Source organism: Paenibacillus sp. Y951 (assembly GCF_056786395.1).
This window is the reverse complement of record NZ_JBXCIY010000020.1, coordinates 1-57,671: the sequence shown is the minus strand read 5'-3', so window position 1 is coordinate 57,671 and position 57,671 is coordinate 1. Positions and strand designations below refer to the sequence as shown.

Annotated in this window: 51 protein-coding genes, 3 pseudogenes and 1 other annotated feature; of the genes and pseudogenes, 19 read left to right on the top strand and 35 right to left on the bottom strand. The window is 40.4% G+C overall.

Features of this window, described 5'->3' with window-relative positions; all coding sequences use genetic code 11:
- Positions 1-350: 350 nt before the first annotated feature.
- Positions 351-1,055 (top strand): class I SAM-dependent methyltransferase, encoded by a 705-nt coding sequence (locus tag AC1TPB_RS21095; RefSeq protein ID WP_482078312.1) that lies wholly within the window; start codon positions 351-353, stop codon positions 1,053-1,055.
- A gap of 355 nt (positions 1,056-1,410) precedes the next feature.
- Here the strand turns inward: AC1TPB_RS21095 and AC1TPB_RS21090 are convergent, their stop codons facing one another.
- The 7 genes from AC1TPB_RS21090 to AC1TPB_RS21060 form a co-directional block, all read right to left on the bottom strand.
- Complete coding sequence (locus AC1TPB_RS21090) at positions 1,411-2,892, bottom strand: UDP-N-acetylmuramoyl-L-alanyl-D-glutamate--2,6-diaminopimelate ligase (RefSeq protein ID WP_482078311.1); 1,482 nt, start codon at positions 2,890-2,892, stop codon at positions 1,411-1,413.
- 230 nt (positions 2,893-3,122) lie between these two features.
- The gene (gene folE / locus AC1TPB_RS21085; protein WP_482078310.1) at positions 3,123-3,716 is read right to left on the bottom strand and encodes a GTP cyclohydrolase I FolE; all 594 of its coding nucleotides are present in this window, start codon (positions 3,714-3,716) and stop codon (positions 3,123-3,125) included.
- 30 nt (positions 3,717-3,746) lie between these two features.
- Positions 3,747-3,965, bottom strand: coding sequence for a YneF family protein (locus AC1TPB_RS21080; RefSeq protein WP_482062072.1), 219 nt, complete (start codon positions 3,963-3,965; stop codon positions 3,747-3,749).
- 81 nt (positions 3,966-4,046) lie between these two features.
- Positions 4,047-5,198 (bottom strand): tRNA epoxyqueuosine(34) reductase QueG, encoded by a 1,152-nt coding sequence (queG, locus tag AC1TPB_RS21075; protein ID WP_482078309.1) that lies wholly within the window; start codon positions 5,196-5,198, stop codon positions 4,047-4,049.
- A gap of 15 nt (positions 5,199-5,213) precedes the next feature.
- Positions 5,214-5,738 carry a signal peptidase I gene (gene lepB, locus AC1TPB_RS21070; protein WP_482078308.1) on the bottom strand — a complete coding sequence of 175 codons (525 nt, stop codon included), beginning with the start codon at positions 5,736-5,738 and terminating at the stop codon, positions 5,214-5,216.
- A 264-nt stretch (positions 5,739-6,002) separates the two neighbouring features.
- The gene (locus AC1TPB_RS21065) at positions 6,003-6,425 is read right to left on the bottom strand and encodes a GNAT family N-acetyltransferase (protein WP_482078307.1); all 423 of its coding nucleotides are present in this window, start codon (positions 6,423-6,425) and stop codon (positions 6,003-6,005) included.
- Positions 6,426-6,738: 313 nt separating this feature from the next.
- Positions 6,739-7,521 carry a class I SAM-dependent methyltransferase gene (locus tag AC1TPB_RS21060; protein WP_482078306.1) on the bottom strand — a complete coding sequence of 261 codons (783 nt, stop codon included), beginning with the start codon at positions 7,519-7,521 and terminating at the stop codon, positions 6,739-6,741.
- Between the two features lie 54 nt (positions 7,522-7,575).
- Positions 7,576-7,843, bottom strand: a binding site (T-box leader).
- 740 nt (positions 7,844-8,583) lie between these two features.
- Here AC1TPB_RS21060 and AC1TPB_RS21055 point away from each other — a divergent pair.
- The 3 genes from AC1TPB_RS21055 to AC1TPB_RS21045 all read left to right on the top strand — a co-directional run bounded on the left by AC1TPB_RS21055 (position 8,584) and on the right by AC1TPB_RS21045 (position 11,855).
- Complete coding sequence (locus tag AC1TPB_RS21055) at positions 8,584-9,792, top strand: IS110 family RNA-guided transposase (RefSeq protein WP_482078305.1); 1,209 nt, start codon at positions 8,584-8,586, stop codon at positions 9,790-9,792.
- A 345-nt stretch (positions 9,793-10,137) separates the two neighbouring features.
- Positions 10,138-10,749 (top strand): superoxide dismutase, encoded by a 612-nt coding sequence (locus tag AC1TPB_RS21050; RefSeq protein WP_482078304.1) that lies wholly within the window; start codon positions 10,138-10,140, stop codon positions 10,747-10,749.
- A 155-nt stretch (positions 10,750-10,904) separates the two neighbouring features.
- Positions 10,905-11,855: a hypothetical protein gene (locus AC1TPB_RS21045; protein ID WP_482078303.1), complete on the top strand. Its 951-nt coding sequence runs from the start codon at positions 10,905-10,907 to the stop codon at positions 11,853-11,855.
- Between the two features lie 78 nt (positions 11,856-11,933).
- On the opposite strand, the gene AC1TPB_RS21040 is transcribed toward AC1TPB_RS21045, so the two are convergent.
- From AC1TPB_RS21040 to AC1TPB_RS21020, 5 genes are all read right to left on the bottom strand, one after another.
- Positions 11,934-13,043 (bottom strand): S1C family serine protease, encoded by a 1,110-nt coding sequence (locus tag AC1TPB_RS21040; protein WP_482078302.1) that lies wholly within the window; start codon positions 13,041-13,043, stop codon positions 11,934-11,936.
- A 205-nt stretch (positions 13,044-13,248) separates the two neighbouring features.
- Positions 13,249-14,463 (bottom strand): FxLYD domain-containing protein, encoded by a 1,215-nt coding sequence (locus tag AC1TPB_RS21035; protein WP_482078301.1) that lies wholly within the window; start codon positions 14,461-14,463, stop codon positions 13,249-13,251.
- 377 nt (positions 14,464-14,840) lie between these two features.
- The gene (locus AC1TPB_RS21030; RefSeq protein WP_482078300.1) at positions 14,841-16,508 is read right to left on the bottom strand and encodes a ribulokinase; all 1,668 of its coding nucleotides are present in this window, start codon (positions 16,506-16,508) and stop codon (positions 14,841-14,843) included.
- Positions 16,509-16,520: 12 nt separating this feature from the next.
- A complete protein-coding gene (araD, locus tag AC1TPB_RS21025) occupies positions 16,521-17,216 on the bottom strand; it encodes an L-ribulose-5-phosphate 4-epimerase (RefSeq protein WP_482078324.1) in 696 nt (231 codons plus the stop codon).
- A gap of 486 nt (positions 17,217-17,702) precedes the next feature.
- Entirely contained in the window at positions 17,703-18,809 is a 1,107-nt protein-coding gene (locus AC1TPB_RS21020; RefSeq protein ID WP_482078299.1) for a substrate-binding domain-containing protein, read from the bottom strand.
- A 992-nt stretch (positions 18,810-19,801) separates the two neighbouring features.
- Between AC1TPB_RS21020 and trxB the strand changes: the two genes are divergently transcribed.
- Positions 19,802-20,722, top strand: coding sequence for a thioredoxin-disulfide reductase (gene trxB / locus AC1TPB_RS21015; protein WP_482078298.1), 921 nt, complete (start codon positions 19,802-19,804; stop codon positions 20,720-20,722).
- Between the two features lie 221 nt (positions 20,723-20,943).
- Here trxB and AC1TPB_RS21010 read toward each other — a convergent pair whose 3' ends face one another.
- Positions 20,944-21,744, bottom strand: coding sequence for a polysaccharide deacetylase family protein (locus AC1TPB_RS21010; RefSeq protein WP_482078297.1), 801 nt, complete (start codon positions 21,742-21,744; stop codon positions 20,944-20,946).
- A 201-nt stretch (positions 21,745-21,945) separates the two neighbouring features.
- On the opposite strand from AC1TPB_RS21010, the pseudogene AC1TPB_RS21005 reads away from it, so the two are divergent.
- Positions 21,946-22,317, top strand: a pseudogene (locus AC1TPB_RS21005) (cupin domain-containing protein); the annotation flags it as partial.
- A 95-nt stretch (positions 22,318-22,412) separates the two neighbouring features.
- Here the strand turns inward: AC1TPB_RS21005 and AC1TPB_RS21000 are convergent.
- Positions 22,413-22,661, bottom strand: a complete 249-nt coding sequence (locus AC1TPB_RS21000; protein WP_482078296.1) for a hypothetical protein — start codon at positions 22,659-22,661, stop codon at positions 22,413-22,415.
- Between the two features lie 2 nt (positions 22,662-22,663).
- Between AC1TPB_RS21000 and AC1TPB_RS20995 the strand changes: the two genes are divergently transcribed.
- The 4 genes from AC1TPB_RS20995 to AC1TPB_RS20980 all read left to right on the top strand — a co-directional run bounded on the left by AC1TPB_RS20995 (position 22,664) and on the right by AC1TPB_RS20980 (position 25,061).
- On the top strand, positions 22,664-22,807 hold the full coding sequence (locus AC1TPB_RS20995) for a helix-turn-helix domain-containing protein (RefSeq protein WP_482078295.1): 144 nt from the start codon (positions 22,664-22,666) through the stop codon (positions 22,805-22,807).
- Positions 22,808-22,887: 80 nt separating this feature from the next.
- On the top strand, positions 22,888-23,457 hold the full coding sequence (locus AC1TPB_RS20990) for a CGNR zinc finger domain-containing protein (RefSeq protein WP_482078294.1): 570 nt from the start codon (positions 22,888-22,890) through the stop codon (positions 23,455-23,457).
- A 136-nt stretch (positions 23,458-23,593) separates the two neighbouring features.
- Complete coding sequence (locus AC1TPB_RS20985) at positions 23,594-24,142, top strand: HPP family protein (RefSeq protein WP_482078293.1); 549 nt, start codon at positions 23,594-23,596, stop codon at positions 24,140-24,142.
- Positions 24,143-24,626: 484 nt separating this feature from the next.
- The gene (locus tag AC1TPB_RS20980) at positions 24,627-25,061 is read left to right on the top strand and encodes a Dps family protein (RefSeq protein ID WP_482062054.1); all 435 of its coding nucleotides are present in this window, start codon (positions 24,627-24,629) and stop codon (positions 25,059-25,061) included.
- Positions 25,062-25,240: 179 nt separating this feature from the next.
- Here the strand turns inward: AC1TPB_RS20980 and AC1TPB_RS20975 are convergent, their stop codons facing one another.
- The 7 genes and pseudogenes from AC1TPB_RS20975 to AC1TPB_RS20945 all read right to left on the bottom strand — a co-directional run bounded on the left by AC1TPB_RS20975 (position 25,241) and on the right by AC1TPB_RS20945 (position 32,918).
- The gene (locus AC1TPB_RS20975) at positions 25,241-27,172 is read right to left on the bottom strand and encodes an ABC-F family ATP-binding cassette domain-containing protein (RefSeq protein ID WP_482062053.1); all 1,932 of its coding nucleotides are present in this window, start codon (positions 27,170-27,172) and stop codon (positions 25,241-25,243) included.
- 177 nt (positions 27,173-27,349) lie between these two features.
- Entirely contained in the window at positions 27,350-28,735 is a 1,386-nt protein-coding gene (gene fumC, locus AC1TPB_RS20970; protein ID WP_482078323.1) for a class II fumarate hydratase, read from the bottom strand.
- Positions 28,736-28,954: 219 nt separating this feature from the next.
- Entirely contained in the window at positions 28,955-29,626 is a 672-nt protein-coding gene (locus AC1TPB_RS20965; protein ID WP_482078292.1) for a bifunctional 2-keto-4-hydroxyglutarate aldolase/2-keto-3-deoxy-6-phosphogluconate aldolase, read from the bottom strand.
- 190 nt (positions 29,627-29,816) lie between these two features.
- A complete protein-coding gene (locus AC1TPB_RS20960; protein ID WP_482078322.1) occupies positions 29,817-30,680 on the bottom strand; it encodes an MFS transporter in 864 nt (287 codons plus the stop codon).
- 12 nt (positions 30,681-30,692) lie between these two features.
- Positions 30,693-31,901: pseudogene (locus AC1TPB_RS20955) on the bottom strand (RNA-guided endonuclease InsQ/TnpB family protein); the annotation flags it as partial.
- 20 nt (positions 31,902-31,921) lie between these two features.
- Positions 31,922-32,080, bottom strand: a complete 159-nt coding sequence (locus tag AC1TPB_RS20950; protein WP_482078291.1) for a hypothetical protein — start codon at positions 32,078-32,080, stop codon at positions 31,922-31,924.
- Positions 32,081-32,102: 22 nt separating this feature from the next.
- The gene (locus tag AC1TPB_RS20945; protein WP_482078290.1) at positions 32,103-32,918 is read right to left on the bottom strand and encodes an undecaprenyl-diphosphate phosphatase; all 816 of its coding nucleotides are present in this window, start codon (positions 32,916-32,918) and stop codon (positions 32,103-32,105) included.
- A 324-nt stretch (positions 32,919-33,242) separates the two neighbouring features.
- Between AC1TPB_RS20945 and AC1TPB_RS20940 the strand changes: the two genes are divergently transcribed.
- Positions 33,243-34,106 (top strand): 3'-5' exonuclease, encoded by an 864-nt coding sequence (locus AC1TPB_RS20940; protein ID WP_482078289.1) that lies wholly within the window; start codon positions 33,243-33,245, stop codon positions 34,104-34,106.
- A 117-nt stretch (positions 34,107-34,223) separates the two neighbouring features.
- Here the strand turns inward: AC1TPB_RS20940 and AC1TPB_RS20935 are convergent, their stop codons facing one another.
- From AC1TPB_RS20935 to desA, 6 genes are all read right to left on the bottom strand, one after another.
- The gene (locus AC1TPB_RS20935) at positions 34,224-34,919 is read right to left on the bottom strand and encodes a hypothetical protein (protein WP_482078288.1); all 696 of its coding nucleotides are present in this window, start codon (positions 34,917-34,919) and stop codon (positions 34,224-34,226) included.
- The gene (locus AC1TPB_RS20930; RefSeq protein ID WP_482078287.1) at positions 34,916-35,782 is read right to left on the bottom strand and encodes an ABC transporter ATP-binding protein; all 867 of its coding nucleotides are present in this window, start codon (positions 35,780-35,782) and stop codon (positions 34,916-34,918) included. The genes AC1TPB_RS20935 and AC1TPB_RS20930 overlap by 4 nt, the downstream gene beginning before the upstream one ends.
- Positions 35,782-36,144, bottom strand: a complete 363-nt coding sequence (locus AC1TPB_RS20925) for a GntR family transcriptional regulator (protein ID WP_482062045.1) — start codon at positions 36,142-36,144, stop codon at positions 35,782-35,784. Before AC1TPB_RS20925 ends, AC1TPB_RS20930 begins: the two co-directional genes overlap by 1 nt.
- Before the next feature lie 230 nt (positions 36,145-36,374).
- Positions 36,375-36,977, bottom strand: a complete 603-nt coding sequence (locus AC1TPB_RS20920) for a response regulator (RefSeq protein WP_482078286.1) — start codon at positions 36,975-36,977, stop codon at positions 36,375-36,377.
- On the bottom strand, positions 36,974-38,116 hold the full coding sequence (locus tag AC1TPB_RS20915; protein ID WP_482078285.1) for a sensor histidine kinase: 1,143 nt from the start codon (positions 38,114-38,116) through the stop codon (positions 36,974-36,976). Before AC1TPB_RS20915 ends, AC1TPB_RS20920 begins: the two co-directional genes overlap by 4 nt.
- Positions 38,117-38,216: 100 nt before the next feature.
- Complete coding sequence (desA, locus tag AC1TPB_RS20910) at positions 38,217-39,245, bottom strand: Delta(5) desaturase DesA (protein ID WP_482078284.1); 1,029 nt, start codon at positions 39,243-39,245, stop codon at positions 38,217-38,219.
- Positions 39,246-39,570: 325 nt separating this feature from the next.
- Here desA and AC1TPB_RS20905 point away from each other — a divergent pair, with 325 nt between their 5' ends.
- Positions 39,571-39,711 carry a hypothetical protein gene (locus AC1TPB_RS20905; RefSeq protein ID WP_482078283.1) on the top strand — a complete coding sequence of 47 codons (141 nt, stop codon included), beginning with the start codon at positions 39,571-39,573 and terminating at the stop codon, positions 39,709-39,711.
- Here the strand turns inward: AC1TPB_RS20905 and AC1TPB_RS20900 are convergent.
- Positions 39,708-40,946 carry an aminopeptidase gene (locus tag AC1TPB_RS20900; protein ID WP_482078282.1) on the bottom strand — a complete coding sequence of 413 codons (1,239 nt, stop codon included), beginning with the start codon at positions 40,944-40,946 and terminating at the stop codon, positions 39,708-39,710. The two genes, AC1TPB_RS20905 and AC1TPB_RS20900, sit on opposite strands and share 4 nt — an antisense overlap.
- 197 nt (positions 40,947-41,143) lie before the next feature.
- Between AC1TPB_RS20900 and AC1TPB_RS20895 the strand changes: the two genes are divergently transcribed.
- Entirely contained in the window at positions 41,144-41,281 is a 138-nt protein-coding gene (locus AC1TPB_RS20895; RefSeq protein ID WP_482078281.1) for a hypothetical protein, read from the top strand.
- Positions 41,250-41,390 carry a hypothetical protein gene (locus tag AC1TPB_RS20890; RefSeq protein WP_482078280.1) on the top strand — a complete coding sequence of 47 codons (141 nt, stop codon included), beginning with the start codon at positions 41,250-41,252 and terminating at the stop codon, positions 41,388-41,390. The genes AC1TPB_RS20895 and AC1TPB_RS20890 overlap by 32 nt, the downstream gene beginning before the upstream one ends.
- Positions 41,391-41,392: 2 nt before the next feature.
- On the opposite strand, the gene lplA is transcribed toward AC1TPB_RS20890, so the two are convergent.
- A complete protein-coding gene (gene lplA / locus AC1TPB_RS20885) occupies positions 41,393-42,382 on the bottom strand; it encodes a lipoate--protein ligase (RefSeq protein ID WP_482078279.1) in 990 nt (329 codons plus the stop codon).
- Positions 42,383-42,754: 372 nt separating this feature from the next.
- On the opposite strand from lplA, the pseudogene AC1TPB_RS20880 reads away from it, so the two are divergent.
- Positions 42,755-43,726: pseudogene (locus AC1TPB_RS20880) on the top strand (aldo/keto reductase).
- A gap of 30 nt (positions 43,727-43,756) precedes the next feature.
- On the opposite strand, the gene AC1TPB_RS20875 reads toward AC1TPB_RS20880, so the two are convergent.
- On the bottom strand, positions 43,757-44,743 hold the full coding sequence (locus AC1TPB_RS20875) for a Gfo/Idh/MocA family protein (protein ID WP_482078278.1): 987 nt from the start codon (positions 44,741-44,743) through the stop codon (positions 43,757-43,759).
- A 28-nt stretch (positions 44,744-44,771) separates the two neighbouring features.
- Positions 44,772-45,266, bottom strand: coding sequence for a CYTH domain-containing protein (locus AC1TPB_RS20870; RefSeq protein WP_482078277.1), 495 nt, complete (start codon positions 45,264-45,266; stop codon positions 44,772-44,774).
- A gap of 131 nt (positions 45,267-45,397) precedes the next feature.
- Between AC1TPB_RS20870 and AC1TPB_RS20865 the strand changes: the two genes are divergently transcribed.
- Positions 45,398-46,552 (top strand): ParB/RepB/Spo0J family partition protein, encoded by a 1,155-nt coding sequence (locus tag AC1TPB_RS20865; RefSeq protein WP_482078276.1) that lies wholly within the window; start codon positions 45,398-45,400, stop codon positions 46,550-46,552.
- Positions 46,553-46,890: 338 nt separating this feature from the next.
- Here the strand turns inward: AC1TPB_RS20865 and AC1TPB_RS20860 are convergent, their stop codons facing one another.
- Together AC1TPB_RS20860 and hisJ are read right to left on the bottom strand one after the other, a co-directional pair.
- Complete coding sequence (locus tag AC1TPB_RS20860) at positions 46,891-48,504, bottom strand: Na/Pi cotransporter family protein (protein WP_482078275.1); 1,614 nt, start codon at positions 48,502-48,504, stop codon at positions 46,891-46,893.
- A gap of 440 nt (positions 48,505-48,944) precedes the next feature.
- Complete coding sequence (gene hisJ / locus AC1TPB_RS20855; RefSeq protein WP_482078274.1) at positions 48,945-49,787, bottom strand: histidinol-phosphatase HisJ; 843 nt, start codon at positions 49,785-49,787, stop codon at positions 48,945-48,947.
- A gap of 196 nt (positions 49,788-49,983) precedes the next feature.
- On the opposite strand from hisJ, the gene AC1TPB_RS20850 reads away from it, so the two are divergent.
- Positions 49,984-50,850 (top strand): DUF4358 domain-containing protein, encoded by an 867-nt coding sequence (locus AC1TPB_RS20850; protein ID WP_482078273.1) that lies wholly within the window; start codon positions 49,984-49,986, stop codon positions 50,848-50,850.
- A gap of 186 nt (positions 50,851-51,036) precedes the next feature.
- Here AC1TPB_RS20850 and ade read toward each other — a convergent pair whose 3' ends face one another.
- Positions 51,037-52,881: an adenine deaminase gene (gene ade / locus AC1TPB_RS20845; RefSeq protein WP_482078272.1), complete on the bottom strand. Its 1,845-nt coding sequence runs from the start codon at positions 52,879-52,881 to the stop codon at positions 51,037-51,039.
- Between the two features lie 91 nt (positions 52,882-52,972).
- Positions 52,973-53,827, bottom strand: coding sequence for a VOC family protein (locus AC1TPB_RS20840; protein WP_482078271.1), 855 nt, complete (start codon positions 53,825-53,827; stop codon positions 52,973-52,975).
- A 367-nt stretch (positions 53,828-54,194) separates the two neighbouring features.
- Here AC1TPB_RS20840 and AC1TPB_RS20835 point away from each other — a divergent pair, with 367 nt between their 5' ends.
- Positions 54,195-55,808, top strand: a complete 1,614-nt coding sequence (locus AC1TPB_RS20835; protein ID WP_482078270.1) for an exosporium glycoprotein BclB-related protein — start codon at positions 54,195-54,197, stop codon at positions 55,806-55,808.
- 193 nt (positions 55,809-56,001) lie between these two features.
- The coding region (locus tag AC1TPB_RS20830; RefSeq protein WP_482078269.1) for a collagen-like triple helix repeat-containing protein at positions 56,002-57,671 on the top strand (1,670 nt) is incomplete at its 3' end.

Below are 57,671 nucleotides of genomic sequence, written 5' to 3'. Positions count from 1 at the left end.
TCGATATTTACCGGACACAGATGCACTTATTTCACATTTTTTGATGCATTTGGACTCCATTTGGGCAAATAACGGATTCTGTGTCCTTTAGAATGCCATTCAACCCTAAAACTCACAAATAACGGCTTCTGTGTCCGTGAGAAGCTTTTATCTCGTCGAGATCTGATTACTACGTTGATTATTGTTTGCTCCTTGGCAGTAGCGAAAGAGAACTGCAAAAATGGTAACGCACTTGTTTCATTACCTTTAATGGTTATAATAATTTTAAGCAGTATGCAACAGCAAGATTGAAGTTAGATGAGATTAGAGATGTTTAGACAAGACTAGAGTAGCCGAGGAGAGATGAGTTCATGAAAAACAAAGAGTTATATGCTCAACAAGGAGTTGCGATGACATGTCGCTCCTTCGAGGAATACGAATCAATGTTTATGTTGGATGAAACGATGCTAACAACGGGGAAAATACTCGATATTGCAGCTGGTGCTTCATCATTTACAGCGGAATGTATTTCTAGAGGATATAACGCAACAGCTTGCGATCCACTTTACAAATTGTCCACAGAGCAAATATATGAGTTCGGAAAGCAACAGCTTTCTATCGCTTCTGAGAAGCTTAGCTCCAAGAAGGATGCTTTTGTTTGGAACTATTATAAAGATATAGAGGCGCATGATGACATTCGAGAGCAATCACTAGATAAATTTATTGATAGCTACAGAAGTGATCTCGATAAAGAAACCTATGTGAACGCTATGCTGCCTAATCTCCCTTTCCATGATGATACTTTTTCTTGTATCGTTTGTAATCATTTCTTATTCCTATATCAAGAACAGTTCGATTATTCCTTCCACTTGGCGGCAATTAAAGAGATGATTAGAATTACGAAAAAGGGTGGCATCATTCTTCTATATCCACTTGTCGGATTTAAGGATGAGCTTTATCCACAGCTAACTGATTTACAACAAGAGCTTGGCCATGTCGGTGTCGATGTTAGCATTCGGAGTACTGAATTTCGCTTTCTGCCATCTGCAGATAGCATGTTAGCTATTCGCAAGTAATTTTAACTAATAAAACATTGAGACAATAACATATCAAGTGACGAAAAAGACCCCTGAATTTTACATTCAAGGGTCTTTCCTATTCGTCTATCTGCATTGTTCGCTTCATATTCGATGTCGAATAACCTTCGAAGCATACTCATCGTTATCAAAGCCCGCTTTTTGAACTACTCCTTCAAATAGAGGTTCAAAACATTCGCTTGTCAGCACCAAAAAGATGCCCCACAGCGAAAACGAGTAGCACAGTGTACGTTTTTGGTACACGAGCACACACAGGCTTTCGATGGGGAGGCATATTTGCCGTCGAATACGCTACGTTAGCATACGCATCGTGATCACGAGTGGATGTTTTGAACTACCCCTCATAGCCTAGTGATATTAGTTGATCTCTTGCTACTTCCCTATCATCAAAATGCGACTTCACCGTACCGATAATTTGATAATTTTCATGACCTTTACCAGCAATCACAATAATATCTCCCGCTTGCGCCTCTGCGATAGCGGCCTCAATAGCTAGCTTGCGGTCAACATTCGTCGTGAAATGTCCCTGCTCTTCTGTTAACTGACCAGTCATATCAGCTAATATGGCGTCGGGATCTTCTGTACGTGGATTATCCGAGGTAAAGTAGACATGGTCTGCCATTTCAATCGCGATATTCGCCATTAAAGGTCGCTTCGTACGATCACGATCCCCACCACAGCCGACGACACAAATTAACTTCCTCGGCTCAAGCTGCTGAGCTGTACGCAATACATTTTCTAGACTATCAGGTGTATGGGCATAATCCACAACTACGGCAAATGGTTGCCCTTGCTGTACTGCCTCAAAGCGTCCTGGAACTCCCTCGACACTTTCAATCGCTGCTTTTATTTGCACAAGCGTTAAACCTTCTGGAATCACTGCGCTAATGGCTGCCAACAAATTGTACACATTAAATTTACCAATTAATTTCGTCGATATTTCCACTTCACCTAATGGCGTTGTTAATGTGAAACTGGTACCTGCTGCTGTAATATTAATATTCGTTGCTCTCACTAGAGCAGCTTCACCAAGACCGTATGTAATCAATTGCGCTGAAGTTTTTCTAGCATAGCGCTCACTCCAAGGGTCATCGCTATTCAACACAGCATAGCTCGCTTGTTCATAGTCATTACCTAATTGTGCAAACAACAATCCTTTCGCTTCACCATATGCTTCCATCGTAATATGATAGTCGAGATGATCTTGCGTTAAATTAGTGAACACAGCTGTTTTGAAGTGGCAGCCATGTGCTCGGCCAAGATCAAGTGCATGAGAAGAAACTTCCATCACCGCATACTCTACATCAGCTTGCGACATATTGTAGAAATAACGTTGTAAATCATAGCATAATGGCGTCGTTAGCTTAGCTTCCTCTTGAAAGCCGGGATAACGAATTTCAATCGTACCGATTACACCTGTCTTATGATGATGATACGTCAATATATGCTCGATTAAATTCGCCGTTGTCGTCTTTCCATTCGTACCGGTTATCCCAATTAATTGGAGCTGACGAGTCGGTGAATGATAGAAGGCATCAACCATAATGGATGCTGCTTTGCTCGTATCTGGGACGAGAATATATGTAATTCCTTCTGCATAATGCGCTTGTTCATCTTGAATAACGATGCTTTTCGCACCATTTGCAATAGCTTGTGGAATATAGGCATGACCATCTTCCTTCGCGCCCTTCGTACATACAAACATATGATTGGATCTGATCGCTCTGCTATCATTGTGAATACCTGCTACTTCAACATCAGCATCACCAATGATTCGAGAAAATAATAACTTATCTATAAGCTTTTGTAGCTTCATTACAGAACACTCCCTTATATAAAATGCTTATATATTATATGATCACAATAGCTCAGCTAATTCTTAACGTTACATCTTATCTTTTCATTTTATTGATGCTATAAGAATAACGCAAATGAATAAATAAAAAAAGAAGCTTCTCAACCGTTCTGTGTACGAACGATTGAAAAGCTTCTTTCTATTTAAAATAAAAATTCAAAAAGTCCACTTTATGAATTACCTGCATAAAATTATTGCTTAAGTAACATCATAAACTCTGAGCGTATTGCTGAATCTTGCTTGTACTGCCCACGTAATGCCGTAGTAATCGTTTTACTACCTGGCTTTTTAACACCTCTTGCACACATGCATAGATGTTCACCTTCCACTACGACAATAACGCCATGTGGGGCTAGTTCTTCTACTAATGTGTTTGCAATTTGAGTAGTAATACGTTCCTGTACTTGCAATCTACGTGTAACCGCCTCAACTAGACGAGCTAATTTGCTTAAACCCACGATTTTTCCACTTGGTAAATATCCAATATGAACTTTACCGAAAAATGGAGCCATATGATGTTCACATTGGCTGTAGTATATAATATCTTTCACTACAACAAGTTCTTCATGATTCTCATCAAACATTACTCCAAGCACTTCACGAGGTTCAACCTCATAACCTGCAAAAATTTCCTCATACATACGCGTAACACGCGCTGGTGTTTCAAGTAAACCTTCTCGCTCGACATCTTCACCAATTAATTTCAGAATTTCCGTAATATGTGCTTCAATCTTATCTCGGTTGCTAGAAACCTGGGAATTGACGTAATTTTTTTTCCCCGCCATTCTTTAGTTCGCTCCCTCCTGCCCTCACAATTATCGAGGGAATTTCTGATTTTTCATCATACCCTGAGCTTTTTGCATCTGTTTATTGTTCAGATTATAGCCCATTTGTTTTGCCATCTTCTGTAGCATTTCAGGATTATTCTGCATATTTTCAAGCTGCTTACGTAAATAGTAAACTCCGACAAGGAAGCCAACTACTGCACCAATAAGTAGCGTTACAATCGGAATTACATAATTATACCATTCCATAATTTCACCCTGACCTCTCAACGTTTTGTTAGCATTACATCATTGTATAATATCATGATATATTCCTTTAGGCAATAATCATTACTTACTATTGCAACTATTAATGTTATTTACTGACAATGTAATTTGTTTGATTACTTCTTCATCTTTTTCGCAACTAATTGCCGATTCCAATTCAACTAATGCGTCATCTCCACCAATTCTACCTAAGGACCATGCAGCAGTTGCACGCAGTACCTCTCTTGGATCATCTTTTAGCACTTTTGCTAACGCGGGAATTGCTGTCGAATCTTTGAAGTTACCTAGAGCAATAACCGCATTACGTTGAATTGGTTTTTTGCCACGCCATGCTGCGGATGTATAACCGTACTTTTCTTTGAATTCTTTATTTCCTATCGTTAAGAGCGGGATAAGGAGTGGCTTAGCAACCTCAACATCTGGTAGTAAATCTTCATGATGCGTCCAGTTCTTCCCACGATTAATTGGACATACGATTTGACATGTATCACATCCATACAATCGATTACCAATTTTTCGCATATGCTCATCGGAGATCATGCCTTTCGTTTGGGTCAGGAATGATACACATTTCTGCGCATCTAATTGCCCTCCGCTAACTAATGCTCCAGTTGGACAAGCATCAATACATTTCGTACATGTTCCACATTGCTCCGTTACTTCATCATCTGGCGGCAACGGCAAATTAGTTATAATCTCACCTAGATAAATCCAAGAGCCTAGCTCCGGTGAAATAATCGAACAATTTTTCGCACTAAAACCAATTCCAGCTCGCTCAGCAACCGCACGATCAGATAATTCGCCTGTATCAACCATGCTTTCACTACGCAATTGCGGCTCACGCTCCCGCAACCATGCTTCAAGCTTGTCCATACGCTCCCGCAGGACATGGTGATAATCATTACCCCAAGCAGATCTAGCCATAATACCGCGTCTAGCACCCACTTCTGATTTGGGTGCATTATCTAATTTTGAAGAATAGGCAACCGCAATAGCAATGATACTTTTCGGTCGATCAAATATTAAGGATGGATCCGTTCTGCGATTCAAATCTTTTGCCTCAAAGCCAGACTCTCTTCCTAACTCACGATGACGTATTAATCGTTCCTTTAACTGGGCAAAAGGATCGGGTGATGCGATGCCGATTGCATCGATGCCCAATTCTTGAGCCGCTTGCTTTAATTCTTCCTTCAGTTTCTGCCATTTGTCTACCAACCTACATTCACCAACCTAGAACCATTCGAATTTATTGAATGGAAATATTATTCCGTCTATTCTGCCAACAATACGATCCGCTTGTATTGGTCCAAAAGCTCGACTGTCATTACTCATCATAAACTTACGATTATCGCCCATAACGTAATACATACCTTCAGGTACAACAATATCTATATCTTGTAGTCCTTCAATTACTGAATCTGTGTAAGGCTCGTCAACGACTTTATCATTGCGAACAAGCTGACCATTTATTATTACAATATGATCTCCAGCTTTACCAACTATACGTTTCACAAAATATTTATCACCAGGATTATCAGCAATTTTAGGGTTTTCCAACACTACAATATCGTTTACTTCTGGGGATGAAATATGATATATAATTTTATTAGAAAATAACCATTCTTTATTGTGTAATGTTGGCTCCATTGAGCTTCCGCTTACGATAGCAAGTGAAAATAAAAACATTTGCACAAGAAAGACGATAACAAATGCAATAACAATTGTCTTAATCCAATCCCATAATTCGGCTACCATAATCTTATGACTCCTCCTACAACTTTTCATAAGCGTTTTGACATCATTCACTGCATACAAAAAGTCACTTCAAAAGCATATTCTAAAACGCTCTGCCCATTGCGAATACTAATACTTCATATCTTACTCTACTATCTTCTAGCAAGGCTACAACATTATAACACATGTAAAGCATAGTCAATGAAATGAATGACCCTTTATATAATAAAAAAAGCATATTTATGCACATTAAATATGTACATAAAATATGCTCTGTTAATGTTATTAGCCTGTCAAAATACTTATTTTTTGGAAAGATCGGATAAAATCTGATGCTACGAAGCCAATCGACTCAAATAGCGGCAATAGCGGCTCATTATGTTCATCAGCTGTAACGTAAATCTTCATTACTTTTTTCTCTTCGAAACGTTGCTTCAAGGCTTTGACAAGTTGTTTGCCTACTCCTTGTCTTTGATATAAGGTAGAGACAGCAATTCTATAATAATAACCTTTGTTATTATCAATTGTGCCAATTATTACGCCAACAATTTTTTCATCAGCCTCAGCGACTAGTACAAGATCACTATCCCAGCTTAATTGACGACCGAAGACCTCAATAGTTTGCTCATAACAATCTTCTGATAAAACCTCTTCAAATAGCTCAGTAATTTTACGAGTATCAGATAACTTAATTGAACGCAAATTCATGATTTACACCTACTTATCAAAGTTCAGTACTTGTACATAATACGACAATTATACACAAAAACCTTCACGTATTGTCATTTTTAAAAATGAAATTTTAAATTTTCACTTGTTTTTTATATGAAAACGCTTTATTTATTGGCTATGTTAAATCTTAATGTTGATTTTTAAACTAAAGAAAACCGCCCCCACGTAGGGGCGGTTTATTAAACTAACGTTTCCCGTTAGCCATACATGCAGCGCAAGCGTCGCACCACAGATGATGGAAGTAATTCCGTTCTCCCATGGGAGTTTAACGAATGAATTTGTTGGGTATTCACTTTAGATTTTTCTTTGCATGGAACAATACAACCGCTTGAGGTTTAATAAGAATTCCACCATGTTCTTCAATCGCTTCTTTGATTTCCCCAAACAATTCAAATCGCACATTGTCGGGAATTAGTCTATGTCTGGAATTAGTGTTTAATAAAGAGATATATTCATTAGCTGTATAGGTGTGATTACAAATGTATTGCTTTACTTCTAATTCCTTAAACAACCCATCCTTTAGAGTTAAAACTGACCTTTCATCAATAATTTGTTCAATGGTTGCGTTTTTGTAATCATCTAGTTGAGGTGCATATCTCTTGTAACTTTCTCGAATTCGATTAGAGATATCATCAAAAGACGGAACATGGACGGTCCAAAAGAATGCTATATTGCCTTCGTCACTGAGCAAGTCGAAGACCTTGCGATAGCCAACTTCTTGTGGCTGAATAAAGTGAAAGGCTGTACCAGATATAGCCAAGTCAAAGTTACTCTTTTCACTCTGCCAAGTTTCAAATGGGGAATTGATTATGTTAACATTTGGTCTGTTTTTAAATTTTTCACGAGTAAGTTCCGCTAAATTTTGACCTAACTCAATGCAAGTCACATTATCAAACCCTAAATCAACAAAACCTTTCGTTGCCTGACCTGTGCCACAGCCGATTTCAAGTATGGAATCGCCCTCCTTGATAGCCGTGAACTCCAAGATGTCAGTAAATAACTGTTCTGGATAGCTCGGTCTGTACTTGTCGTATTCCCTTGCAATTTCGTTAAAAGTGTTTTTTCTTTCCATCTCAAAAACCTCCCATATTTACATTTGTGATAAAAAAATAAAACTCCCGCCCCGTAAAGGGACGAGAGTTAATACTCCGTGTTACCACCCAAGTTCATCAATGCTTAACGCATCGACCTCTTTTCAAGTACGGCAACTTTAATTACGTTGCTTATACCCTAGCACTATAACGGGTGCCACCGTCACATCCTACTTCCCTAATGGGTTTCGAGGTGCAGCTCAGAGACCATATTCATCGGAACTATTCTTTGCCCCCTTTCAGCACAAAGGGGCTCACTGTAAAAGAAACTGTCCAATTACTCTTTCTCATCACAGCTTTTATAGGTAAATATTGGTTTAAAACGATGATATCACGATTAAACTTATGGAGCAAGACATTTTCAACATAACTGCCCGTTACTTCAATGTAAAAGAGGAGCTCCCATATGCAAGCCCCTCCACTATAGTTCCACTTTAGCGTAATGATGAACTTCAATCAGTCCTCCGTCACCAATGTACGTCAGTTTGTCGGTATTGATAAATTAATAAAGAAAACAATGAAATTATAAGCAATAGTATTATTGGAATTGTACTGAATGAAGCATCTAGATTTGCGAGAGAGTAGTTGATTTTTGCTATGCAGAAGAATATTGAATAAGTAATTAGTGAAACAAAAAAACTGTTTAGTGTTTCTTTGTCTTTATGAGTGAAATTTGCAATTAATGAAAATATAAAACCAATTGATAAAAGAATATATAACAGCATATTGTCGCCATCTCCTTTTCCATAAATTAGGACGAATAATAAATTGAAAAGTTGCGCTAAACTGCCCGTTCGTATTATGAGATCAACCAGTTATTTCTGGTTGATCCTTTTTTCATTTGCATAGAGGATTAAGGTAGCCTGGTCGAACGTACCTGCCCGTGGGACTTGATCCCGAGAGCTATAATGTTCACCCCTACTTGTCATGACCATGATTGAGGCTGGTAGGGACATAAGATCCCGTATAACAAGCGATGCTATGGAGCGACAAGAAGAACCATAGGGGATGCCGGTGAATCTAAACTTACAGGGAGAGATGTAATGAATCCAGTTATCGGTCTAGATATTTCTAAAGAAGAAACCCATGGACAAGCCTCTTTAGAGCGTGGAAAGCCATTCAGAGGGACATTCCACTTCGAGCATACTCGTGATGGTTTAGCTAATCTCCTTCAAGCTTTAAAGGATATTGAATCTGCAGCCAAACAACGCCCTTTGCTTATTCTAGAAGCAACCGGACATTACCAAAGTCCCGTTGTTCAGTTCCTAGAGGAACATCACTATATTTACATTGTCATTAATCCGCTCCTCTCAAATCGGCGTAGAAAGTCTCAACTTCGTAAAGTAAAGACGGATGCAGCTGACGCTTACCTATTGGGAGAGTTGTACTACAAAGAAGAGTTTGAACCTTTTAAGAATAGAGGAGTGCAACTTCTCAATCTGCGCTATCTTACAAGACAATACGAATCTCTCTCAAAGATGTGTGTACAGACTAAGCTACAATTCCAGGCTGTTTTAGTTCAGGTTTTCCCTGCTTACAAAGGTGTCTTTGGAGCTATGTATTCCGGTATTTCACTACGGTTTTTAAGTGAATTTCCAACCTCATATTCCGTGTTGCAGACGGATGAAATCACACTAAAATCTAAGATGAAAGAACTGCTTTCTTTGAAACGGGGGCGCTCAGAGGACTGGATTAACCAACGGATACAACGACTGCTGGATGCGGCGAAACAAAATCCATTTCAGCAAACCATGTATGCAAGCCACTTAATCAATTTGAAAGTCCTTATTACACTCATTCTTCAGTACCAAGAGCATCTTACTGGATTGGAACAGAACATCGCTGCTCTGGCTGAAGAAATTGAAGAGTATGAATTAATTCAGTCGATTCCCGGTATTGGGCATAAAATTGCAGCAACAATTTTATCTGAAATTGGAGAAATCGACCGATTTGATCATCCTAAAAAGCTAGTCGCCTTTGCAGGCATTGACCCGAGTGTCTTTGCATCCGGTAAGTTTACCGCAACTCGAAATCGAATCACGAAACGTGGTTCCAGGCAGCTGCGTTACGCGCTGGTGATGGCTGTTCAGTGTGGACTTATTCGTTCTCGTAACACTCGAATCAAAGAATTTTACGAACGTAAAAGAACCGAGGGTAAGCCGCATAAAGTAGCATTAGTCGCATGTGCAAATAAGCTAGTTCATTGGCTCCATGCCATCTTAAAAAGTAAAAAGGCATTCCGTCTGACTTAACAATTATAATTGGTTTAACCTTCCAAAACATTCTGCGAATTGGAGGGTCATTTGGTTTATGTTTTTTAACTATAACATAAGATTTAGGGTAATTTTACTGGTAATCTTGACATGCTATTAGCTGGTATAGCTTAATGAGAAAAAACAACAATGACGTATAACAGAGCCTATTTATTATGTTCTCACATCACGTCATCTGTTTTTGCATAATAATCGATTTGTCTGCTTATACTACAGTTTGTTGCTTTTTAAGCAATTGGACTTTTTCAACATCAATGTTGATTTATTAGTTTAAATGGAGGATAATAATAGGAGTAACTACATAATACATTGGAGGTTTTATTAATGGCTCATCAATTACCATCTTTACCGTATGCGCACAACGCGCTTGAACCACACATCGATGCATTGACTATGGAAATTCATCACGGTCGCCATCATAATGCTTATGTAACTAATCTTAATGCTGCTTTGGAATCTGCTCCTGAGCTTCAATCTAAATCAATTGAAGAGCTTATTGCTAACCTAGATAGCGTTCCTGAAGCTATTCGCACTGCTGTTCGCAACAATGGTGGTGGACATGCTAACCATAGCTTGTTCTGGGAAACAATCGCTCCTAACGCTGGTGGCGCACCTACTGGTGCTCTTGCAGCAGCAATTGATAGCAAATTTGGTAGCTTCGATAATTTCAAAGCTGAATTTGCTAAAGCAGCAACAACTCGTTTCGGTAGCGGTTGGGCATTCCTAGCTGTTTCAAACGGCGAAATTGAAGTTTACAGCTTACCAAACCAAGATAGCCCAATTATGGACGGTAAAACTCCTATTCTTGGTCTTGATGTTTGGGAGCATGCTTACTACTTGAACTACCAAAACAAACGTCCTGACTACATTGCAGCTTTCTGGAATGTTGTTAACTGGAATGAAGTTGGTACACGTTACGAAGCAGCAGTTAAATAATATCTTTCTTCACTAAAAAGGTAGCTTAGTCATCCATTCGATGAACAAGCTGCCTTTTCTTGTATGTATAGAATAGACACCTCCTTACGACTAGGCGCATAAGCTAACTCAGGTCTAATGCCTAATACGTTTCGTAAAGGAGCTTGAATACTTATATGAATAACTTCTATCCCGGACCAGATGTTTACTTCAACCAACCTTGTGATTGCGGCTCAATAAATCATCGCTTTGCAATGCCTCAACCTCATATGCCGAGCGGTCCTCATTCAGGGCAATTTATTTGGTGGCAACCTATTCCTGGTCAACCAGGTCAATGGGTCCCTGCACCATGGGGGCTACCTTGGCTACCTCAGCATCCACATGGCGAAGGTCATCATCAAGATCACGACCACGATGATGAACACGATCATGACGACCACGATGACGATGGTCATCATGGACACCAACATGGTCATCATGGTGCTCAGCATCTATTTCAGCAAACGACAACACCTGCTGTCCCCCGCGAGCATGATGATTGGCCTGCTCTAGGCTATATTAATGATGGAGAAGAACGCCCTCCCGGACCTGGTGGGCATAGCGGACATGGACCCGGACATGGACCCGGACATGGACCCGGACATGGACATGGACCTGGACATGGACCCGGACATGGGCACGGACCCGGACATGGACCTGGGCATGGACCTGGGCATGGACCTGGGCATGGACCTTTTGGTCCGTTCGGTCCCTTTGGACCGTTTGTACCATTTGGCGGCGTCCTCCCGATTCCAATCCCAATTCCGATAGGTGGCGGTGGTGGAGGGGTTGCACCGATTCCCCAACAAGCAGTATTTTTATCCATTAATGGAGGTAGTGCTTACCCCAATGCTACTGGAACTTACCAGATTATGTACCAGCCTGGATTAACGATCTTCGATGCTCTAGCTAGTACAGGTGTTATCCAACTTTCTCCATCTGGCCAAATACTACTTGTAAGCGGCGTTGTCATCGGTGGCAATGTAAATTATGTTATTCGCTTAAATGGTAGAAATATTTCCACTAACATGTTGAATTACAACTTACAGCCGAATGATCAGATTAGCGTTGATCTAATATACGCATAAGTCATTATGAAGTAAAAAAGGCGGACTTCATCCTCCTCTCTTTTCGAGGAATGAAGTTCGCCTTTTGCATATTCAAGTCTACTGAAGCTGCTTACTTTTACTATTCAACAATTTTAACTGATCATCATCGTAGCCCACTCTAAAACTAATTTGCCGCTTTGTTAATTTGTAAGAGCCATCCACACGTTCGTCAGCTGAAATAATGACTGTAATTGTAGCTTCTTCATCACCGAGCGTAATATGCTCGTCATCAATTGATATATTTCTTGTAGCAATATAACTCTCTCTAAATTTCACATAACTCGTTCCTTCTTGCCAGCTATTGCCTAGTAGAGTATATGCATAAACATAATCCCCGATATTAATAGCATCATAGAAGTGCGCAATAAGATAACTAGCAAGTTGATCTAGTCGCTTGGTTTCTTCAACCGTTTCAGAATCCTCATTTAACGTAATACCTGGTAGCATCGTCATCGGTTCCATAGACCAGCCCTCGATTAGTGGCAATACATTAACAATCGGAATGCTAAAGCCGATGGAACTATTCTCAAGACCTGCTGAGTTAATTCCAAGCACATAGCCTGTAGATGTATCAACTAGTGGACCACCGCTATTACCATGCGAGATCGGCGTCGATATTTGATATAGATCACTATAAGTGTACGGGGAAATTTGTAAGCTTCGACCAACACCACTAATCATACCTGTCGTTACTGTATTTTGTAGACCAAGCGGACTGCCTATCGATAGCACCTCATCACCTACACTTGCTTTTTCATACTTAACCAATGGTAAGCTACCCGAATTAGCAAGCTCAGGTACGCGAACGACCGCGACATCGACTTCCGTACTGATTCCAATTACTTCACCAATTAATTCGCGGGCATCTGCAGTCTTCACTCTAACTTCTCTTACTCCAGATACAACATGAGCATTCGTGATAAGATCACCATGCTCATTATATAAAAAAGCTGAGCCTTGATCACCATTATCCGTCTCAATCATCACAACATATTTCTGTGTTTCAAAGATTATATCTTTAAGTGATTTCGTCTTCTCGCCTACTGCAATTAGAGGAGAACCATTCAACTGCCTCGGAATGTTTTCTTTCAACTCAATGTATGTAAGAAGACCTCCACCGAGCAGAAGGAGTACGCCGAGACTGATCAACATCGCCTTCCAGTTCATGCTCCATCCTCCTAAAACTTTTCATTTGCTTCTTGATATACTTCTCGTTAATGAAAAGTCGCATCGAAAGCATAAACCTAACTTTTCATTCGCTTCCTGATACACTTCTCGTTAATGAAAAGTTGCATCGAAAGCATAAACCTAACTTTTCATTCACTTCCTGATACACTTCTCTTCCATGAAAAGTCGCATCGAAAGCATTATATTATTCTAGACTCCATGTTCCATTTGATATCGTTACATCAATTTCTTCTTCATAATCCAAACCTTCTGGAAGTGTTACGGAGAAACTCATTCCTTCACCTGAGCCGATATAGCCTGGTGTCACACTCATCGTACCATCACTAATTACTGTTCCTGTGGAATCGACGATTTTATAGTCAATCGTCACATCGTATATCGAGCGAGTAGCCACATTTTTCATATAAGCAACAACAACAATATCACCAAGTTCATTCATTACTTTTTCATACTCAATTAATTCAATCGCTGCAGTCTGGTTAATATAATCCTCCGCAGCAGCTTCTTCCATTGCCTGCTGTATACGTTGTTCTTCAACTAGTTCGTATGCGGTCTGCTCTTGCTTAACTTTTTGCTTAAGGTCAAGTAACGTATCATCTGCACGCGACCATGCTAATGCACTTTCTGTCGTCTTTAATGCAGCTGTAAACTTTTTCTTAGTTAACAAATCATTCACTTCCGCCGTAGCAGTCGTACGAATCCGATCAATAATTTGCTCTCTCAACGTCGCTGCTTCTTCACCAATTAATCCATTAACGACATTAAGTAAGTTGCCAAGATCAGATATCGACCCAAGTGTAGTTAGCTCATTCGTTAAACTAAGTATCGTATACTTCATATTTAACTCTTCTAATTTTTCTCGAAGCTTATCAAAGATCGGTTCTTTGTAGCCGTTCAATTCCTGTCTAAAATCTTCTAATTTTTTCGAAGCCTCTGACTCTGATCCTCGATCAATAATCGCTTCTAAATCTGCAGCAATTCGTTCTATCTTGATCGCTACATAGACTAAGTTTTGATCTTGTTGCAGTGGATTGAATTGAGGACGAATCGAAATAGCTTCATCTAAATAGGTGATCGCCTCTTCATATTTGCCTGCAAGTGCAGAAAGCTTTGCATCAGATTGTAGCTCCAATACATGCTCATTATGATCTAATTCAATTTTATAATAACGGAATAGCACTCCTGAAATAACAACAATTAATAAGAGAAACCCAATCGTAATCTTAACGGCGAAATTACCCTTGCTAGATTTAACATTATCTTTCACCTTATCATTAGATTGGATACTTAATTCATCAATAAGCTCTTCATGCTCAGTATGATCCACATTAATAAATTCAATTGTTTCGTCTGGCCAAATGCCAACCTTCTGTTCACTCGCAATGTTGTGCTGAAGCAACTTTTTTCCACATTGGCTACAGTATATAGCATCTTCAGCAAAACCTCGTTGACAATGATGACAATACACGTATGCTCAGCTCCCACCTTATTCAACTTCTTGCTACTCTCTCTATTTAGACAGTCTTAGTTCTATTCTATACTATATGGGTACTGTTCTCCATTTCAAAATAGTGGGAAATTAGATCTATTTTACACAATAGTGCTTTTCACCTATACTGTATACGTTATAAAATATGCCTTGTTTCATTTTTCCTAGATCGTGTGCAAAATAAGTTCGCAATCATCTATTCTATCGTATTCGCGTAACTATTTTCACTAAAAAAGATGGTGCCTGTATAATACGAGGGCACCATCTTCTTTAGATTACTAGCTTAATTAATTCACTTGCTCTTTGATTACCTTCAAGCGCTTCATTACATCGTTATCGCCACGACCATAGTAGTCATGAAGCAGATTGTATTCTGCGTATAGTTTATCGTAAACTGCTACATTTTCAGCAATAGGCTTGAATGTTTCTTCGCGTACACGAGCCATGTTAGCCGCTGCATCAACAATGCTATCATAACCGCCTTTTGCAGCTCCAGCTGCAACTGCTCCAAACATTGCAGCGCCAAGTGCTGGCGTTTGCTTAGATGCGGCAATTTTGATTTCGCGATTTGTTACATCTGCATAAATTTGCATTAATAGTTTATTTTTCTGAGGTAGTCCACCACAAGCATATAATTCATCAACTACTACACCATTTGAATGGAAGGCATCAACAATTTTACGAGTGCCGAAAGCAGTTGCTTCTAGTAGTGCACGATACATTTCCCATGGCTTAGTAAGTAACGTCATACCTAGCATTGTACCTGTAAGATTCGTATCTACAAGAACAGAGCGGTTACCATTCCACCAATCAAGTGCTAGCAGACCAGATTGCCCTGGTACTAGCTCATTCGCACGACGAGTTAGATATTCATGGATATGCTCCCCTGCTTGCTCAGCTTCACGATAAGCATAGGCTGGCACACTTTCTTCAACAAACCATTCGAAAATATCACCAACCGCTGATTGACCTGCTTCATAGCCAAAGTATCCAGGAACAATGCCATCTTCAACAACACCGCACATGCCTTCTACTTCACGTTCAGTATCACCGAGAATAAGATGGCAGATTGAAGTCCCCATAGACATCACTAATTTACCTGGAGTAACTACACCGACTGCTGGTACAGCTGCATGTGCATCGACGTTACCAACCGCAATCGCAGTTCCTGCTGCTAGACCAATTTTCGCTGCCATCTCAGCTGTTAATTCACCAGCCTTCGTACCAAGCGGCACAACATCACCACGTAACTTCGTAGACGTCAGTTTCGCTAGACGAGGATCTAATGCGCTTAGGAATTCTTCACTTGGATAACCATCTTGCTTGTGCCAGATCGCTTTATAGCCAGCTGTACAGCTATTTCGCACAACATTTCCTGTCATCTGTCCAACTACCCAATCTGTAGCTTCAACAAATTGATCAGCTTCTTCATAGATTTCAGGTGCTTCATCTAATGTTTGCCATACTTTCGCCAGCATCCATTCCGATGAAATTTTACCACCATAACGAGCTAACCATTTCTCACCACGAGCTGCTGCTATTTCATTAATTGCATCTGCTTCGGGCTGTGCTGCATGATGCTTCCATAATTTCACCCATGCATGGGGATTATCAACATGCTGCTCTGCAAAACATAATGGACTACCTTGTTCATTAATTGGTAGCATTGTACAAGCTGTAAAGTCGATACCAAGGCCGATCACATCTTCAGGTACGATACCAGCAGCACTCATAACAGCGGGAATTGAGTTTTCTAATACTTCTATATAATCTTGAGGATGCTGTAATGCCCAGTCATACTCAAGCTTTCGTCCAGATGGAAGCGTTTCGTCCATAACATGATGACGATAAGGGGTGACATGATCAGCGAGCTCATGACCATTTGATAGATCAACTAATACTGCACGACCTGATTGTGTTCCATAGTCTACACCAATAGCATATTTCTTACTCATAATTAACTCCTCCTATTTTTGACCGTAGTATGCGTTTGCACCATGCTTACGTAAGTAATGACGATCCAACAATTCTTGATCCATTGGACTTACTTGTGGATTTAATGCGAGCGTGTGAAGTCCCATCTTAGCTACTTCCTCTACAACGACAGCATTATGAACAGCATTATGAGCATCCTTACCCCATACAAATGGCGCGTGACTATTAACAAGCACCGCCGGAACCATATTAGGATCAATCTGGCGCTGCTTAAACGTTTCAACGATAACAACACCTGTCTCATGCTCATATGCACCTTGAATTTCGTCCTTCGTCATCGCACGCGTACAAGGAATCTCTCCATAGAAGTAATCAGCATGCGTCGTACCAAGTGCAGGAATGCCTTTACCTGCTTGAGCCCAACTCGTTGCCCAAGGAGAATGAGTATGAACAACGCCTCCGATGTCTTCAAAATGCTTATATAGAAGGACATGAGTAGCTGTATCAGAAGAAGGACGATAGCTCCCTTCTACTACATTACCGTCAAGATCGACAACAACCATCTGCTCAGGTTTTAGTTCTTCATATGGCACGCCACTTGGTTTAATTACAACTAGACCAGATTCACGATCGATTCCACTTACATTTCCCCAAGTAAATGTCACCAAACCATATTTCGGAAGTTCCATATTAGCTTCCCATACTTGTTGCTTCAATTGTTCTAGCATACGAATACTCACTCTCCTTAAACTTTTCATTTCGTTCAGTTAATCATCTTGCGATGAAAAGTTACATCGAAAGCATAAGCCATACTTTTCATTTCGTTCAGTTAATCATCTTGCGATGAAAAGTTACATCGAAAGCATAAGCCATACTTTTCATTTCGTTCAGTTAATCATCTTGCGATGAAAAGTTACATCGAAAGCATAACTTATCTGTCATTCAGAAAAAATACAACTTATACGTACAGGATACGTAATTCACCATAATTACATTATAAGTTGTACGTACAAGTGTGTCACTATGTTTTTGTTAATTGTTTTCAATATTTTTTCATACGTTAATTTCGATATCATTGATAATCCACAAAAATGTATAACTTTCTCATGTCAGAGTTCATGTATAGCCCGCTTAATTATAGAGATATTAACTAAGAAGCAGGTTGATGAACTGTCGTGAAAACTAAGCAGTTATATACTTGCGTAACTTTCTAGCTATAGCTGGAAAGGCTTGCTCGTTGATTCACGCACAACAAGCTCAGGCATGTATACTTTATCGTCCATTGCTACTCCTACACCTTGTTCAACAATTTGCATAAGCATTTGCACTGCATCTCTACCCATCTGTGTCTTAGGATGAGCGATTGTCGTTAGCTTCACTTCGGTCGCTGTTGCTAAGTTGGCATCGTCAAACCCTACAATAGACAGATGTTCAGGCACTTGTAGCTCCTCTTGTCTGACAATATCGAGCATTTTCACAGCTAATTCATCGTTATAGCAAACAATTGCCGTCGGTCGGTCTGATGCATCCTGTTTCAACAATTGGTGTAATGCATGGGCAGGTACCGTTTCCTTTTCTTCCGAGCTGTAGCGCAAAATATAGTCACTGGATATACTTATACCTTGCTCTTTGAATGCTCGTACGAAGCCCTTCATACGGCGAATACCTTGGAAATCATCCGTTTTGAAAAACCCCGCTACTCTGCGATGTCCTAGATCGATTAGATGCTTAGCCGCGCGATAACCACCTAATTCATCATCAATACGGAGGCATGGTGCATCGACTTCACTATATCTTTCATTAAGCATTACATAAGGAATACGTAAGGAATCAAGCGCGAGAAAATAGGAATAGTTAGGATTCCCTTCGGCACTTTTGGTAGGTTCAATAATTAACCCCGTTAATTGCTCACGTAGCATTGATTCTAAGCTTTGCTTTTCTTTAAGTTTTTCATTGTCTGTACTCGCTAATAAAAGTCTAGCACCACGTTCACGTACGCTTGCTTCGACCCCTCTAACAATCGTCGGGAAAATATAATCGGATATGTATGTAGTAATTAATCCAATCGTCATGCCTGTTCCTTGATGGCGATTAGAACTCGCGGAGTGCTCTGCTACAAATGTTCCTTTACCCTGTTCCTTATAAAGCCAGCCTTCTTGCTCCAGCTCGCCTAAAGCTTGTCTTATTGTTTGCCTGCTCATATCAAATTGTTTTACAATTTCGTTCTCAGACGGAAGCTTTTTATGTGGAGCATATTGTCCTGTAATGATCCAACGCAATATTTCTTCTTTAACTTGAATATATTTCGGAGTCTCTTTCATCCGTACACCTCATGTACTTATTAGTTGTATGGTTTTAGTATAGCATACGGTTAACTTGTACGTACAATAGGGGGAAGCTACGAGAACTTATCGAAGTTGCTGAGAGCGCGCTACGAGAACCAATCGCTGTTCCACGAGTAATTAGTTCTCTTCGCTGTAGCAAGGGGATGAACAAAACAAAAAATTGCTCTAATGTGTCTAATTAGCTGGTCCACGGAGCGAACAAGCGCACTTTTAACTTTATTTTGCTCAATAGCACAGGTTGTGGAGCAAACAGTCGGCTTCTGAGGTAAATAGAGAAAAAAAGTTACTCTTTTTCAACCTTCCAATCAGCTTTTGAGGTAAATAAAGAAAATTGTTGCTCTATTCCAACCTTCCGCTCGGCTTTTGAGGTAAATAAAGAAAATTGTTGCTCTATTCCAACCTTCCGCTCGGCTTTTGAGGTAAATAAAGAAAATTGTTNTGAGGTAAATAAAGAAAATTGTTGCTCTATTCCAACCTTCCGCTCGGCTTTTGAGGTAAATAAAGAAAATTGTTGCTCTATTCCAACCTTCCGCTCGGCTTTTGAGGTAAATAAAGAAAATTGTTGCTCTATTCCAACCTTCCGCTCGGCTTTTGAGGTAAATAAAGAAAATTGTTGCTCTATTCCAACCTTCCGCTCGGCTTTTGAGGTAAATAAAGAAAAAAGTTACTTTCTTTCGCTCGGGAACTAGGTTTGCGAAGCTAACAAAGATACTTTTACCTTTATTTCGACCAATGAGTAGCCTTAAGGTAAACATTATAACAATCTCCTCCACAAATTGGATAAAACTGCATACGCTATTAAAACTTCACAAAAAAATGTATAGCTTTTGAAAAATATCGAACCCTATAACATGAAAGTTGTATGAACTTCGTTGACATCCATTGCAGTTTGTAATAACTTAGAAAGATAACAACTGTGATTATTTTCATTACAGTTACAAACTAGAATTATTTCGGAGGAATCTATTATGTATAAAACAGTTATTATCGGAACTGGTCCTGCTGGACTAACATCTGCAATGTACTTAGCTCGTGCAAATATGGAGCCTGTTGTCATCGAAGGCTGGCAACCAGGTGGTCAATTAACAACGACTACTGAAATCGAGAACTTCCCAGGCTTCCCTGAAGGGATTCTTGGTTCGGAGCTTATGTCTAACATGCGTAAGCAAGCTGAACGTTTCGGTGCTACTTTCAAAACTGGATCAGTTAAAAGTGTTGATATGAGCAAACGTCCTTTCGTATTAGATGTTGAGGGCATGGGAGAAGTTATAGCGGAATCTGTTATTATTTCTACTGGTGCTTCTGCCAAATATCTTGGAATTCCTGGTGAGCAAGATAATATCGGTCGTGGCGTAAGTACTTGTGCTACTTGCGATGGATTCTTCTTCCGCGGTAAGAAAATCGTTATTATCGGTGGCGGTGACTCCGCTATGGAGGAAGCTGGCTTCCTAACTAAATTCGCATCTTCAGTAACTGTCGTTAACCGTCGTACTGAGCTACGTGCTTCGAAAATTATGCAGGACCGTGCTCGCGCTAACGAAAAAATCGAGTGGGCACTTAACCGCACACCGGTTGAAGTTCTTGCTAACGGCATGGGTGTTACAGGTCTTAAAGTTCTTAACAATGAGACTGGTGAAGAGGAAATTATCGAAACAGATGGCGTATTTATCGCAATCGGTCATACTCCTAACACTGGATTCCTTGATGGACAAATTACGACTGATGAGAGTGGCTACATTCTCGTTAAACCTGGTACAACGACTACAAATATCCCTGGTGTGTTCGCTTGTGGTGACGTTCAAGACTCCACATACCGTCAAGCCATTACAGCTGCAGGTACTGGCTGTATGGCAGCACTTGAAGCAGAACGCTTCTTAGAAGGTCTTTAAGAATAATTACTTCAATTCATAAATAAAGGGATGACAGATTTGCTACGCAATGAACTGCGTAACAAGACTGTCATCCCTTTTTGTATAGTTTGGACTATTTATCTTGTCGATGGGATGCTAACCCCAGCTTTGCGTGAAACTTGATCAATAAGTAATAATTCTTCCTCTGATAATGTAATATTAAGTGTATCTATACTTCATCTTTCTTCAGCCTTCGTGCGCTAGCTTAAATCTACTATACTGCCTGCTTTCACTTCAATAGGCTTGTCCTGCACACTTATCCAAACATCAGTAGCAGTAGCATTATGCACAACTTGGCAATCCATCGTAAAGCGTAATGCTTGTATCGCCTTCATATAAGCGACAATCTCAGCATTGGTTGCATACCATATGTCACTCTTCCCACCTATTTTTTCACCAAATTGCTCAATAAGCTCCCAATTTTGATCATTCTCGAATTCATAGCTATGTCCCCAAACATATAGCAAACTCATTCTCGAATGTCTCTGATCTACATTCAAAAATTGATCTGCTGCATCAATCATTTTTTTGTGATGACATGTTGGATGCCATTGTAACTTATTTTCAGGCATATGAAATCCTCCATGACTAGCGGTAGTACGAGCATATTCTATGCCGATTGCTTGTAGTTGATCAATAACAGCATCATTATACGTTCCAAATGGATAACTCATCCCTCTAACCGGATAACGAACTAGTTCCTCTAACGCATGACGATCCTGCACGACTTGATAAATAATTTGTTCTTGTGGTGACTGTTCTAGAAATGGATGATGTGTCGTATGAATGGAGACTTCATGCCCTTGAAATAACTCTGCAACCTCACTTGCTTCCAGATAGCTCTCACGGCCCAAAAACCCACTATTTAGGTGAAAGGTTCCCTTTAAACCATAATCATTAAAAAGCTTTACTAACCTGCGATCATACTCTCTACCATCATCAAAACTTAATGTAATCGCTTTCGTTACACCTTGTGGAAAACGATCAAAGCGTATATTCATTCCTTCTACCTCCGCGACATTTATAAATTTGTTAACTATGTATAGTTTCATAATTTATATTAACCGCAATTATAAATATGCTTCTCCCACAATGGATAGGCAATTATTACGATCAATGTAACGTTCATACTTACCATTTCAATTTAACACTAGATATATATACAATCAACTACTATTAGCTTTGAACTCTTTAACTTTCTAGCTAGTTTCACTATTCCACAAGAAGTATTAGGTGCCCCGTACTCTGGTCCGCGCCCATCAGCATCGTCAATCTACTTCCTATTACACCCTGATGAATTTTCTGATTGGCATAAAGTATATTCCGATGAACTATGGATGCGGCATGCAGGTAGCCCGATTATGCTAACGCTAGGCGGAACTGATGCTGATCCATCGGTTAGAAAGGAAATCATCGTCGGTCCTGATATTGCTGCTGGACAGCTACCACAAGCATTAGTCCCTGCTAATGAGTGGCAAATGACGAAACTACTTGGTGATGAGCCGGTGTTAGTATCATGTGTCGTTGCCCCAGGTTTCCACTACGATGACTTTAAACTCATTGATCGCACATAGAAAAAGCCGATGAGGTGGCTGCTTTTTGTAGCTCTCTCATCGCCTTTGTTTTATTTTGCGAAAAGCAAAGCAGTTTGTATACTCCACAAATTCATCTACCCCTTCAACGATCCCGCCAATGAACCAGATATGAAATAGCGTTGCAAAAATACAAACAATACGATCATCGGCAGCGCTGTAACGAGCACCCCCGTCATTAATAGAGGGTAGTCCGTCATAAATTCTCCCTTGAATTGCAGTAATGCTAACGACAAGGTTAACTTATCTTTACCTGATAGCAATAGCATCGGGAATAGTAGATCATTCCAGACAATAACGAACAAGAAGGCAGCCGTTGTTGCCACATATGGTGCACTCAGAGGAAACACAATATAAAATGAGCGAAATTGCCAATTCCGTAGGATTCAATGATTTACCAACCTTCTCCAAAGCATTCAAAAAGCGAATGGGTCTATCCCCTGCTCAATTCAGGCAACAATGCAAAAGTTAAATGATGTTCTTTTGTGGATAATATATATATAATGAGATTAATCTATTTTACTACTATTCATGATGTATAGGAGAACTCATATGGGTATATCAACGAAATTCCCTTTGCAAATTGGTCGCCCTTCCCTTGATCTTGTAAATACAGAAGTCATTCGACGTAATAAGCGAATTGATCTATTCGTAACTATCAATGATGTTTACGAATGGTTATCACAACTCCCGCAATGGGATCACATCGCTCCTATAATGAATGCGCTGGATGAACAAGTTTTGCTTGAAGGTATGCATCATATTAGATCAATATTACGTCAGCAGTTCGAACAAATAGCTGAAGGACAATTGGTGTCTGATGTATTTATTCAATTAATGGAGGAATATATCGCTCAAGCACCCTTTACTTATATATGGAGAGAACAACTTATTGCTCTACCTATTGGGATGCCAATCGCACAGCTACACTCCTATATCGCGTACGATGCACTTGTTTTGCTTGCAGAAGGTAAACTGCAGCAATTAGCTCATTGTTCAAATCCTGAATGTATTCTTCTCTATATAGATGACGGCGGCAGAAGAAAATGGTGTTCGATGCAAATATGCGGAAATCGCCAAAAAGTAGCCAAATATCAACAAAACAAGTCTACAAAGAAGTAATTCTACTTCTTTGTAGGCTTGTTTTTATAATAATGGATATTAACACTCAAACAAACTAACCCATAAAATCAAATTTGACAGGTTAGTTCGTTCGAGTGTATAGTGTGTTTATTGGAAATATGGAGGTAATATTAAGATGGAAGTTCAAACAAAATCCCAATCAACTACAAATACGACAATCAAATACTTTAGCAAAATGAAAGGACAAGGACAAAGTCCCCTTAAAGTTAATGCTAAGGATGTGTTAACAGGATTAGTGGGCGGATTTACGACCATATCAGTTTTATTAATCTTAACGACATTAACTAATTCCACTTGGCTAATGGCGTCATTCGGAGCTAGCTGTGTCCTGGTATTTGCAGCTTGGAATGCTCCTCTATCACAGCCACGCAACGTAATAGGTGGACATTTCATTACGGCCTTAGTTGGCTTATGTATGCTGCATTGGGTTGGAAAAGCTCCGTGGGCTATCGGCTTAGCCGTAGGTATCGCTATTGCTGCTATGATGCTCACCAAAACAACTCATCCACCTGCAGGTGCAAATCCAATTATTATTATAATTGGTGGTTATAGTTGGAATTATCTGTGGTCACCGGTACTGCTAGGAGCTGTTATTCTTGTGCTTGTTGCACTCATCCTTAATAATTTTCGAGAAAATCGCTCGTATCCAACGTTCTGGTATTAGTTCTAAGAAGTTGAACTACCTCCGCTTTCACTTCATTTAGAAGCAATGGATTCCTAAGACTACCGATGTAACCACCAGTTATAGATTAATAGCAATAGGTAAACTTAGATGGCTAATAAAAGCATCTACTACCCAAGAATCTCGTGACTTTAGTCATGAGAGGTTCAAGTCTTATTTAGTCGTGTGATCTTTGTTAATGACATTTCCGCTATTAACCATTATGCTTATTATATTCACTCTAATAATAAGTTACGTAATGCGTGAATGGAACATTTTATGTTGAAAAAGCTTGACTTTATCGCTATTATTTGTAATAATTTTAAATAAGGAATTGATCTAAATTCATATTCTGGTGCATTAAGTATGAAATAGCTATTATTCGTTTACAATGTTAATTGAGAACATTGGTATACGCTTCCGATGCTACTTTTCATTTACGAGTAGCTTATCGAGAAGACTATCAAAAGTTTTGGGAGGAATTATTATGAACACTATTCAAGAACAATTAAACCGTCAAATTGCTAACTGGAGCGTATTATATGTTAAGCTTCACAACTATCACTGGTATGTAAAAGGTACTCAATTTTTCACATTGCATGCCAAATTCCAAGAGCTTTATGAAGAAGCAACGCTACATGTCGATGAAATAGCTGAGCGTTTGTTAGCTGTCAAAGGTCAACCACTTGCAAAAATGGTAGACTATCTGGAATATTCAAGCATCAAAGAGGCAATGGGACATGAAAATGCTACAGAAATGGTCAATGAGGTCATTTACGACTTCACGATTATTATTCAAGAGTTAAAGGAAGCTATGGTTATAGCACAAGAAGCTGATGATGAAACTAGCGCTGATATGTTGCTTGCGATCCACACTTCACTTGAGAAGCATGTATGGATGTTGTCTGCATTTAACAGTTAATGCAATAAATTAAAAGCCCCTAGCCATTGCCACGAATAATCGTGATGGTTAGGGGCTTTTTAAGCTTATATTCAATTATCTAATGATACATGAGCCAATCATTTCGCTATTTATAGCAGCTAACGCCTGAAGACGATAATTGCGACCATTACAATAGATGTTTCGAATATCCATTACGGTCATCCCTTCTTCTGCGCTTCGATTTGGTCAGCTAACTCATTCAACTCCGCCCAACGGTCCATCAATTTTTCTAGCTTCTGCTCTGCTTGTTTCTGTTTTTCTGAAAGCTCAATGAGTAGCCCTGCAGAGCTTGCATTAACTTCCATCTCTGTAGCAATATTTTCAAGTTCAGCTTCAGCCTCTATAATCCAAGCTTCGATATTTTCATAATCACGTTGGTCTTTATAAGACATTTTCAACTGACGCTCTTGCTGAGATGGCTTTTCATTTTCTTGTTCTTCTGCTCGTGGCTTGATGGGAGTTTGAACCGTTGCCACTGTCGTTCCGCGCCCACGCTGCTGAACATAATCCTGGTAATCAGAATAGTTACCTGTATGAATCACTTGCTCACCATTATTTTCAAACCCAATAATTTTATCTACCGTTCGATCCAAGAAATAACGATCATGGGATACAACAAAGACAACACCAGGGAAGTCATCCAAGTAATCTTCAAGTACAGTTAAAGTCGCAATATCAAGATCATTCGTTGGCTCATCGAGCAATAATACATTCGGCGCTTCCATCAAAACACGCAATAACTGCAAACGACGTTTTTCTCCACCTGAAAGCTTAGCTATCGGTGTCCATTGCATCGTCGAACTGAAGAGAAAACGCTCCAGCATTTGACTAGAAGAAATCATGCTTCCATCGGCTGTTTTAACTTGCTCAGCTGCTTCACGTATATATTCCTGCACACGTAATGACTCGTCCATTTCCTCACGTTCCTGCGAAAACCATCCAAGCTTCACGGTCATCCCAAGATCAATTTTACCTGTATCAGGCTCTAATCTGTCACCGATCATTTTCATTAATGTCGATTTCCCAGATCCATTGCGCCCAACAATACCAACTCGATCACCTGGCACGGCAATATAGCTGAAATCTTGAATTAATTGACGATCACCGAAACTTTTACTTATATTTTCGATCTCGATAATTTTACGTCCTAGACGACTCGATGCAACAGATAACTCTACTTTACCATTGCCTTCCTTGGGCGTTGATGCTTGTAATTGCTCAAATCGATCTATTCTAGCCTTCTGCTTCGTAGACCTTGCCTTTGCTCCACGACGCATCCAAGCTAGTTCATTCCGCAGTAGATTTCTCCGTTTGGATTCTGAAGAAGCTTCGCTCTCTTCACGCTCTAATTTAAGCTCCAAAAAACGGCTGTAATTCGCTTGATAGAAAAACGCCCTACCTTGATCAAGTTCAATAATTCGATTACTTACACGATCTAGGAAGTAACGATCATGCGTAATCATAAGTAATGCGCCACGACGTTTCTGTAGCATACCTTCAAGCCATGCAACGGATTCGTTATCGATATGGTTCGTCGGCTCATCGAGGATAAGGATATCAGATGGTAGCACTAGTGCTGCTGCCATAGCAACACGTTTGCGTTGACCACCAGACATATGCTCGACTAACATATCGAATTGGTTAATACCTAACTGATTCAACGCTAGCTGTGCTTCACTTTCCAATTGCCAAGCATCAAGCTCATCCATCTTCATACTGGCATTCATTAGTTGTTCTTGAACTTCGGTACTTGTTGGATTAAGTTCAATGGCTACCATTGCACTTGCATATTCTTTATGTGCTTGCAGTTGAGGTGAATCACCACCAAGCACATGCTCAAGTGCCGTTTCATTGGGTTCAAATTGTGGATCTTGCGACAGCATACGAATAACAGCGTGATTTGCAATACTCACTTTACCTGAATCCGTTTGCTCCATGCCAGCTATTGCTTTAAGAAAAGTAGATTTTCCAGTACCATTAACACCAATGATCCCGATTTTGTCTCCTGTTTCCAAGCCGAAGCTAACGTTCTCGAACAGTACTTTCTCGCCGTAGCTTTTCGATATATTTTCAATGGATAGTAAATGCATTATTGTACCTACTTTGTCGTTATTTTAACTGCCTCTAACTTATAGTACTATCATAGCATAAGCGTAGGTTGTTCGTACATTTCTGGCAAGGCAATTAAAATGATCTATGTTTCCACCACACACAAAAAAACCTACTCGCATCTTCAGACACGAATAGGTTAAGTTCATTTACTTATATTATTTTCTGCCGATCATTTTCTCGGGACGTACATATTCATCAAACTGCTCGGAAGTTAATAGGCCACTTTCAATAGCTGATTCCTTCAAAGTAATCCCTTTATTATGTGCATTTTTCGCGATTTTCGCCGCATTTTCATAACCGATATGTGGGTTAAGTGCTGTAACTAGCATCAATGATTGCTCAAGATTACGTGTAATTACTGCTTCGTTAGGCTCAATTCCAACTGCACAATTATCATTGAATGAAATCATCGTATCCGCCAGCAAAGCTAATGATTGCTGGAAATTATAGAAGATTACTGGCTTAAATACATTAAGCTCAAAGTTACCTTGGCTTGCCGCCATACCGATTGTCGTATCATTACCGATAATTTGACATACAGCCATCGTCATCGCTTCACTTTGTGTAGGATTAACTTTACCTGGCATAATGGAGCTGCCTGGTTCATTTTCAGGAATAGTAATCTCGCCAATTCCGCTACGAGGGCCACTTGCCAACCATCTAACATCATTAGCAATTTTCATTAAATCAGCAGCCAGTGCTTTCATCGCGCCATGTGTAAAGACGATTTCATCATGGCTTGTTAACGAATGAAACTTATTAGCAGCTGTAATGAATTGTTTGCCAGTTAGCTTTGTCACTTCTTCCGCGACAGTAACCGCATAATCTGGATGAGCATTCAAGCCTGTCCCAACTGCTGTTCCACCAAGCGCAAGCTCACGCATACTATTCACGCTATATTCAATCATGCCGCGAGATTTCGCAAGCATCGCTGCCCAACCACTAATTTCTTGACCTAATGTAATTGGTGTTGCATCTTGTAAATGAGTACGACCAATTTTCACTAAATCAGCGAATTTGTTCATCTTCTCTACAAGCGTTGCATGCAGCACATCAATCGCAGGCAATAAACGATCTTCAACCGCAATAACTCCAGCAATATGCATGGCTGCCGGGAATGTATCGTTAGAGCTTTGTGAACGGTTAACATCATCATTAGGATGAATACGAAGCTCACTACTACGCTGGGCAAGAATTTGGTTAGCACGGAATGCGATAACTTCGTTAACATTCATATTCGTTTGTGTACCACTACCTGTTTGCCATACGACAAGTGGAAATTGATCATCCCATTGCCCAGCCAATATTTCATCAACCGCTTCACCAATAACAGCAGCTTTATTTGCATCTAATACACCTAGACGTTCATTCGCTAACGCAGAAGCTTTTTTAACAATTGCCATCGCATAGACAACCTCAAGCGGCATCTTCTCACCACTAATTTTGAAGTTCTGTAAGCTTCTTTGTGTTTGAGCACCCCATAGCTTATTAGCAGGTACTTTTATCTCACCCATTGTATCCTTCTCAATACGGTATTCCATCACAATGACAACTCCTCCAACTTTTCGTTAACTTCCTGATATACCTCTCGTAAACGAAAAGTACTTCGGAAGCATAAGCTCCAACTTTTTATTGGCTTCTTGAGTATCTTCTTGATAATAAAAAGTACTTCGAAAGCATAAGCTCCAACTTTTTATTGGCCTCTTGAGTAACTTCTTGTTAATAAAAAGTACTTCGGAAGCATTAGCTCCAACTTTTTATTAATTTCCTAATTTAGCATCACGGTATGCAGCCATATACGCTTCTGCTTTTAACTTAATTAGATTGAAGTCACCTGTCTTCACAGCTTCCTTCGTAAGATCAGAACCGATACCAACAGCAACGGCACCTGCACTAATCCATTCTTTCATATTGGATAGCGATACGCCACCTGTTGGCATAATGTTCGCTTGTGGAAGCGGACCTTTGATCGCTGAAATAACACTAGGATTGTACAAATTACCAGGGAAAAGCTTCACAATATCTACACCTAACTCAAGCGCTGATTGAATTTCTTGGATAGTCATTGTTCCTGGCAAACAAGGAATTGCATAACGATTACATAGCTTTACTGTGTCTGGATTAAGTGCAGGTGAAACGACATATTGTGCCCCTGCCAAAATAGCAGCACGAGCTGTTTCAGGATCCAGTACTGTACCTACACCGATTATGGCAAAATTAGGACTATTCACATCAACATCACATGAGTATTCCGCACTTAGTTGTTCAAGCGCTCTTGTAGCATGTGGTACGGTCATCGTAATTTCGATCGCTTTAATACCGCCTTCAATAGCATAGCGCGACATTTCAACTACTTCTTCTGCGGAGTCAGCACGTAATACCGCCACAACCCCTGCTTCAGTTAATTGCTGCAACACCTTAAGCTTTTTCATCTGTATGCGTCTCCTTAAAATTTTCATTATGTTCTCGATATACTTCACGCGAATGAAAAGTACATCGGAAGCGTAAACACAACTTTTCATTAAGTCTCGATATACTTCATACTAATGAAAAGTATAAACGTTTTCATAGTGTTCAGCAATGCCTATAACTTATTGTATTCATCCTTTATAAGCATGAAAGCTAGCCATATTTTCGCGAAAACCTGTAAAATATCCACGCACAAGAAATCATAAGTGCTATCGTTACAACCATAGGCACTGCGGTTCCTTCACCACCAAGTCCAACTATTGGTGCAACAATACCCCCGAATAAAAATGAAGTTGTGCCAAGTACAGCAGAAGCGCTTCCCGCACGCTCTCCTTGCTTCTCCAGCGCCAACGATGCTGAGGTTGTATTAATGAGCCCAACACTAGAAACGACCAAGAACAACCCTGTCACAACAAAGGGAAGCGGTAGATCAGCAAATACCGCAATCAGTAATAGAATAGCACCTGTACCACTCATACTTAATCCAGTTACTAACATACTTCTTGGTGTGAATTTATGTGCTAGTCTGCCTGCACATTGACCTGCAAGCACGATACCTAGACCATTCATTCCGAACATCAAACTATATTCACGTACAGACATCCCATATATGCCTTGCAACACAAAAGAAGAACCGGAAATATAGGCAAACATCGATCCCATAACGAACCCTTGCATCAATACATAGCCGATAAAACTCTTATCCTTTAGCAACGAGCCAAATGTTCGTAATATGTTTTTGAGACCACCGCGCGAACGCCGATGAGCTGGTAAAGTCTCGCCTAATGGATAATAGATCCCGATTAACATAATAATTCCGAAGACAGATAATAAACGAAATACACCTTTCCAAGACGTATAATTAAGAACCTCTCCGCCAATAATTGGCGCTAAGATCGGTGCGGCACCATTAATAATCATTAACGTCGCCATAAATCGAATTAATTCAGGACCAGAGTATGAATACTCCCGCCACTTACCAAAGCTGTCGCTTCGATTGAAGTGGGGGTTTCTGATGGTTCATCCCATTTATTTCAGGATGCTTAACACCAGTGGAGTTGACACATTGATGGTCTGGTTACCATCCACCCCCTCTATCCCATTCGCATCTTTGACCGATACGTTTGGGAATACTTTTCGCATAATATTGGCGGCACCGTTGACATCGGCATGAATTAAGCCCTTAGTGTTCCGATACAGACCACGAGACATCCGTTTGCCTGAGAAGATCCATGTCCCTTCTTCGCCATATCTGGGTAACGGATCTTGATCTACAAAGCTGGCTTTCGAAGTATACGCCTCTTCGGTCAGGATCACGATGATTCCCTGTTCCGTTGCCTTATACTCGATCATCCCGATGAGCATGTGATGGGGAATATGATGGAAGGACTGATTGTTTCGCCGTCCGATTCCGGATGCTTGTTTCCATCCATCGTTATGTGAAAGTGGCGATCGTACCGATGTTGTGTTCCACGGCTAACCGAACAATATGATGACTTGCCTGTGGAACAAGTCTTTGATCCTCCGATGGCGCTTCAAATGGAGCCGTTCTAATCGCCTGGATGTATGTGCGCCCTCGCGAGGTTCCTTGCCCTGACGAAGAATGCTGGTATAGTACGCTTTCATCTTGTTGTAATACTGATTGATCGATTTTACGATCTTGCCCTTCACGAGGATCGGTTTCGCTCCGGTCGTCATGACGATGGTTGCAGATTAGCAACGCCAAGATTAATCGCCAGCATGTGGTCTTGTACTCGTTCCTTCGTTTCAAGCGTATAAGCGAAAATCAATTCAACGACGTATTGCCCATGGCTTGGCACGACACGTACTTGTTTCAACGTCGGTACAGCCCAGCTTCCCGATGTTCAGTTGCAGCTTGCTCTTGGGAAACTTGAGAAATTTTCGTTCTTTGATCACACAGTCTTGATTGGAGAACATCACTTCCTTTACTCTATTGCGTGCGTATCCCGGAATATTGGGCTTGCCGTTGTACTTCTCAGGATGCTGGCGGTAATCTTTGATACTGGCAATGAAGGATTTCCAATTGTGGAACACCACCTTCATGATTCCCTGACTGCTCTGCGTCGGGAGCGCTCGATAATCGAATTGATTCATCACTTTGAACAAGGCGTCGAGGAAGTTGTAATGAACAAAAGGACTTTCTTGCGAGGGTAGCTCAAATGCGGTCACAATCTGTCGGATGTAAAAATTGGTCGTGTTATACAGGTTCTTAGCGTCCTGATATGTTGTGGGATTATTCAAGAAATCGCCGATTCACCTCGCCACTTATAGAAGTGGAAGTCCTCTCGGCGAAAACTGATAGATAGCGGACCAAGCGCCGAAAGAGAGCCTAATATTGTGGCAATACCCAATCGTTTCGACTTCGTAAGTGATTGAGCTTCTGTTATACTATCCATAGTTAAGCCACCTTGAATGAAGTTACATGAAAATAAGAATCAATGTACCAACAATGAAACAGTAATAAGAGAAGTATCGCAAATTGCCTTTTTCCATAATTCCCATAAACCACTTCATCGAGAAATAAGTTACGAACAATGTCGTAATAAAAGCTAATAAATAAGGGAACCACAGCGCTTGTAGTTCTGGATCAGATGCGATATCTGAAATACCGAGTATTAGCCCGCCTACACTTACTGGAATATATAGCATAAATGAGAAGCGAAGTGCAGTATCCTGCTTCATCCCTACTGCAATAGAAGCAATAACCGTCGACCCAGAGCGGCTAATACCTGGTATTAGAGCAACCGCTTGTGCAAGACCAACAAGCAGTGCATCTTTCGCCGACAAATCACCATCTCGTTTAACTCCACGAAGATTACGTATTAGCCATAACGCGACACCTGTTACTAATAAGGCAATGCCGACAGTGTATATAGAGGAAGAGAAAACCTCTTCAATCTTATCTTTAAATAGTACGCCGATTACTCCTGCTGGAATCGAACCAATAATAATGTACAAAATAAAGTTGAAATCCGACTTATATGCAGCATCCTTGGACTTGATGTAGCCAAACCCATTTTTCATTAATCTAGCTAACACTTCACGAAAAATGAATATAATAGCAATAAGTGATGCGGTATTAGTCATAATCTCAAAAGATAATCCATGCTGCTCCATTCCCATAAGCTTCTGTGCTATTATTAGATGTCCACTTGATGAAATCGGAATCGGTTCTGTGAACCCTTGAATCACACCTAAAAAAACATACTTTAACCATTCAAACCAATCTGACATATTATTCCGAAGCCTCCTAAACTTTTTGTACATTCCGATATACTTCTGTGCAAACAAAAAGTAACCTCGGAAGCATAAACTAAACTTTTTGTGCATCCCGATATACTTCTGCGCAAACAAAAAGTAACTTCGGAAGCATAAACTAAACTTTTTGTACATTCCGATATACTTTTCAACAAACAAAAAGCATATCGGAAAGCTTGCTCCACTGCTGCTAGTAACAACTTTATTAGTATAAACCATTATGTTAGCAATGTGAATGATAACCCATTACCCTCGATTTCTGTTAGAATAGAGTTGCAATCATATAACGGAGGAATCAATTTGGATTATATAGTACTTGATATTGAATTTAATGGGCGTAAATTCGCCAGTGAACTACCTATGGAAGTTATTGAGATCGGTGCAGTTCGCTTAAATGAGCAACTAGAGGTTATCGATAGTTTTTCTGAATTTATTAAACCTATCTATTTCGCCAAGCTCAATAATTTCATTCAGAAAAAAACAGGAATCCCTCAAGAAGCTATCGATACTGCTAGCAGATTCCCACATGTCATCGGTCAGTTTCTTACATGGCTATCTGCTTCCTCTGAAGTAATGTTCATTACTTGGGGCGGTGAGGATATGAAGCGAATTATTCTTGATACACGCATGCATAAGCTTGACGATCAGTATTGGATGACTACACCGTATTTCGATCTACTGAAGGGATATACGAGACTTAAAGGACTAACAAACGATGTAAGTGTAGAGGGCGCTCTCGAACAGCTAGCTATTGAAGGCTCAGGTCAAGCACATCGTGCACTAGACGATGCGATTATGACCTCACATATATTCAAAGCTATTTATGACGGATTAGACTTTGATCGTAAGCAGTTATTTGTCGATACGTATACAAATGCCAAAGAACGTCGCGGCATTAAAAATTCAATTCGCTTGTTGCGTATGCAAAAGCTAGAGCCAACATGGGACAACTATGTCGCAAAATTCATTCGTGAACGTATAGAAAGTGAAGACCCGCGAAAAATAGCTGAAATTAAGCATTACTTTGAGATCGAAGCAGTAAAGCCCGTTAAGCTAAAGGTTGAGCAAGCTGATACGCCGATTATTTCTGATGATAGTCAAATTGTGGAGCCAGTAAATACTACTACTGAGTATAGTGAAGCTGCTGCCCAGCCAAAGCACTAGTTCAAGGCAGACAGTATTACTATTCTATACTTAGTACAGAGCAAGCCCTACATTACTACCCAAAGCAGGTAGCGATGTAGGGCTTTTCATCAATGATTGAAACATAGTTTTGGGTACTTATACATTGGCAGAAATGGTTGATATCTTGTTAGCAAACACGCAGATCACGCCATATATAATGATAGCTAATAGTAATAACAAACCTGTAAATTGTGCCAAATCCATCCCCAGTACAGCTTCCGAAAGCGGGATATACCATTTGAACGGTACTCCAATAAAGAGAATAACTGCTAGTAAACCAACAAACCCATAGCCTCCAACTAATCCAAAGCGATAGAACAGTATATTGACGAATATGCCGCTCACCGATACTAAGCTAATAACGCAAGCATCGATAAGTAAATTAATGAATAGTGATACATTATCACCGAATAACATTGATATTTGCGGGACTATCATATTACTCAATCCAAAAATATCTGCGCCCCAAAGTAATATAGAATTCATTAGAAACATCATAATTGCATGAGAGAATGACCAAATAATGATAAATATCGCTGTTGATCCTAGAAAACGTTTGCGATTCAGCCCATATCGCAGTGAAATAGATAAGGTCCTATTTAATAACTTAGAGGATAATATAAAAGTGAATATAAAAGTACTAAATATACCGACTGTAATTAACGTGATATCAGGAAACATATAGCATATAGCAATATTCAACAGAAATGATGAATTAATTAACCAAAATATTAGAAATTCTCTTTTGTAACTTAACAGTGATAAATAGAGACTACCTTTCCACTGATTCATTGAATTTGCTCCTTCCGTTGGTTTTTGCTTAATAGTATTAATAATTCTTGTAACTTAACTACTTCTCGCTTCAACCCTTGATGCGGTTGTTCGTTACCATCACTCATAATAACAGCGATATGTTCTTTCATAAATTGACTACGATGTATCACTTGTTGCCCAACAATATATCGCTCTACGTCCTCTAATGTACCTTTGACCTTGAATACTCTAGATTGAAGTTCCTCGTAAGACTGCTGCAATATTAGCTTACCTTCATGCATTATGTAGACGTCCTCGAATAATTCACTTGCTTCATCTACTAAATGTGTCGATAAAATAATTAAGCGCGGATTAATTGAAAACTGCTCAATTAACAATTCATAAAATAAATGTCGGCCAGCAGCATCCATCCCAATATACGGCTCATCAAAAATTGTTATTGGAGCTTCGCTTGCAATGCCTGTAATTATTCCAAGCGCTGAAACCATTCCTTTAGACATCGTTTTTACTTTCATTTTCTTATTCAATGAGAACTGCACAAGCAATTCTTCTGCAAGTTCATTATTCCAATTCGGATAAAAATATTGATTCAACTTCATCACTTGAGCTACAGTTACATGTGTTGGAAAATTCCCTGTTTCTCCAATAATACAAATACTTTTCATCAACTCGCCATGGTCAAACACGGACTGACCATTAATGCTAATGCTTCCTTCACTTGGCGCTACTAATCCTGAAATAACATTAAGAAAACTTGTCTTACCTGCTCCATTATGACCAAGAAGTCCAACGATTGCTGGTCCTTTCATCTCAAAGCTTAATCCATCTAATACATTATGATTTCGATACTGCTTTGTTAGTTTATTAACCTTAATATGCATTAAAGTTTCCTCCCAATCATTGTCATCAATTGCTCTATAGTAATTCCCAGTCGCTCAGCTTCATTAATTAGGGGTTGAATATAGCTCGCATCAAAACTCTCTTTTCGCTCTTCAATAAGAAGCTCCACTGCATTTGAACTTACGAACATTCCTACACCTCTCTTTTTGTAAATGATTCCGCGATCTACTAGCTCGTTAACACCTTTATTTGCTGTTGCTGGGTTGATCTGATATTCTTTCGCAAATTCATTAATGGATGGTATTCGTTCCTCTGGTCCCATATGTCCATCGAGTATCGCATCCTCAATTTGCTCCTTAATTTGTTGAAATATCGGTTTTTCTCCATCCAAATAATTATTCACATGAAACTCCTTTCCATAACATTTTTCATCGTTTCTTTAATATGTTAAACCAATCAAAGTTAATTAGTTAGTTACTTATGTAACTAACTATATAACATCATTTTTATGATGTCAACCACTATTGTAATATTTAATGCTCAGGAGCGTTGCGAGAACAAAAAAAGCGTTTAACTCCACATGCATTGTGGAATTAAACGCTTTTTTATCGTTAAATCACTTTTTCATTACATCTACTTAAACCAGCCCTTATCTTTGAAGCGAGTAATTGCTTCGATCCGATTGCTTACATCAAGCTTATCGAGAATCGTTGATATATAGTTACGGACCGTTCCTGTTGAAAGAAATAGCTCGCTCGCAATTTCTTTCGTATTTTTACCATCTGCAACTAGACCTAACACTTCTTGCTCACGTTCTGTTAGTGGATTATCCGCGCCACTATAAGCTTCGTCCATTAATTCAGCGTCATAAATTCGCTTGCCGTCCATAACACTGCGAATAGAAGTAGCTAACTCCTCAGATGGACTATCTTTCAACAAATAACCACATACCCCTGCCTTAATTGCACGTTCAAAATAGCCAGCTCTTGCAAATGTCGTAAGAATAATAACCTTTGTATTACTACCTTTTAATTCTTCTGCTGCTTCTAGTCCACTCTTAATCGGCATTTCAATATCCATAATACATATATCAGGCTGTAACGCCTTAACATGTTCCAAAGCCTCTTGACCATTAGCTGCTTTACCAACAACAGACATATCGTCCTCCAGATCAATTAACGAAGCCAAAGCTCCAAGCAGCATTCGCTGATCTTCAGCAATTACAATGTTTATCATGTTATCGACTCCTTCATCGGTTGACGAACGGCATGTGGAACTGACAATTTCAATGTTGTACCTACTTGATTTGTCGTGTCAATATGTAGTGAACCATTGACGAATTCCAAACGCTCCTTCATCCCCCTTAATCCATTTCCACGATTGTCAGACCGCGCGAATGTCATGCCTATACCGTCATCATGTACGGTAAGTATAACTTCATCAGCAGTCGTATCAATAGTAATATGACAATGGGTCGCCTCACTATGCTTGACGACATTTGTCACAGCTTCCTTCATACACATACAGAGAACATTCTCAGCAAGTAATGCAGTGGATTGAAGCTTAGGATCACCACTTAATTCATAACCAATCTCTGCTGCCGTTAGTATTTGACTGACATTGTATACTTCATCTTCTAGTCTAGTCCCTCGCATCTTAGTTACTAACTCTCTTACTTCCTTCAGTGCAATTCTTGCTGTAGATCGAATGTCTTGAATCTCATTCTCTGCACGAGCTAAATCTTTATGCAACAACTTACCAGCTAGATCACTTTTCAATCCAATTAGAGAAAGTTTCTGTCCGACAGTATCATGCAAATCTCTTGCAATACGCTGTCTCTCTTCTAGCTTAACAAGCTCCGATATTCGCTTATTTGCATGCTCCAATTCGTCTTCCAATTGATCGTGTTTTTTCATATTGTAAGTGTTGAAAGGTAATAAAATTACAACAACGAGTGAAATAAGAATAAATGGAAACTGTGTGAAAAATATCGTTTTTTGTACAGCAAGTCCATAGTTAACCGTCACAAATGTTGTAATCAAATGTATGATGTAGAGTGTATAAAAACCTGCTTTACTTTTAATATTTCCGATAAAAAATGCTAGGAAAATCGAAAAGTAAACATAACTGAAATTGACCGTCATAATCATTGAAATGACAATTTGAAAACTAGTCCACACATATATTGGCCAGCCTTTAGATAAAAACGCTAATACATAACAAATAAAAAATGCAACAATAAGTACAGTACCGGATATCATCCCTGCTGAAGAAGATTTTCCAAATATAGAGTAGAACGGCAAAATACAAAAGACTAGCCAAATATATGGCGATAATCCTGTTCCGCGACTAAACGTTTGATACCATTTATTCATGTAATACCTACCTATCTAGAGAGTGTTGTTTTAAGTTTAGCATATCTAACTACAAGAAAGCCCTAACAATGAGTTAAAAACTCATCGTTAGGGCCAATCGTTAACTTGCTTGTTTAGTCGGACGATGATTATTGAACATTATTTTCTTGGCTTCGCGGAAACCGATAAAACGCTGAGTTTCTTCATCCCATAAACTAACCTTTAATGATAATAAGCTTTCACGTATGCCAATTGTTGTTGCTTTCTGTAATGGCGGAGTCTCATTATGCGCTTGTTCTAAGAAATAATTAGGAACTTTTGGACTAAGATGATGCACATGGTGGAAACCAATATTTCCTGTTAGCCATTGCAATAACTTAGGCAGACGGTAGTAAGAACTTCCTTCTACAGCTGCTTTCACATAGCTCCACTCATCATTATGCTCAAAATAAGAATCCTCGAATTGATGCTGTACATAGAACAACCAAATACCTAACGCACCTGATACGTAGAATACTGGAATTTGTACAAGTAACATCGCTTGCCAACCAACAGCCCAAGTTAAAAGTGCATACATGCCAACGATCAAGAAGTTCATCAAATACGTGTTCATTCTTTCTTTACGACGTGCACCTTTACGATTAAAGCGATATTGGAATAAAAATACGACAAATGGTCCTAGTACAAACATGACTAACGGATTGCGATATATTCTATAATGTAATTTTTGTAATTTAGTTGCTTGTTCATATTCTGATACAGTCATAATCCACAGATCGCCTACACCACGTTTATCTAGATTACTACTAGTTGCATGGTGGATCGCATGTGAATTTTTCCATTGTTGATAAGGAACATGAGTAATAACACCTGTGATGATCCCTACAATATCATTAGCACGCTTACTTTTGAAGAAAGAGCCATGGGTGCAATCATGAAAAATAATAAATGTTCGAACAACGAACATTGCTGTCGCGATACTTAGTGGCAATGTAAGCCAGTAAGATACACTTAAGCTCAAGTACGTAAGGTACCATAATGCAATGACGGGAATTAATGTGTTGCATAGTTGCCTTACACTTATGGACAGCTTCGTTTTCTCAAATGGTGACATGCTTTTCTTCAACTGAAGCTGCTTCGGATCATTCATATACAACATCTCCTCGTATCGCTAATAGCTTTTTGGCTAGTGAATATATTTTATATTACTATTGTATACACTTTACGTCATATCCATAAGTCATAAACGTAAGGAAAACCATATGACAAACGTCATATGGTTTTCGATAATATTACTATTCGCATCCTATTTGATGCTGACTAAGCTACGTTAGCCTAATCATCGTTAGCAAAGACATTGTAACAATACCCAGCAACGTGTACGGCATGAGTACACGAGCGGTCAATCTTCAGCACGTAGCTTCCAATAGAGCTTCAAAAAGTGGGCTTTCAGAACCGAGCAGGTGAAGCGTTACTTGAGAAAGACGGAAGCGCAAGTGTACATTATTACGTACACGCGAACCGTACTTTCCAAGTTCGCTTCAGATGCGATGTCGAATACGCTACGTCAGCATCCTCATCGTTATCAAAGCCCGCTTTTTGAACTACCTCTCTAGAAGGCCCATTCACCTTTGCGGAATACTGGTATGACCGTTCCGTCTTGCCCGATACCGTCAATATCCATTTCCCCAGACCCAATCATAAAGTCGTTATGTGTAATACTTGCGTTAACACCATTAGCTGCAAGTTCTTCTTGTGTCATTGTTTTTCCACCATCAATATTGAAAGCATAACCGCTTCCGATCGCTAGATGATTTGAAGCATTTTCATCAAATAATGTATTAAAGAATAATACACCTGATTGTGAAATAGGCGAACGATGTGGAACGAGTGCAACTTCTCCCAAATAATGAGAGCCTTCATCAATTTCCACTAGCTTCGCTAAAAATTCGGCACCTTGCTCTGCTTCGTAGTTCACGATACGCCCATTTTCGAATGTAATCTTGAATTTATCGATCACATTACCGCCATAGCTAAGTGGTTTAGTACTAGAAACATAACCATTCGTACCATTTTTCAACGGAACAGTGAATACTTCCTCTGTTGGCATATTTGCCATAAATGTATGTCCCTGCTCGTTCTCACTACCAGCGGATACCCATAAATGCTTATCGGATAACTCAATCGTAAGATCAGTCCCAGGAGCACGATAATGTAGCTTTTGGAAATGATAGTTGTTAAGTGCGATCGCCTTAGCATGCAATGTATCGTTATGCTCCTGCCATGCTTGAACGGGATCAGCTGCATCTAGTCGTACTGCGGCAAAGATTGCTTTCCATAATAGTTCAATCGCCACTTGCTGGGAAGCAGCCTGCGGGAATACCTTATTTGCCCAATCTGTGCCCGCTGCTGCGACAACTGTCCAGCTGAATTTATCTGCTTGCATCGCTCGTCTAAATTCCATCAGCGCTGTACCTGAAGCTTTTTGGAATGCTGCAATGCGATTTGAATCTACACCCGATAATAGATCAGGACTACTGGATACGATTGAAATAAAGGCAGCATTTTTTTCATAAAACTGCTTACGTTTATCAGCTTCCCACTGCGGGTAATCACTGAACACATCTTCAGCAGCCTTCATATATTTTAAGCGTGAAAGCTTGTCATCTATCCACTCCACGTGAACATTACTTGCTCCCGCTTCATACGCTTGATTAGCAACAGCACGAACTAAGTCTGCTTGCTCGATAGTCCCTGTAACGAATACCGGTTGCCCTGGTTGAACGTTAACCCCAACTTGCACAATTAATTTTGCATATTTATCTAATTGTTCATTCCAATTTGTTGACATATGTACATCTCCTTTAATTTAGACCACAAGTGAATATTTTGAACTACCTCTATCTAGTATGAACTATTATATCCGCATCTATTATAAGCGCAAGTGTACATTAATACGTACACGCGAACCTACAATGTTTCTGCAAGAAATATACATCGGAAGCTTATGCTATACTTTCCAAGTTCGCTTCAGATGCGATGTCGACTATGCTTCGTCAGCATACCCATCGTTATCAAAGCCCGCCTTTTGAACTTCCTCTTCCAATGAAGGTTCAAAAAGCGGGTTTTCAGAACCGAGCAGGTGAAGCGTTACTTGAGAAAGGCGGAAGCGCAAGTGTACATTAATACGTACACGCGAACCGTACTTTCCAAGTTCGCTTCAGATGCGATGTCGACTATGCTTCGTCAGCATACCCATCGTTATCAAAGCCCGCTTTTTGAACTTCCTCTATAGAACTAGAATAGTAGCCCCATCCAGTCTTCCTTCGTAACCGGACCAAAATAATAGGTCAAGTCGATGCCGTCTGCTTGCTTGCTTAACTCTTCCTCAGTGTAGCGCAACCCAACAAGCTGCTCAGCAACTTCATTACGATCCCCGCGACCGAAAAAGTCACCATAAATTGCCGCTTCCTGGATCACTCCATCATGCACATTCAAGCGCACATCGAATGTCCCTGCTCCTTCAATACGTTTACGCTGTTGCATATTGAACTGAGGTGAACGTCCATAGGTCCACTCCCAGCTACGATACCGTTCATCAGCAAGTTGATGAACCTTTTTCCAATCCTCGTCAGTTAGCTGATAAGATTGAACTTCACCTTCACCCGCAAATATAGAATGTAAAATTTTCAGTCGGAACTGTTCGATGGTCATTGGTTCTTGTAAAAAATCGGTAATGTTAGCGACGCGACCTCTAACAGATTTTGTTGATTTGGAAGCATATTTCTCGGCATTAACTTTCAAAGCACTCGCAACATTTTGCATTTCAGAATTGAATAGCAACGTACCGTGGCTAATAATTTTACCTCTGGAATGGAACTGTGCATTACCCGATATTTTCTTTTCACCAATTTGTATATCATTCCGTCCAGTTAGCTCCGCTTCGATACCCATAGTACGCAAAGCCTCTACAACTGGCTCGGTAAACTTCTTGAAATTGTGGAAGGAAGAACCATCATCCTTCATAATAAAGCTGAAATTCAAATTACCTAGATCGTGATAAACGGCCCCGCCACCACTCATACGACGCACAATATGAAGATTATTGTCCTTCACATATTCCGCATTAATTTCTTCAACAGTATTTTGATTTTTGCCTATAATAATCGAAGGCTCATTAATATAAAATAAAAGATAATTGTTCTCAGGCAGTTGTCTAAATATGTATTCCTCTAACGCTAAGTTAATTGCTGGATCATGATTGCCTTCATTGCTCACAAATAACATAATGAGATTCCCTCCTATTTTTTTTGAGCATCTATGTTGAACTTCTCGGAATGAAAAGTCACATCAGGAGCATTTTCTTGAAATATTCTGTAATGATTACTACTAACTTCTCGCATTTAAGATTAACTTCGTATATTGATTTAAAGATCTTGTCATCCTGAAATTATACCCTTAAAGAGTATTGCTTTTCAACTTCGCAGCTTAATGTCATAATGAAAATGTGATCATAATAACATATGTTTTCGAATATTTACTCGTCATCTTAATGAAGAGTTTCGAGATGCTATGACAAATTCAGCCTATGCTTCCGATGTAACTTTTGATTTACTAGGAGTTTATCGAGGAGACATCAAAAGTTTTCAGGAGGATACGATGAGATATAAACAACTTGGAAATAGTGGATTAACGGTATCAGCTATTGGGCTTGGTACTAATGCATTTGGCAAACGTGCAGATGCTCAAACCTCAACATATATTATTGAACAAGCTATCGAAAATGGCGTCACATTTATCGATACAGCGAATATTTACGCAGGCACTTAATCAGAAACCATTATAGGTAAAGCGATTCAAGGCAAACGCAGCGATATTGTTCTGACTACAAAAGCAGGGCTTCCTACTGGTAAAAGTCCTTTTCATAAAGGATCATCTCGCCATCACCTGATGCAAGAGCTAGAAGCAAGTCTTACTCGTCTGCAAACAGATTATGTTGATCTATATCAAATCCATACATTTGACCCTCTGACTCCACTTGAAGAAACGTTACGCTGTCTTGAAGATATGATTAATTCAGGAAAAGTTCGATATATTGGATGCTCTAACTACTATGCTTGGGAGCTCATGAAAGCATTAGGTATTAGCGAGCGCTCAGGATTAACCAAATATATTTCTCAGCAAGTAAGCTATTCTTTAGCTGATCGCACAATTGAACGTGAGCTTATTCCACTTTGTCTTGATCAGGGCATTGGAATTATCCCTTATTTTCCGCTTGCTGGTGGAATATTAACAGGTAAGTATACGGTAACGAATCAAGCTCCCGAAGGTTCTCGTGCTCAAACTGATCCGAACTTTAATCGTTTCTTAACAGCGCGCACATTGAAGCTTAGCCAAGAGCTACAACAACTTGCGCTTGAACATGGAACGACTCCTTCAAATCTTGCTATTGCTTGGTTACTTCATCAACCAGTCGTGAGTACCGTCATAGTAGGTGCTACGAAAGTAAAGCAATTAGAAACTAATTTGGAAGCATTAGATTTATCGATCAATAACGAGCTAATGGAGCAACTTAATGAAATTAGTGCTGATTTCGTCTATGGAGAACCATTTGCTTCTTACCGAATCTAACTATATTACTTAGAACATTAGTAAATCCTATTACGCAAGATCTGCCGGGAACACTAGTCCAATTTGCTTACGTGCTTCGTCCATTATTTCCATTGTAATTAGCGAGTTTTCGTAAGAATTGATCGAAGATTCCACTTTATTCTCTTCTAGTAATTGAATAAAATGTTCGATTTCATAATACATATCATGCTCAATCGTCGGTAGACTCAGATCGACTTCTTCACCACCACGTGGTATCAACGTAATTCGACTAGGCTCACTTACACGGTCTAGCACTAGATTACCTTGTTCTCCTTGAATTTCCACTGGTAGTGATGAATTGGATATTTTGGAGTACATAATAATCGCATCCATATCATCATATTCCAATATCATGCTACCTTCACCATCAACCCCTGAATCCAGCATAAATGCGGAAGCTTTTACTGACTTAGGCTTACCGAATAGCATAACGGCAGGGTAGATGCAATATACGCCAATATCCATTAATGCCCCGTTGGAATATTCAGGCTTGAATGCATTCAGTACATTACCTGCTTTATATGCATCATATCGCGAGGAATACTGACAATAGCTAGCGAAATAACGTCTTATATGTCCAATTTCACTAAGATGCTTAGCCGCTTGACGAAATGCTGGTAGCGTCGTTGACTTCATCGCTTCCATCAATAAAACTTGCTTACGCGTTGCTATTTCAATTAATTCCTTCAATTCTTTACTATTTGATGTAATAGGTTTCTCACATAGTACATGGATGCCTTTTTCTAATGCTAGTTGCGCATAATGAGCATGTAAATTTGTAGGCGAAGCAATATATAAAGCTTGAATATTTCCACTATCAAGCATCTCTACCACATCCGTATAACAATGAACAATATTATGTTTATTAGCAAAGCTTTGAGCTGTATCTATAGAACGAGAACATACTGCTCCTACTGAGAAATTCGTCAGCATTGAGCCCGCCGCTATAAATCGATCACTAATAAAGTTAGTCCCAATAATACCGAATGAAATCATAAGATCCCTCTTCCCCCAGCATAGTTAACTATTTACTTTGAAGCTGCTTCCAAACTGCTTTATTGCTATATTTTTTATTGAAACTAATTTCTTCGCCGAACCATGTCGGAGGAACAAATTCATTTGCCGCTTCCATAGAATCAAATTCAACCTCAACGACGACGAAATCTACTTGATCGTATATATCGATTTCTACAATAACATCATTCCACTTAGCAGTAATCCGATCTTTCGTTAGCGGAATATAACCGAAGGCTTCAATCACTTGATCATAAATGACTTGTGTAATCTCATATTCAACTTCCTCACGAGCAAGTCCAACACCATTTTTGAATGTATGCGTGTAGCTATAGTTTCCTGTAGCAGTATCGCGAATACGCCTAACGCGAAGCTCTTGATCAACATCCATAGCAATATACGTTTGCTCTATGCGATGCTGTGATTGTTGCTCTATAATACCTTCCTCTATTAACTGTTGTGAAGAGATTTCCAACAGATATTTACGTTCAATTTCTAATACCATCGTATACTTACCTCCCAAAATTTTTATCGATTATTATCCCTAAAAGCTATCAGAATATAACGACCTATGCAAGTTCTTGTGTACACATGATACAATAGAAGATATGAGATTAATAGACAAGGAGCTAGATAATGGATATTACACTTATTCCGATATCACTCATCGATGAAGATAAAGACCAACCGCGATATCAATTTAGCCAAGAAGCACTTGCAGAACTAGCAAATAGTATTTCTGAAATCGGTCTACTTTCCCCTATAAAAGTACGCACTGTAGACAATGGTCGATACATGATCATTTATGGTAATCGTCGTTATAAAGCTTCGCTTATGGTTGGACTTGAGAACATCCCTTGTATCGTTTCCACGGCGACAGATGAGACAGATATTTACTTTGAACAAATCGCAGAAAATTTGACACGCGAGGATTTCTCCCCAATTGAAGAAGCTGAAGCCTTCCATAAATTAATGAATGACTCTCGGTTCCAAAGCTCTATGAAGCTATTATCCAGTAAGCTAGGCAAACCAGAAAGCTATATTAAAAACAAATGTGAGTTATTAAAATTTGGTAATGCTGTGAAAAAACTTATTGTCGGAGGGACGCAAATCCGCAAAGATTGCTTGACGGAAGATCAATTAATGCCATTAAAAGACTTACCATTTGAATATCGTGATACTTTAGCACTTACGGCAGCAAGAGATGAATTGCCAGTTAGTGATGTGAAAAAGATTGCCAAACTATTCAAAGACAAGACGATTTCAGATGCAACAAAAGAAAAGCTATTATTGAAAAATGGGAGCGGATTAATAGAAACATGGTCCGTGTTCGAGCAAAATCGCAAAGAAAAATTAGCTCGCGAGAAAGACCGTCAAGAAAAAGCTGAGCAAGAAGAACAACGTAAAGCTGCAGCAGCTATGAACGAGCAATCTGAACTGAGTAAGGCTTCAACTGCTGTAGGCAAGCAACAGACATCCTCGGGTGAAAACGATACTTTCGAATCAGCAACAACGGTACAGCACGCAGATCACGCCAACGAAACAAGTCATGTTACTCTGCAAGCAGACTCTGCATATGTAACATCTATCGCTGCAATCCCTCTGCAACAGTCGAGCTACACTGACTCGCTAGATGAGATGCAACAACAGGCACAGCAACTACTTACTCTAATTACTTCTGGCGACATGCTGCAGTTAGAAGCAACTTCTCAGCTCTCCAGCGTTATGCTGACAAAGCTTCAACAGTTAACCCAGCTATGGAAACAAATACAACAAAAAAGCAATGAATAGAGATGTAGCTTCAAAAGCGCGCTTTGATAACGATGATCGGCTTCGTAGCTTAATCGACATCGCATCTTAAACGAACTTGGAAAGTATAGCATAAGCTTCCGATGTATGTTTCTTACAGAAACATTGTAGGATCGCATGTACCAATTACGTACAATTGCGCTTCCGCCTTTCTCAAGTAGCGTTCCACCTGCTCGATTCTGAAAGCCCACTTTTTGAACCTTTATTGGAAGAAGTGGCCTCAAAAAGCGTACTTTGATAACGATGATTAAGCTAACGTATATATAATAAAAGAAATGCTTAGTTATGCAGTGTGACACGCAAAACAACGGGCATTTCTGCTATTTCAATACATATTCAGCGATATTTTTACTATGATCCCCTATACGCTCCAAATTACTCAGTACATCAAGAAATATCGCACCAGAATTACCACGACAGCGATTATTATGAAGCCGTTTGAAATGACCTGTTCGAAATTCGAGCTCCATGCGGTCTAGATCTGCTTCTCTTCCTAATACATCCGCTGCTGCAGACCGATCATTTTGTTCAAGTGCATACAATACACGTGAAGTAATCCATTCGGCTGCATCAAACATCGTATGTAATTGCTCCAATGCTTCCTTAGAAAACTGTAATCGATTACGAATACAATAATCAGCCAACTCCACCACATTTTCCGCATGATCTCCAATTCGTTCAATATCATTAACGATATTAAGTAATCCTGTAGCCTTTTCCGATTCTTGCGCAGTTAATCCATTTTGATGAATTCGTACCATATAATCCGTAATTTGATGATCCAATTCATTAACTAATATTTCTTTTTTCGATGCCAAATTAGCAGAGCGCGAGTCTTGCTCGAAGAAATAATGAGCAGCATGTAGCAATGTTTCACGAGCAATCGTCCCCATACGAATAACCTCATATTGCGCTTGTCCAAGTGCGACGCTCGGTGTAGCAAGTAATCGCTTGTCTAGATACTGCACCCCAAAGGTTACTTCTGTTGACGTATGCTGCGACTGAATAACCGTGTTCGCTAATCTGATAAGTAGTGGTGTCAACACAATATAGACTAATCCCGTAATGAATTGAAATATTCCATGAGCAGTAGCAAGCTGCATTTTAATTGGCATTGATTTCCCTACCCATTCTACAAATATATAGATCGGATGTTGCAAAAGTAGGAAAATAGTCGTACCACAAATATAGTAAATGACATCAAGAAATACTACTCGCTTCGCTTTAATCGTTGCACCAATTACTGCTATACAAGCAATAACTGCTGACCCCATATTACTACCCAGCAGAATGAGTATTGCACCGTCCAAATGAACGAGACCTTCATCAGCAATGGTTTGTAGCACACCAATTGCAGCATTCGAGCTAGTTAATAATAAAGTCAATACGATCCCTGTAATAATGCCAAACAATGGGACGTCCGATAATTTCAGCATAAATTCAGATGTATAATCAGAAAGAGAAAGTAGCTGTAGACCATTTCTCGTAATCGATAACCCTAGAAATAATGCACCAAAACCAAACACAACTTGGCCGATATATTGTAATCTTTTGTAATAAACGAATAAGAGTAATATTACGCCAACTGTAATAATCGGTAATGCATAATTTTCGATATCGATACCTACTACAAATATCGTTACCGTCGTACCAATATTTGCACCGATAAGTACACTAATCGCTTGTTTTAAACTAAGTATATTGGCATTCATTAATCCAATAATCAATATCATTGCACCTGTGGAGCTTTGAAACAATATCGTGATCAATATCCCGACAAGTACACCGAGTAATGGATGAAATGTATAGGTAGCAAGCCAATGCCGTATATTATCGCCAGCTGTTTTTTGCAATCCGTCGGATAAATACTTAATTCCGAACAGAAAAATTGCAATTCCACCTACAATCTGAAAGATTGTATCTTGTATATTCACAATAGCTCCTCCAAAATGGATAACTTTCTCAGCAATTGAAATGATCTAGAATTAATTTGTAATATGATTGAAATATTTCATTCATCTTACCTTAATGTAGATTGGTTATACTTCTAAGTGACCCCCTTTTTAATAATATAAACTTTCGACCCACAGCCCGTTGCTGTGGGTCCCTTTTTTTTGTTAACGGTGCAAGTTCGCTTCATATTCGCCGCCGATTAAGCTACGTCAGCATAATCATCGTGATCACACCCAGCAATGTGTACGATACGAGTACACCAGCGGACAAATGTTTAGCACAAAGCTTAAAATAAAGGTTCAAAAAGTGGGCTTTCAGAACCGAGCAGTTGAGACGCTACTTGAGAAAGGCGGAAGCGCAAATGTACGTTATTGGTACATGCGAACCGTACTTTCCAAGTTCGTTTCAAATGCGATGCCGACTAAGCTCCGTCAGCATCCCCTTCGTTATCAAAGTCCACTTTTTGAACTTCTTCCCAGAATAACCCTACTTGTTCGGGTTTATGCGCATCTGATCCATACACACATTCAATCCCTAATGCTGTCGCCTGCTTAATAAACCAACTTGGAACATAAGCTTGTTCACAGGTTGCTACTCGCAAACCAGCTACATTAACATCTACTCCGACACCACTTTCCTGTAATAGAGGAAGTAATTGCTCTAATCGCGCATTCATAAGTATTTCGGTAATAGGAGGTAGCTTATGAGCGAATTTGGTAATTAGATTCAAGTGACCAATTCGTTTTCGCATATCGAGTCCGCTCGCATGCTCGATAGCAAGTTCGACATGATCGAAATAAGTATCCACCAATGTATCCATCGTTCCGTAATATCGCAATAGATTGCGCGAGAAATCTTCGGCAGTAAAATCAATACAATACATTCCAGCTTTTCCAGGCAAATAATGTACAGAATAAACAACATCTTCAAGTAAATGTCCCCATTTACTAACCAATTCATCTGTATAATCCGTCCGTCCATGCAAGTAATCCAATTCCAGTCCAATCGTAACTTCTATTCTGTCCCGATACTTTTCCTTCACCTGTTGTACGTAAGCGAAGTATTGTTCTAATTGTTGCTCCGGCATTGCCAACTCCTGAAACAATGATTGATCTTTCACCCAATTAGCTGGAAGTGGTGGATGCTCCGTCACCGAATAACGGGTAAATCCTAGTGCAATAGCCTGCTCTACATATTGCTCTAATGGAGCATCATTACCGTGATAACAAAATTGTGTATGTGTATGGCCATCCCATTTAATCATAATAAGCACCTCAGTATATGTTGATGTAGTTTTAAAAACTCTCTTGTGATCACGATCTATCAATTCAATGTTAGTCGCAAGTTTATTCTACCTTATATTGCTACAATACTTTAATTAATTTATTCATTTAGTGCAACCTTTATAAATTAAATTGCGTCTCTAGTTGTAGCATAATTAAAAAGGAGCCTTACTACACATGAAACAGAAAAAACATCTATGGAAATCTACTGCTACTCTACTTATCGCTCTAACTATCGTATTAAGTGGATGTGGGGGCAATGCTAACGATCCAGTTCCAGTTCCAACGACGACACCTGAAAACGTAACTAATGAAGATAACTCAATAGATGACAATTCAGATATTAATCAAGAAGAAGTCAATCCGGAAGACGAACTTCCAGCATCACCAGAGGCAACAACTACACCGGAACTAGAAGCTACAGAAAAACCAAGTACATCAGAAAAGCCTGAAGCTACAACGAAGCCAGAGGCAACAGTAAAACCAACAGCTAAGCCCACAGAAAAACCAGCGGCAACACCTAAACCAACTGACAAACCAACAGCTAAGCCTACTGCTAAGCCAACACCTAAACCGACAGCTAAGCCTACAGAAAAACCAGTGGCAACGCCTAAACCGACAGCTAAGCCTACCGCTACACCAGAACAACCAACTAGTATTAATCTCAATGATATAAGTGAACAAATAATAAATGATGTACAATTTTCTACCATGATGGATGTCTCAGGTGAAATGATTTCTGACGTATTCTATATGGATAGCGATAAATATGTAGAAGACGGTATATTCCAAGTAGCGATGATGAATGTGAAAGCAGCTGATCTTGCAATTATTAAGCTGAAAAATGAATCTGACTACGATGCAGTGAAAACAGCGTTAACGAAGCGTGCTGAAGATGTTCAAGCTACTTTTGAAAAATATTTACAAGATCAATATGAAAATGCGAAGAACTATCAAATCGTGCGTCATGGCAAGTATGTACTCTACTCCATCTCACATGATCAAAAGAAAGTACTTGAAATTTTCGAAAGCTATGTAAAATAAGCTAGCCCAACACAATAATTTCTACCATTACAATAAGGTTCAAAAAGTAGGCTTTCAGAACCGAGAAGAGGAAGCGCTACTTGAGGAAGGAGGACACTCCAGTGTACGTAGTTGGTACACGAGTCCCGGACTTTCCAAGTTCGCTACCTATTCGACGCCGATTAAGCTTCACGGATCGCTTCGTTATCAAAGTCTGCTGTTTTGAACTACCTCATCTACTTTAATATGAGTAAACTCACTTACCTTGAACAACCCCTGATCAGTAAGTTTCAGCTCCGGAATGACAGGAAGCGCTAGAAAAGATAATGTAAGAAATGGATTGAACTTTTGCTCGAATCCAATATCAGACAATGCTTTATTAAGAGCTTCTAGTTGTTCATATACATATTCAAATTTTTGATTAGACATTAATCCCGCAATCGGCAATGAGACGGAAGCTAGCACCTTGCCATTGTCTACAATAGCAACGCCGCCCTTCAATTGCTGAATAACATCTAATCCAAACAATATATCCTCGTCATTAACACCTACCGCTACAATATTATGTGAATCATGAGCAATAGTCGCAACGATCGCACCCGAAGTAATCCCTAGTCCTTTCAATATCGCTACGCCAACCGTTCCTAAAGCTTTATGTCGTTCAGCTACGACCATTTTCAACTGATCTCTTTGCGTCGACGGTTGAAACAGTAACGATTCATTCACATCAACTTCCTCGATGAGATGTTTTGTTTCAATACTATTTGGAATAATACCGATAATATTAGCTTGTTTAGTAGTATTAGTAATAGGTAGCTCTAAGTTTTGTTTCGTTATTGGTCTAACATTAATGCTAGACATCAGTTTCTCTATCGGATCTGCTGTATGAACAACAGGTCCAACATATACGTTGTGTTTGGCAACTAACTGACCAGCTTTATACACTTCAGAGATTGATATATTTTCAATCCGATCCAAGAAAACAATATCAGCAATATAACCAGGTGCTATAGCTCCACGATCTTTAAGACCGAAGCATTCTGCTGCATTCAATGTCGCCATCTGTATCGCTAATATTGGGTCAATTCCTTCTTCGATCGCAAGTCGAATATTATAATCTATGCTTCCTTCGTTGACTAAGTCGTCTAGATGCTTATCATCCGTTACAAACAAACATCTTCTTGCATTTTTTTCGTTCACTGCCTTAATAATTGTTCTTAAATTTCTAGCTGCAGATCCTTCACGTAGCATCACATACATTCCACGTTGTAATCTGTCTCGAACTTCTTGTGGCGTCGTACATTCATGATCAGTACGAATACCTGCTGTCATATAGACGTTAATCGCTTCTTTATCCAAACCAGCCGCATGTCCATCAATATGCTTATTATGACTGTGGGCTGATTGTAGCTTATCCATTACAGTGGAATCACCCGCTATAACACCAGGTGCATTCATAACTTCACCTAGACCAATCACTCTTTCGTGTTGATAATATGGTTCTAGCTGCTCTGCGGTCAATACAGCACCCGCATTCTCGAATGAAACCGCTGGAACACATGATGGAAGCATATAATAAACATCTAACGCTATATTTTCAGATGATGCAATCATATAATCAAGACCATCTTCTCCACTTACATTAGCAATTTCATGCGGATCTGCAATAACGGTTGTTACACCATGAGGTAGAACAACATGCGAATATTCCGCAGGCGTAAGCATGGCTGATTCAATATGAACATGACCATCAATAAATCCTGGCGCAATATATTTGCCGTTAGCATCTATTATCGTTTCACCATCATAATTACCTAGCCCAACGATGACCCCAGCAGTAATAGCAACATCCACAGCTAATATTTCCTGATTAAACACATCTATGACTTTGCCGTTTTTTAAAACGATATCAGCCTTCTCTCTTTTCGCAGAAGAGGCTATATTTCTCAATAAGCTCTTATTATCTCTATTCACAACATGACGTCCTTCCTTATGCTTTTCATGATCGTAATGCTGTATATTATAACTCATCTCATTAATAATGCGAACCATTCAAAGACAGCCCGCTTATATCGGTCTAACAAATCAAAGAGCTGCTCTATTGTAGCCCTTGGCTACAATGGAGCAGCTCCATCTATCGTTATTATTGCAATCTAATGCCAATTCCGAATGGATCAACTACATACATATATCCTTCACTCTTAAGAACCGGATAACCAGCTTCTTGTAGACGCCCAGCAAGTAATTCACGATCTCCCTCACTAGGAAGTATAATTGTGAAATATTCCAGCCCCGTTGCATTTACGGGTAGTGCTGTTGCACCTCGTCCATTCCAAACATTAAGTCCGAGATGATGATGATATCCGCCAGCACCTACAAATAATGCTCCATTAGCGGACCAGTCTGATTCAAGTGAAAAACCAACAATATCATTATAAAATTCATTAGCTTTTTTCAAATCTGAAACATGTAAGTGTATATGACCCATAATAGTATCCGCATCTATGGCATGAAAGACTTCGCCTTCACTCTCTCGAAGCAAGCCTTCCCAATCAATCGGGTCTGAAACCATTTTCACCATGTTGTTACTATCATATTGCCACTCGGAGCGAGGTCGATCTCGATAAATTTCAATACCATTATTGTCTGGATCTGATAAATACAACGCTTCACTTACCAAATGATCCGCTTGTCCAACCTGAACACCTTGCTCAATTAAATGGCGTAATATACTCCCTAACGCCTTTCGAGTAGGTAATAGTAAGGCGAAATGGTATAAACCATTATGACCACGGTGCGATCCTGTATATACATTATCAATTTCCTCAAGCTCAATTAAAATAGTAGATCCATTTGCCGTTAGTTGTGCTGATTTATCCGTTACATTTAACGATTTAAGTCCTATTACTCTTTCATAGAACGAAATAGAACGCGCCAAATTTTCTACTTTCAACTTAACATTACCAAGAGAAGCATTTGAATTTATTGTAAATGTCATAAAGAACAACCTCCATTATTTATAGTTACTTACTTTTTATAAGTTAATTATATTATTGTCATAGTTATCTGTCAATGTCTCAATTTAACTATTGTATGGATCATTCATTCAACATAATAAAAACACAAATGAATCCATTGCTATAGTGTTACGAGAACGTTGAATATTCATACATACAAATCCGACATCTTTTCGTATACTTCAAAGAACAATCTTACTATTTATAATTTTTTAATAAGGAGTCAAATCTACATTGTTATCTACTATCAATTATATAAATATATTAAATTTGAAAAGATAGGGTATACACACATACGCATCTACCACCTTCTTCGTATGATAAAGAATTACTAAGGGAGGTGTTTTTTTGGATAAATTATCCAATAATAAACAAATTGATAAGCTTCAACTAAAGAATCACAAGACTCAAGAAGTAATGATTAGTGGAATTCACCCCACACCTGGTCGCCGTGGACCAACAGGTCCTCCCGGACCTCCAGGGCGTCCAGGATATCCTGGGCCTGATGGACCAACGGGTGCTACTGGACCTTCTGGAGCTACTGGTAGCACTGGTGTTGCTGGACCTACTGGCGCTACTGGTGTCGCTGGTGTTGCTGGGCCTACTGGCGCTACTGGTGTCGCCGGTGTTGCTGGGCCTACTGGCGCTACTGGTGTCGCCGGTGTTGCTGGGCCTACTGGCGCTACTGGTGTCGCCGGTGTTGCTGGGCCTACTGGCGCTACTGGTGTCGCTGGACCTACCGGTCCTTCTGGAGGTCCTCCTGGACCTACTGGTCCTACGGGTGCTACTGGTGTTGCTGGTATCGCTGGACCTACTGGCGTGACTGGCGTGACTGGTGTTGCCGGAGCTACTGGCGCTACTGGTGTGACTGGCGCCGCTGGTGTTGCCGGAGCTACTGGCGTGACTGGTGCCGCTGGTGCTGACGGTGCTACTGGTGCTACTGGTGCCGCTGGTGCTGACGGCGCTACTGGCGCCGCTGGTGCTGACGGTGCTACTGGCGCCGCTGGTGCTGATGGTGCTACTGGCGCCGCTGGTGCTGATGGTGCTACTGGCGCCGCTGGTGCTGATGGAGCTACTGGCGCCGCTGGTGCTGATGGAGCTACTGGTGCCGCTGGTGCTGATGGTGCTACTGGCGCCGCTGGTGCTGATGGAGCTACTGGTGCCGCTGGTGCTGATGGAGCTACTGGTGCCGCTGGTGCTGATGGTGCTACTGGCGCCGCTGGTGCTGATGGTGCTACTGGTGCCGCTGGTGCTGATGGAGCTACTGGTGCCGCTGGTGCTGATGGAGCTACTGGCGCCGCTGGTGCTGATGGTGCTACTGGTGCACCTGGCGCTACTGGACCTGCTGGCGCTACTGGTGTTGCTGGCGCTACTGGTGTTGCTGGCGCTACTGGTGTTGCTGGCGCTACTGGTGTTGCTGGGCCTACTGGTGTTGCTGGATCAAGCGCTATTATACCGTATGCATCTGGTTTACCTGTCGCACTTACTACAGTTTTGGGCGGTCTCCTAAATACTAATTCACTTGTTGGATTTGGAAATTCTGCAGGAGGAGTAACACTCGTTGGTGCTAATATCGACCTAACTGGAGCTGCTGGCTTACTTCTTAACATGGCATTCTCAGTTCCTAGAGACGGTACAATTACAAGTATGTCAGCATATTTCAGCACAACAGCTGCTCTTTCACTTCTCGGATCAACACTTACCATTACTGCTCAATTATTCAGTTCAACTACACCTGATAATATCTTCACCCCAGTTCCTGGTGCCGTTGTAACATTAGCTCCCTCACTAACTGGAATCGTTGCACTAGGTGCCATAAGTAGTGGCAATACGCCTGGATTAAGTATTCCCGTCACTCAAGGTACTCGTCTATTATTAGTATTCTCTTCAGAAGTTACTGCTGGTTTGGATATAGTTTCAACCATCGCAGGATATGCTAGCGCAGGTATTGCAATTAGCTAACTATTTATTTTAATTAATGGGTTGCCACGCCGTATAAACTACGGTACGGCAGCCCTTTCCTATTAATAAACTATCTTTAAATACTATATTCTACAATACTATTATGCTATTTTTTTCGAAAAGATAGGATATTCACACATACGCTTCCACTGCCCTCCGCGTATGATATAGAAGTTCATAGGGAGGTGTTTTTTTGGATACAAAATCCAATAATAAACAAATTGATAAGCTTCAACCGAAGAAATGCAAGTCTAAAGCAGTAACGATCAGTGGAATTCATCCTATACCTGGTCGTCGTGGACCAACAGGTCCTCCTGGGCCTCCGGGTCCTCAAGGACCTCGAGGCTACCCTGGAGAACAAGGTCCTCCTGGAATTGGACTTACTGACATCGTACCATTTGATCCAACAGAAGCTCCTTTTTATCAAGTAGGGCAAGTTGTTTCTTACAACGGAGTACTCTATGTTGTAACATATGCTCCACCTCAAGGTATTCCTGGTGAATCACCAGACTACGAAATAATTTCTGTGGCTGGACCTGCTGGGCCCACTGGGGCTACTGGACCTGCTGGTGCTACGGGAACGACTGGACCGACTGGCGAATTTGACACAAGTCAACTAATATTCACTGTTGAAGGTCCTGCTGGAGATACGGCAACATTACTATTAGGTGAGACTCTGTCTTTTGAATCTACAACATTAGATATTAATGTTACGCAAGGTTCTGCTATCGTAAGTATTGAATTGCCTACAATTCCAGTAGGTGCTACTGGACCAACTGGACCTACTGGGGCTACTGGTGTTGCTGGGGCTACTGGTGTTGCTGGGGCTACTGGTGTTGCTGGGGCTACTGGCGTTGCTGGGGCTACTGGTGTTGCTGGCGCTACTGGTGTTGCTGGCGCTACTGGTGTTGCTGGCGCTACTGGTGTTGCTGGCGCTACTGGTGTTGCTGGGGCTACTGGCGCCGATGGCGCTGATGGTGCTGATGGCGCGACTGGCGCTGATGGGGCTACTGGGGCTGATGGGACTACCGGAGCTACTGGCGCTACCGGTGCTGATGGAGCTAGAGGAGCTACTGGTGATGATGGGGCTACTGGTCCAACCGGTCCTTCTGGAGGGCCGATTGGACCTACTGGGGCTACTGGCGCGACTGGCGCGACTGGCGCGACTGGCGCGACTGGCGTGACTGGTGCCGACGGTGCTGATGGGGCTACTGGTGCTACTGGGGCTGACGGTGCGACTGGAGCAACTGGAGCAACTGGAGCAACTGGCGCGACTGGCGTGACTGGCGTGACTGGCGCGACTGGCGTGACTGGTGCCGACGGTGCTGACGGCGCGACTGGCGCGGATGGTGCGACTGGAGCAACTGGTGCGACTGGAGCGGATGGTGCAACTGGCGCGGATGGTGCGACTGGAGCTGACGGCGCGACTGGAGCCGATGGTGCGACTGGAGCCGATGGTGCGACTGGAGCCGATGGTGCGACTGGAGCAACTGGTGCTACTGGAGCTGACGGTGCGACTGGAGCAACTGGTGCGACTGGAGCTGACGGCGCGGATGGTGCGACTGGTGCGACTGGAGCTGACGGCGCGACTGGAGCCGATGGTGCGACTGGAGCCGATGGTGCAACTGGAGCAACTGGAGCAACTGGTGCGACTGGCGCGGATGGTGCGACTGGAGCTGACGGCGCGACTGGAGCCGATGGTGCGACTGGAGCAACTGGTGCGACTGGCGCGGATGGTGCGACTGGAGCCGATGGTGCGACTGGAGCTGACGGCGCGACTGGAGCCGATGGTGCGACTGGAGCTGACGGCGCGACTGGAGCCGATGGTGCGACTGGAGCTGACGGCGCGACTGGAGCCGATGG

Excerpts from the sequence above, each read along its gene's own strand:
- AC1TPB_RS21095 (WP_482078312.1), top strand. The coding sequence starts at position 351 with ATGAAAAACAAAGAGTTATATGCTCAACAAGGAGTTGCGATGACATGT.
- AC1TPB_RS21090 (WP_482078311.1), bottom strand. The coding sequence starts at position 2,892 with ATGAAGCTACAAAAGCTTATAGATAAGTTATTATTTTCTCGAATCATT.
- folE (WP_482078310.1), bottom strand. The coding sequence starts at position 3,716 with ATGGCGGGGAAAAAAAATTACGTCAATTCCCAGGTTTCTAGCAACCGA.
- AC1TPB_RS21080 (WP_482062072.1), bottom strand. The coding sequence starts at position 3,965 with ATGGAATGGTATAATTATGTAATTCCGATTGTAACGCTACTTATTGGT.
- lepB (WP_482078308.1), bottom strand. The coding sequence starts at position 5,738 with ATGGTAGCCGAATTATGGGATTGGATTAAGACAATTGTTATTGCATTT.
- AC1TPB_RS21065 (WP_482078307.1), bottom strand. The coding sequence starts at position 6,425 with ATGAATTTGCGTTCAATTAAGTTATCTGATACTCGTAAAATTACTGAG.
- AC1TPB_RS21060 (WP_482078306.1), bottom strand. The coding sequence starts at position 7,521 with ATGGAAAGAAAAAACACTTTTAACGAAATTGCAAGGGAATACGACAAG.
- AC1TPB_RS21055 (WP_482078305.1), top strand. The coding sequence starts at position 8,584 with ATGAATCCAGTTATCGGTCTAGATATTTCTAAAGAAGAAACCCATGGA.
- AC1TPB_RS21050 (WP_482078304.1), top strand. The coding sequence starts at position 10,138 with ATGGCTCATCAATTACCATCTTTACCGTATGCGCACAACGCGCTTGAA.
- AC1TPB_RS21045 (WP_482078303.1), top strand. The coding sequence starts at position 10,905 with ATGAATAACTTCTATCCCGGACCAGATGTTTACTTCAACCAACCTTGT.
- AC1TPB_RS21040 (WP_482078302.1), bottom strand. The coding sequence starts at position 13,043 with ATGAACTGGAAGGCGATGTTGATCAGTCTCGGCGTACTCCTTCTGCTC.
- AC1TPB_RS21030 (WP_482078300.1), bottom strand. The coding sequence starts at position 16,508 with ATGAGTAAGAAATATGCTATTGGTGTAGACTATGGAACACAATCAGGT.
- araD (WP_482078324.1), bottom strand. The coding sequence starts at position 17,216 with ATGCTAGAACAATTGAAGCAACAAGTATGGGAAGCTAATATGGAACTT.
- AC1TPB_RS21020 (WP_482078299.1), bottom strand. The coding sequence starts at position 18,809 with ATGAAAGAGACTCCGAAATATATTCAAGTTAAAGAAGAAATATTGCGT.
- trxB (WP_482078298.1), top strand. The coding sequence starts at position 19,802 with ATGTATAAAACAGTTATTATCGGAACTGGTCCTGCTGGACTAACATCT.
- AC1TPB_RS21010 (WP_482078297.1), bottom strand. The coding sequence starts at position 21,744 with ATGAATATACGCTTTGATCGTTTTCCACAAGGTGTAACGAAAGCGATT.
- AC1TPB_RS20995 (WP_482078295.1), top strand. The coding sequence starts at position 22,664 with ATGGTGCACTCAGAGGAAACACAATATAAAATGAGCGAAATTGCCAAT.
- AC1TPB_RS20990 (WP_482078294.1), top strand. The coding sequence starts at position 22,888 with ATGGGTATATCAACGAAATTCCCTTTGCAAATTGGTCGCCCTTCCCTT.
- AC1TPB_RS20985 (WP_482078293.1), top strand. The coding sequence starts at position 23,594 with ATGGAAGTTCAAACAAAATCCCAATCAACTACAAATACGACAATCAAA.
- AC1TPB_RS20980 (WP_482062054.1), top strand. The coding sequence starts at position 24,627 with ATGAACACTATTCAAGAACAATTAAACCGTCAAATTGCTAACTGGAGC.
- AC1TPB_RS20975 (WP_482062053.1), bottom strand. The coding sequence starts at position 27,172 with ATGCATTTACTATCCATTGAAAATATATCGAAAAGCTACGGCGAGAAA.
- fumC (WP_482078323.1), bottom strand. The coding sequence starts at position 28,735 with ATGGAATACCGTATTGAGAAGGATACAATGGGTGAGATAAAAGTACCT.
- AC1TPB_RS20965 (WP_482078292.1), bottom strand. The coding sequence starts at position 29,626 with ATGAAAAAGCTTAAGGTGTTGCAGCAATTAACTGAAGCAGGGGTTGTG.
- AC1TPB_RS20950 (WP_482078291.1), bottom strand. The coding sequence starts at position 32,080 with ATGGATAGTATAACAGAAGCTCAATCACTTACGAAGTCGAAACGATTG.
- AC1TPB_RS20945 (WP_482078290.1), bottom strand. The coding sequence starts at position 32,918 with ATGTCAGATTGGTTTGAATGGTTAAAGTATGTTTTTTTAGGTGTGATT.
- AC1TPB_RS20935 (WP_482078288.1), bottom strand. The coding sequence starts at position 34,919 with ATGAATCAGTGGAAAGGTAGTCTCTATTTATCACTGTTAAGTTACAAA.
- AC1TPB_RS20930 (WP_482078287.1), bottom strand. The coding sequence starts at position 35,782 with ATGCATATTAAGGTTAATAAACTAACAAAGCAGTATCGAAATCATAAT.
- AC1TPB_RS20920 (WP_482078286.1), bottom strand. The coding sequence starts at position 36,977 with ATGATAAACATTGTAATTGCTGAAGATCAGCGAATGCTGCTTGGAGCT.
- AC1TPB_RS20915 (WP_482078285.1), bottom strand. The coding sequence starts at position 38,116 with ATGAATAAATGGTATCAAACGTTTAGTCGCGGAACAGGATTATCGCCA.
- desA (WP_482078284.1), bottom strand. The coding sequence starts at position 39,245 with ATGAATGATCCGAAGCAGCTTCAGTTGAAGAAAAGCATGTCACCATTT.
- AC1TPB_RS20900 (WP_482078282.1), bottom strand. The coding sequence starts at position 40,946 with ATGTCAACAAATTGGAATGAACAATTAGATAAATATGCAAAATTAATT.
- AC1TPB_RS20895 (WP_482078281.1), top strand. The coding sequence starts at position 41,144 with ATGCTTCGTCAGCATACCCATCGTTATCAAAGCCCGCCTTTTGAACTT.
- lplA (WP_482078279.1), bottom strand. The coding sequence starts at position 42,382 with ATGTTATTTGTGAGCAATGAAGGCAATCATGATCCAGCAATTAACTTA.
- AC1TPB_RS20875 (WP_482078278.1), bottom strand. The coding sequence starts at position 44,743 with ATGATTTCATTCGGTATTATTGGGACTAACTTTATTAGTGATCGATTT.
- AC1TPB_RS20870 (WP_482078277.1), bottom strand. The coding sequence starts at position 45,266 with ATGGTATTAGAAATTGAACGTAAATATCTGTTGGAAATCTCTTCACAA.
- AC1TPB_RS20865 (WP_482078276.1), top strand. The coding sequence starts at position 45,398 with ATGGATATTACACTTATTCCGATATCACTCATCGATGAAGATAAAGAC.
- hisJ (WP_482078274.1), bottom strand. The coding sequence starts at position 49,787 with ATGATTAAATGGGATGGCCATACACATACACAATTTTGTTATCACGGT.
- AC1TPB_RS20850 (WP_482078273.1), top strand. The coding sequence starts at position 49,984 with ATGAAACAGAAAAAACATCTATGGAAATCTACTGCTACTCTACTTATC.
- ade (WP_482078272.1), bottom strand. The coding sequence starts at position 52,881 with ATGGTTCGCATTATTAATGAGATGAGTTATAATATACAGCATTACGAT.
- AC1TPB_RS20840 (WP_482078271.1), bottom strand. The coding sequence starts at position 53,827 with ATGACATTTACAATAAATTCAAATGCTTCTCTTGGTAATGTTAAGTTG.